General features: G+C 51.9%; 47 protein-coding genes and 1 tRNA gene. 14 read left to right on the forward strand and 34 right to left on the reverse strand.

The genetic code is table 11. The features are described 5' to 3' along the window. Positions 1–155 precede the first annotated feature (155 nt). Entirely contained in the window at positions 156–392 is a 237-nt protein-coding gene (locus QJ48_RS19240; protein ID WP_237762978.1) for a hypothetical protein, read from the forward strand. 201 nt (positions 393–593) lie between these two features. Here the strand turns inward: QJ48_RS19240 and QJ48_RS19245 are convergent, their stop codons facing one another. The 6 genes from QJ48_RS19245 to QJ48_RS19270 all read right to left on the reverse strand — a co-directional run bounded on the left by QJ48_RS19245 (position 594) and on the right by QJ48_RS19270 (position 7815). Then, the gene (locus tag QJ48_RS19245) at positions 594–1397 is read right to left on the reverse strand and encodes an MBL fold metallo-hydrolase (RefSeq protein ID WP_054975149.1); all 804 of its coding nucleotides are present in this window, start codon (positions 1395–1397) and stop codon (positions 594–596) included. 20 nt (positions 1398–1417) lie between these two features. Then, positions 1418–2164, reverse strand: a complete 747-nt coding sequence (yycI, locus tag QJ48_RS19250) for a two-component system regulatory protein YycI (RefSeq protein ID WP_054975150.1) — start codon at positions 2162–2164, stop codon at positions 1418–1420. A gap of 13 nt (positions 2165–2177) precedes the next feature. Next, entirely contained in the window at positions 2178–3461 is a 1284-nt protein-coding gene (locus tag QJ48_RS19255; RefSeq protein WP_054975151.1) for a YycH family regulatory protein, read from the reverse strand. Beyond that, positions 3458–5302: a cell wall metabolism sensor histidine kinase WalK gene (gene walK / locus QJ48_RS19260; RefSeq protein WP_054975152.1), complete on the reverse strand. Its 1845-nt coding sequence runs from the start codon at positions 5300–5302 to the stop codon at positions 3458–3460. The genes QJ48_RS19255 and walK overlap by 4 nt, the downstream gene beginning before the upstream one ends. A 15-nt stretch (positions 5303–5317) precedes the next feature. Continuing rightward, positions 5318–6055 carry a response regulator YycF gene (gene yycF / locus QJ48_RS19265; RefSeq protein ID WP_054975153.1) on the reverse strand — a complete coding sequence of 246 codons (738 nt, stop codon included), beginning with the start codon at positions 6053–6055 and terminating at the stop codon, positions 5318–5320. 188 nt (positions 6056–6243) lie between these two features. Next, entirely contained in the window at positions 6244–7815 is a 1572-nt protein-coding gene (locus QJ48_RS19270) for a M23 family metallopeptidase (protein WP_054975154.1), read from the reverse strand. Between the two features lie 308 nt (positions 7816–8123). Here QJ48_RS19270 and QJ48_RS19275 point away from each other — a divergent pair, with 308 nt between their 5' ends. Continuing rightward, complete coding sequence (locus QJ48_RS19275; RefSeq protein WP_054975155.1) at positions 8124–8390, forward strand: hypothetical protein; 267 nt, start codon at positions 8124–8126, stop codon at positions 8388–8390. A 281-nt stretch (positions 8391–8671) separates the two neighbouring features. Here QJ48_RS19275 and QJ48_RS19280 read toward each other — a convergent pair whose 3' ends face one another. The 12 genes from QJ48_RS19280 to rpsF form a co-directional block, all read right to left on the reverse strand. After that, entirely contained in the window at positions 8672–9358 is a 687-nt protein-coding gene (locus QJ48_RS19280) for a hypothetical protein (RefSeq protein WP_054975156.1), read from the reverse strand. Between the two features lie 167 nt (positions 9359–9525). Continuing rightward, positions 9526–10809, reverse strand: coding sequence for an adenylosuccinate synthase (locus tag QJ48_RS19285; protein ID WP_054975157.1), 1284 nt, complete (start codon positions 10807–10809; stop codon positions 9526–9528). 284 nt (positions 10810–11093) lie between these two features. Continuing rightward, positions 11094–12452 (reverse strand): replicative DNA helicase, encoded by a 1359-nt coding sequence (dnaB, locus tag QJ48_RS19290; RefSeq protein WP_025849860.1) that lies wholly within the window; start codon positions 12450–12452, stop codon positions 11094–11096. 117 nt (positions 12453–12569) lie between these two features. Beyond that, the gene (gene rplI / locus QJ48_RS19295; RefSeq protein WP_054975158.1) at positions 12570–13013 is read right to left on the reverse strand and encodes a 50S ribosomal protein L9; all 444 of its coding nucleotides are present in this window, start codon (positions 13011–13013) and stop codon (positions 12570–12572) included. Continuing rightward, a complete protein-coding gene (locus QJ48_RS19300; protein ID WP_054975159.1) occupies positions 13010–14971 on the reverse strand; it encodes a DHH family phosphoesterase in 1962 nt (653 codons plus the stop codon). Before QJ48_RS19300 ends, rplI begins: the two co-directional genes overlap by 4 nt. A 28-nt stretch (positions 14972–14999) precedes the next feature. Further along, entirely contained in the window at positions 15000–15947 is a 948-nt protein-coding gene (locus tag QJ48_RS19305) for a DUF2232 domain-containing protein (protein ID WP_237762979.1), read from the reverse strand. After that, positions 15944–16255, reverse strand: coding sequence for a MazG-like family protein (locus QJ48_RS19310; protein ID WP_054975161.1), 312 nt, complete (start codon positions 16253–16255; stop codon positions 15944–15946). The genes QJ48_RS19305 and QJ48_RS19310 overlap by 4 nt, the downstream gene beginning before the upstream one ends. A gap of 48 nt (positions 16256–16303) precedes the next feature. Continuing rightward, positions 16304–16720, reverse strand: a complete 417-nt coding sequence (locus tag QJ48_RS19315; RefSeq protein ID WP_054975162.1) for a CBS domain-containing protein — start codon at positions 16718–16720, stop codon at positions 16304–16306. A gap of 148 nt (positions 16721–16868) precedes the next feature. After that, positions 16869–18581: a DUF4091 domain-containing protein gene (locus QJ48_RS19320; protein WP_054975163.1), complete on the reverse strand. Its 1713-nt coding sequence runs from the start codon at positions 18579–18581 to the stop codon at positions 16869–16871. Between the two features lie 112 nt (positions 18582–18693). After that, on the reverse strand, positions 18694–18975 hold the full coding sequence (gene rpsR, locus QJ48_RS19325; RefSeq protein WP_010501571.1) for a 30S ribosomal protein S18: 282 nt from the start codon (positions 18973–18975) through the stop codon (positions 18694–18696). A 44-nt stretch (positions 18976–19019) separates the two neighbouring features. Then, on the reverse strand, positions 19020–19502 hold the full coding sequence (gene ssb / locus QJ48_RS19330; protein WP_054975164.1) for a single-stranded DNA-binding protein: 483 nt from the start codon (positions 19500–19502) through the stop codon (positions 19020–19022). Between the two features lie 82 nt (positions 19503–19584). Continuing rightward, positions 19585–19869, reverse strand: coding sequence for a 30S ribosomal protein S6 (gene rpsF / locus QJ48_RS19335; protein WP_036691811.1), 285 nt, complete (start codon positions 19867–19869; stop codon positions 19585–19587). A gap of 240 nt (positions 19870–20109) precedes the next feature. On the opposite strand from rpsF, the gene QJ48_RS19340 reads away from it, so the two are divergent. Further along, on the forward strand, positions 20110–20292 hold the full coding sequence (locus QJ48_RS19340) for a YjzC family protein (RefSeq protein ID WP_025849852.1): 183 nt from the start codon (positions 20110–20112) through the stop codon (positions 20290–20292). 75 nt (positions 20293–20367) lie between these two features. Further along, a complete protein-coding gene (locus QJ48_RS19345; RefSeq protein WP_054975165.1) occupies positions 20368–20622 on the forward strand; it encodes a hypothetical protein in 255 nt (84 codons plus the stop codon). Between the two features lie 601 nt (positions 20623–21223). Here QJ48_RS19345 and QJ48_RS19350 read toward each other — a convergent pair. The 4 genes from QJ48_RS19350 to QJ48_RS19365 form a co-directional block, all read right to left on the reverse strand. Continuing rightward, positions 21224–21314 (reverse strand) — tRNA-Ser (locus QJ48_RS19350). Between the two features lie 74 nt (positions 21315–21388). After that, the gene (locus QJ48_RS19355; RefSeq protein ID WP_054975166.1) at positions 21389–21622 is read right to left on the reverse strand and encodes a DUF951 domain-containing protein; all 234 of its coding nucleotides are present in this window, start codon (positions 21620–21622) and stop codon (positions 21389–21391) included. Beyond that, the gene (locus tag QJ48_RS19360) at positions 21622–22521 is read right to left on the reverse strand and encodes a mechanosensitive ion channel family protein (protein WP_054975167.1); all 900 of its coding nucleotides are present in this window, start codon (positions 22519–22521) and stop codon (positions 21622–21624) included. Before QJ48_RS19360 ends, QJ48_RS19355 begins: the two co-directional genes overlap by 1 nt. Positions 22522–22535: 14 nt before the next feature. Then, positions 22536–22778 carry a DUF3343 domain-containing protein gene (locus tag QJ48_RS19365; RefSeq protein ID WP_029192024.1) on the reverse strand — a complete coding sequence of 81 codons (243 nt, stop codon included), beginning with the start codon at positions 22776–22778 and terminating at the stop codon, positions 22536–22538. Positions 22779–22906: 128 nt separating this feature from the next. On the opposite strand from QJ48_RS19365, the gene yyaC reads away from it, so the two are divergent. Then, positions 22907–23521 (forward strand): spore protease YyaC, encoded by a 615-nt coding sequence (gene yyaC, locus QJ48_RS19370; RefSeq protein WP_054975168.1) that lies wholly within the window; start codon positions 22907–22909, stop codon positions 23519–23521. On the opposite strand, the gene QJ48_RS19375 is transcribed toward yyaC, so the two are convergent. The 12 genes from QJ48_RS19375 to rpmH form a co-directional block, all read right to left on the reverse strand. Next, positions 23496–23969 carry a DUF4446 family protein gene (locus QJ48_RS19375; RefSeq protein WP_237762980.1) on the reverse strand — a complete coding sequence of 158 codons (474 nt, stop codon included), beginning with the start codon at positions 23967–23969 and terminating at the stop codon, positions 23496–23498. The two genes, yyaC and QJ48_RS19375, sit on opposite strands and share 26 nt — an antisense overlap. Before the next feature lie 41 nt (positions 23970–24010). Then, positions 24011–25165 carry an aminotransferase class V-fold PLP-dependent enzyme gene (locus QJ48_RS19380; protein ID WP_054975170.1) on the reverse strand — a complete coding sequence of 385 codons (1155 nt, stop codon included), beginning with the start codon at positions 25163–25165 and terminating at the stop codon, positions 24011–24013. Between the two features lie 104 nt (positions 25166–25269). Further along, positions 25270–26130, reverse strand: coding sequence for a ParB/RepB/Spo0J family partition protein (locus QJ48_RS19385; RefSeq protein ID WP_054975171.1), 861 nt, complete (start codon positions 26128–26130; stop codon positions 25270–25272). Continuing rightward, positions 26127–26885 (reverse strand): ParA family protein, encoded by a 759-nt coding sequence (locus tag QJ48_RS19390; RefSeq protein ID WP_054975172.1) that lies wholly within the window; start codon positions 26883–26885, stop codon positions 26127–26129. Before QJ48_RS19390 ends, QJ48_RS19385 begins: the two co-directional genes overlap by 4 nt. 478 nt (positions 26886–27363) lie before the next feature. Continuing rightward, complete coding sequence (gene noc, locus QJ48_RS19395) at positions 27364–28185, reverse strand: nucleoid occlusion protein (protein ID WP_054975173.1); 822 nt, start codon at positions 28183–28185, stop codon at positions 27364–27366. A gap of 158 nt (positions 28186–28343) precedes the next feature. Continuing rightward, complete coding sequence (gene rsmG / locus QJ48_RS19400; protein WP_054975174.1) at positions 28344–29066, reverse strand: 16S rRNA (guanine(527)-N(7))-methyltransferase RsmG; 723 nt, start codon at positions 29064–29066, stop codon at positions 28344–28346. 1 nt (position 29067) lies between these two features. After that, entirely contained in the window at positions 29068–30957 is a 1890-nt protein-coding gene (gene mnmG, locus QJ48_RS19405; protein ID WP_054975175.1) for a tRNA uridine-5-carboxymethylaminomethyl(34) synthesis enzyme MnmG, read from the reverse strand. A 30-nt stretch (positions 30958–30987) separates the two neighbouring features. Then, positions 30988–32364, reverse strand: coding sequence for a tRNA uridine-5-carboxymethylaminomethyl(34) synthesis GTPase MnmE (mnmE, locus tag QJ48_RS19410; RefSeq protein WP_054975176.1), 1377 nt, complete (start codon positions 32362–32364; stop codon positions 30988–30990). A gap of 84 nt (positions 32365–32448) precedes the next feature. Next, on the reverse strand, positions 32449–33066 hold the full coding sequence (gene jag / locus QJ48_RS19415) for an RNA-binding cell elongation regulator Jag/EloR (protein WP_054975177.1): 618 nt from the start codon (positions 33064–33066) through the stop codon (positions 32449–32451). Positions 33067–33078: 12 nt separating this feature from the next. Beyond that, entirely contained in the window at positions 33079–33813 is a 735-nt protein-coding gene (yidC, locus tag QJ48_RS19420) for a membrane protein insertase YidC (protein ID WP_054975178.1), read from the reverse strand. A gap of 115 nt (positions 33814–33928) precedes the next feature. Continuing rightward, positions 33929–34294: a ribonuclease P protein component gene (rnpA, locus tag QJ48_RS19425; protein ID WP_054975179.1), complete on the reverse strand. Its 366-nt coding sequence runs from the start codon at positions 34292–34294 to the stop codon at positions 33929–33931. Positions 34295–34409: 115 nt separating this feature from the next. Continuing rightward, positions 34410–34544 (reverse strand): 50S ribosomal protein L34, encoded by a 135-nt coding sequence (gene rpmH, locus QJ48_RS19430; RefSeq protein WP_054975180.1) that lies wholly within the window; start codon positions 34542–34544, stop codon positions 34410–34412. Positions 34545–35050: 506 nt separating this feature from the next. Between rpmH and dnaA the strand changes: the two genes are divergently transcribed. From dnaA to QJ48_RS19475, 9 genes are all read left to right on the forward strand, one after another. Then, positions 35051–36421 carry a chromosomal replication initiator protein DnaA gene (dnaA, locus tag QJ48_RS19435; RefSeq protein ID WP_054975181.1) on the forward strand — a complete coding sequence of 457 codons (1371 nt, stop codon included), beginning with the start codon at positions 35051–35053 and terminating at the stop codon, positions 36419–36421. Between the two features lie 210 nt (positions 36422–36631). Further along, entirely contained in the window at positions 36632–37774 is a 1143-nt protein-coding gene (gene dnaN / locus QJ48_RS19440; protein WP_054975182.1) for a DNA polymerase III subunit beta, read from the forward strand. Between the two features lie 17 nt (positions 37775–37791). Beyond that, entirely contained in the window at positions 37792–38007 is a 216-nt protein-coding gene (gene yaaA / locus QJ48_RS19445; protein ID WP_025849832.1) for a S4 domain-containing protein YaaA, read from the forward strand. 59 nt (positions 38008–38066) lie between these two features. After that, entirely contained in the window at positions 38067–39173 is a 1107-nt protein-coding gene (recF, locus tag QJ48_RS19450) for a DNA replication/repair protein RecF (RefSeq protein WP_054975183.1), read from the forward strand. A gap of 29 nt (positions 39174–39202) precedes the next feature. Next, entirely contained in the window at positions 39203–39451 is a 249-nt protein-coding gene (gene remB, locus QJ48_RS19455; RefSeq protein ID WP_010502242.1) for an extracellular matrix regulator RemB, read from the forward strand. Positions 39452–39508: 57 nt separating this feature from the next. Beyond that, a complete protein-coding gene (gene gyrB / locus QJ48_RS19460) occupies positions 39509–41419 on the forward strand; it encodes a DNA topoisomerase (ATP-hydrolyzing) subunit B (RefSeq protein ID WP_054975184.1) in 1911 nt (636 codons plus the stop codon). A gap of 18 nt (positions 41420–41437) precedes the next feature. Further along, positions 41438–42292, forward strand: coding sequence for a polysaccharide deacetylase family protein (locus tag QJ48_RS19465; protein WP_054975185.1), 855 nt, complete (start codon positions 41438–41440; stop codon positions 42290–42292). Positions 42293–42356: 64 nt separating this feature from the next. After that, positions 42357–44840 carry a DNA gyrase subunit A gene (gene gyrA, locus QJ48_RS19470; protein ID WP_054975186.1) on the forward strand — a complete coding sequence of 828 codons (2484 nt, stop codon included), beginning with the start codon at positions 42357–42359 and terminating at the stop codon, positions 44838–44840. Positions 44841–44994: 154 nt separating this feature from the next. Beyond that, a complete protein-coding gene (locus QJ48_RS19475; protein ID WP_054975187.1) occupies positions 44995–46062 on the forward strand; it encodes an HD-GYP domain-containing protein in 1068 nt (355 codons plus the stop codon). Positions 46063–46310: the final 248 nt, after the last annotated feature.

Consider the following 46310-nt stretch of genomic DNA (forward strand, 5'->3'; position numbering starts at 1 on the left):
GTTCCATCCCACCCCGCACCCCACACGAGGCCGAAAAATCTGCTATATCCATTGTACCTTAAAATCTGGCAATCTCAAAAACTAAAAAAGAGGAATGATTTCCCTAAAGCTAGACTAGAATAAAAACATAGCCTGCACCCAATCAAGGAAGGAAGATGGAGATGTCGAACCGCCGCATATCGTCCCATCTGGATGAAGTCGCTTGGATCGCCAAGCTCGCGGACCTCAAGGAAGACCATTACCGAAACTCCCTTTTACTGGGAGCCATTCTCGAGCTGCTGCTGGAAAAAGGGCTGCTCACCGCACAAGAATTAGCCGCCAAAATCCACACGCTGGAGGCGTCCGATCAGTCCACACTACCGACCGGCATTGGCAGTCGTCACCGACATTAAGGCCGTACGCCGCGGATCGCCGAAAAACAGAGCTTTCCCAGCACGCTATCAGCAAGCTTCACTTGAGTCGCGTCAAAGCCGCTCCTGCGATTCACCATGCGCCATCCTGCTCAGACCGCTTATGTACAGCGCTTAATCCGACCCGATCCTTATTTGCGGCTCCAAAAGCATTCTATCCCCGCTCCCTTGTCCCGGGAACGGCTAATCGTCCTTCAACACGTCCCACTCCGTCGCCCGGTCATGATACGTGTCCATCAGCTTGGCGCGGTGATCGTCCGGAGCGAGCCGCTCCTCTACCATACTATTCACGGTCAGCCTGGCTAAATCCATCAGGTTATGGTCCCGGCTGAGATGCGCGAGATACACCCGCTTCGTCTTCGCCGTCATCACGTCGACGAGGCCGATCCCGGCCGCTTCGTTGGACAAGTGGCCGACATCGCTCAAGATACGCCGCTTGATGTTCCACGGATACCGGCCCATCCGCAGCATCTCGATATCGTGATTGGACTCCAGGACGAGCACGTCGCTGTCCTGAATTTTCTCCTTCACCTTGGAGCTCATGTAGCCGAGATCCGTCGCTACGCTCAGCTTTTCTTCCTCGTGATAAAAGCAATAGCCGACCGGCTCGGCCGCATCGTGCGAAATGCCGTACGATTCCACCTGCAGCGAGCCGAATTCGAGCATTTCCCCCGTCTTCATCACGCAGCGGTTCTCCTCCGCAATCTCGCCGATTTGCCGGTCGAGCTCGGCCCATGTCTTCTCATTGGCATAGACGGGCAAGTCGTATTTGCGCGCAACCGCGCCCAGCCCTTTAATATGATCGGCATGCTCGTGCGTCACCACAATCGCATCCAACTCGCTGGCCGACATGCCCCGTTCCTTCAACAGCTGATCTATCTTTTTCGCGCTGAGCCCGGCGTCGATCAGCACTTTGCCCTCCTCCGTCGCAACGACCGTGGCGTTGCCCGTCGAGCCGCTGCCCAGCACACAAAACCGTATCCCCATGTTCAAAACTCCTTAGCCGCTTACTTTTTGCTCTTCTGCGGCCCTTCCACCGCACCGTTCAAAGCATGAACGTAGTACACGTCTCCGTCTGCATTCCCCAGCGACACCCGCCAGGACGGCCACATATTCAGCGTCTGCGAATTGTACACCTGTCCGTGATACCCGAGCCGTACGCTCGTAATGACCGCTCCCGACGGCAGATAGTTCTCGATCAGACTCCGCAAAGCGATGTAGGCGGTAATGACCTTCTGTTCCTTCTGCTGCCCGTCGGACTGCACTTCCACATAACCTTGCTGGTAGGAGGTGACTTGCCCGTTTTTCTCGAACAGTCTCAACTGCACGTCGAACATCGGAAGCGTGCCGTACAACTGGTGGAACACATAAGTACCGCCAAGACTCGTCATCGGATCGAATTGGTACGACTCGATCTTCGGAATCCCCGTTCTCGCCAAGAGCTCCCGGAACGAGCCCTTACTGATCAACGGATCGAATTTGAACGGCGCCGCCAGCGGCACCGCCTTCTCCGGATTGAAGTTATCGTCGAACCGGACGACAATCTCCCGCAGCTTCGGCACATCCTTCGGAATATCCGGCGGCACTTGTATATTTTTGCTCTTCGACAGCCTTTGAATCTCCTCCGCCGCTCCGATCGCGTTCGCTTCCAGATCGAGAAGGTCCGCACGGCTGGACCACAGCTGGATGCCGAGCACCACGTTCAGCAGCAGGAAGGACAATATCAATATCGTTTTAGCCCGTCCCCATTCCACGCCGGCATCCTCCTTAGTCCAAAAATTCGTACGTGCCGTCTTGAAGCTCGGCCACCCAAGCCGGAACAAGCATCATCGCCTGCTCCGTCACGACCATACGGTAAGCCGGGAAGATCGAATACACCCGCTCCTTTTTAGCGAATGCAGCCAGCTTCTGCTCCAGCGGCTCTCCGCCCGCCAGCTGCACCTCGGTACGGACGGCGCTTCGGAAATCGGGAGTCATCAGCGAACGCTCGTAGCTGGCTACGATGCCCTTTTGCAACGAAATTCTCATAAAACCCGTATTCTCGTTCCGCGTATTGATGACCGGATACGAATCATAGTACTGCCGGAACACATACTGCTGATTGCCCGGCAGCAGCCGCTGCGGCACCTTTTGCACCCCGTACTTGCCGTTCCATCCCCCATGCTGGTTGATGAACTGCACGGCCGACAACAGGCTCTCGCGCAAATCGACCTTGCTGCTCTCCGTCGCGGCCACCGGATCGGTATACGTCATCCAGTGCTGCTCGTTTCTCAGCTTCAGCCCGCGTTTCCCGTCCGTGTAAATCTCCGAGCCGTCCCGCTCCGTCACATTGCGCGTCAGCGTCGGATCGACAAAAAACGTGCGCTTCAATTGATCCGCCGTAAACTGCGTGTACGTCATCTTAAAGCTCGGGATCGCCAGCGGCTTCATCGGCAAATAATAGTCCCCGGCCATCGGCTTGTAAGGGGTGAACGTTTCGTCCGCCTGCACGAACTTCTCGATGTCCTTCACCGTAAAATCGGCTTTGATCGCTTCGTATACCGTATTCGCCGTATCTGTAAACAGAATCGCTCTGACCTCGTTCGTATCCTTGGCAAAAATCCAAATGCGAGTAATCAGGTCGTTCTCGCCCTGCAGATCGCCCTTCAGCTGCATGACCTCCTGGAGAACGTTCATCGGCAGCCCGTCGCGGAACCGGATCTCGACTCCCTGCTGCTTATTCCGTGCATCGTCCCAGTTAATGCCGAGCGAAGTGACGCTCGTCTTCCGGAACCCTTCCAAAAACCGCTGCTTCAAAATCTCCATCACTTCATTGTACTTCACGGTATTCGGGTAGAGCACCGTATGCTGCTGATTGCCCAGGTGCAGCACCAGTTGGTCCGGAAACAGCATATCCTTCAGGGAAGCATGGGTACCGAGGATGTCGGTTTTCACGTATTCCTCCGGTTTGACCGGGTCGAATTTCGGGTAGCTGTAAGCCAGCAGGTAGCTTTGCAGCAGACTGAGCAGCACCAGCAGCGTCAGCGCGGCGGTTTTCAGTTTCTCGATCATACGGCCGCCTCCTCCTGTTGATACGGCAGCGTGAACGTCACCCGCGTCCCTTGCCCGAGCTCCGACTCCAATTGAATGGTGCCGCCGTGCGCCTTCACTATTTCCCGGGCAATCGACAAGCCAAGTCCGGTCCCGCCCATACTGCGGGAACGGGCTTTATCTACCCGGTAGAAGCGTTCGAAGATCCGGCTCAAATCTTTGCGCGGAATCCCGATGCCGTTATCCTGAACGGAAATTTCCAGCACGGAGGATTCTCTCCGGCCCGCGTGAATGCGGATATGTCCGCCCTCCGGCGTATATTTGATCGCATTAGAGACCAGGTTGTCGAGCACTTGGTCGATCCGGTCGCGGTCCAGCATAATTTCGTCTACGTGCTTCTCGACGTCGATTTCAATGGCGATCATGCGCTGCTCCAGTTGAAAAGAGAAACGGTCCGCCACTTCCTCAAGCATCTCGGTTACATCCGTCGTTTCCTTGCTGATAATCGCCTGCTTCGAATCGAGTCGGGACAACTGCAGCAGGTCCGTGACGAGCCGGATCATCCGCTCCGTTTCGTTCCTTGCGACATTGACAAACTTGCCCGCAAGCTGCGGCTCTTCCAGGGCCCCGTCCTCCAGCGCTTCGAGATAGCTCTTGATCGTCGTAAGCGGCGTCCGCAGCTCGTGCGATACGTTCGCTACGAATTCCCGGCGCGCTTGTTCGAGCTTCTCCTGTCCGGTGACATCCTGCAGCACCGCAATCGTCCCGGCGGAGCCTTTGCCCTTGCTGTGAATCGTCGTATACGTCACTTTGACGAACAGCGGCTCTTCCTCGGCCTCATGATACAGATGCAGCATCGTCGAATGATCTTCCGTGCCTTCCAGCACCTGCATCTTCTCCTGTGGCATCCCGAGCAGTTCGCCAAGCGGCATCCCGAGCGTCGTATCCTCGTTGACCTGCAGGATCTGCTTCGCCCGCCGATTGATCACGATGATGCGCCCATGATCGTCTGTGGCGATCAGCCCGTCGTTCATGTTGGACAAGATCGAGGCGAGCTTTTCCTTCTCCTCTTCGTTCAGCGATAACGCCTCGCGCAGCCGCTCCATCATAAAATTAAATGTATTGCCGAGCTGACCGATCTCGTCCTCGCCCATCACCCGGATTTTTTCCTCGTATTCGTACCGGCCTTCGGCTACGGCCGTAGCCTGTCTCGTAATGGCCTTAATCGGGTTTGTAATCGTAGACGACAAAATCACGCCGAGACCCGCCGTAAGCGCGAGCGCGATTAACGTACCGGAGATGAAGAAGTTGTTGATCTGGGTCAGCGTTTTGTAGACATCGTCCATCGAAGCAATGATGTATACGGCGCCGAGCACCTTGACGCCCGAGCCGATCGGCTTAGCAATAATGATTTTGCGGACGCCGTCGAAGTCGGTGAACAGACGCTGGTTATCCTTAATCCCCTGCAGCGCCCGCGTCACTTCGGTCTGCGTATTTTTACTGTTCACGACCGATTGGTTCATCGGCCTTGTCGTCGTAAGCACGACACCGTTCGCATCGATAATCTGGATTTCCGCTTTGCTCGTCGCGAAGAGGCTGTTTACAAAATCGTTCAGATCGGCATACGATTTTTTGGTCGTATCCGAGTTTTTATTTTCCTGATTTTCCGTCAGGTATGTCTCCGCATACTGCGCAAGCAGCTGCGCCTGGGAGTTCCGGTTCTCGATAAACTCGTTCTTGAGCGACGTTTCCAGCGTCTTAATAAAATAAACCCCGATGAGCTGGAGCGCGACCAAAATCAACAGCAAATAAATAACAATCAGCTTGGCTTGAATCGATTGGAAGAAACGGATCGGTTTCATCGGCTCGGCCTCTGCTTAGTAGCCGCCGGCGCTTGCTTTCGAATTGCGCATCATGTACCCGAGTCCGCGCCGGGTAATAATATACTCCGGACGGCTCGGATCGTCCTCCAGCTTCTCGCGCAGTCTGCGGATCGTCACGTCGACCGTCCGCACATCGCCAAAATATTCGAAGCCCCACACCGCTTGAAGCAGATGCTCGCGCGTCATGACTTTGCCGCTGTTCTTGGCCATGTACTGCACCAGCTCGAATTCCCGGTGCGTCAGATCGAGCGGAACGTCGTCCTTATACACGACATACATGTCCGTATCGATAAACAAGCTCTGGATGCGCAGCCCTTGCCGGGCTTCCTCTTCGTTCGGCTGCGCTTGCGCTGCCGCCGGCATCGCCGATTTCGTATGACGGCGCAAATGCGCTTTCACCCGGGCCAGCAGCTCGCGCGTGCCGAACGGCTTCGTCACGTAATCGTCGGCTCCAAGCTCCAACCCGAGCACCTTGTCAATTTCGTTATCCTTGGCCGTCAGCATGATGATCGGCGTATTCAGCTTCACGCGCACCTCCCGGCAGACGTCCATACCGTCCTTGACCGGCAGCATCAGGTCGAGCAAAATCAGGTCCGGGTCTTCGGAATAGGCAAGATCCACGGCCGCTGCACCGTCATAGGCGCAGATGACCTCGTGGCCTTCTTTTTCCAAGTTGAATTTCAATATATCCGCAATCGGCTGTTCATCGTCGACGACGAGAATTTTGGCCATGCTTCGTTCACCGCCTGTCAGAGACTCGCGTTGCATCCGTACTACGCTCCTTGCTTCGCGCCGCCGAATGTCAACGATATCCTATCCATGGTAAGCTATTCTATTATTTTACCACATCCTGAAGCAAAAAGAGACACGGAAGCCCAGGTTTCCTGCGACTTCCATGCCCCTCTATCTCTCTAAACGTCTTATTGGTTCAAATACTTGAGCGGATTTTCCGGCGTTTCGCCCTTTTGTACCTCGAAGTGCAGATGCACGCCTGTCGAATTTCCGGTGCTGCCCATATAACCGATCTTATCGCCCTTCTCGACGATCTTGCCGACGCTCGTATTGATTTGGCTCAAATGGCCATACAGCGTGCGGTAGCCGTTCATATGGTCGATGATAATGCAGTTGCCGTATCCGCTTTTCTCGCCGGCAAACACGACTTTGCCGTTATCCGACGCCATGATGTTGCGGTTGCCCGTCAAATCAACACCTTTATGGAACGCGCCCCAACGGGTGCCGAATGTGCTGGAAATCGATGCCGACAGGACCGGCCAAGCGAATTTGCCCGTTCCTTCGCCTTTGATTACTTTGGTGCCTTTCTTCACGACGGCTTTGACCGGCTGTTGAACGATCTCTTCGCTTAAGACCGTCTCCGCCTCGAGCAGGCCGTTTACTTTCGTAAGCTGAAAGGTCATTTTCTTGAGACCGTTCTTGCCGGGACTCAATACCTCGGACTCGCCGAGACGCATGTTGTCATCCTGCTTGACTTCGGTCTCGTAGGCGATCTCTTGATTTTCCACCACTTTTTCGACCGTCCGCACGGCAAGCGTCGGCTTCAGAACCGTCAAGTCGAGCTGCTGGCCGACTTTGATCATATCGTCGGTGATCGTGGGATTGTTCTGATAAATGACCTGCTTCGGTATATTCAGCTTCTGTGCGATACATGAGACGCAGTCGCCCTTCTCCACCGTATACTTCGTCGGCTGAGCATCGCCGGTTTCCAGCTTTTTGCGCAGGTCCTCCGGATTCACCAGCTGCTTCGGCTCGATCTTCACTTCCTGAAGATCGACCTTTTGCATGAAGTCCGCTTTTTGCAGCTCCGTTTGCACCGGTGTACCGGCCGCGGGCGACGCCGACAAGATGCTTACGCGCCCCGACGTCTTCTTCGTTTGCATGGATGCGATCGCATTGTTCTTGATTTGGTCCAATACCGTCTTCGCCGCTGCTTCGTCCTTCACGATCCCCATCGGCTTGCCGTCCACGATAAGCTGCACACCGACCGGGTACGAGGAGAAATAGCCGCCGAGCTTATCGAGCACGGCTTGATCCTCCGTATTGTGATTGAAAACCCTTTCAGGGGTTAATTCGAGCTTCGGTTCGGTAACGACCATCCGAAGATCGGACTCGCTCTTGGACAACTGTTCCCGCTTCTTTTGTTTATATTCCTCGACCTTGGAAGGATCGGATACGATTCCGATCAGATCTCCGTTCGCATACACCTGATAATAATCCTTCATATTGGCTTCAACCAATTCATGTCCGCTAACAACAACCGCCGCCATCAAGCCTAACGCAGAGACCGATTTAATAACCATCCATTTATGTAAAATGATTCGGTTTTTCATCCGTTCAAGCGCTGTCGCTCCCGGTACTTCCGACACCGCCGCTGGCTTTACGCTTTCATCCAAGCTATTCGACCGATCCGCAGACCTTGGAGTGCGAAGCTTGTCCAACAGGCCTTTGAGTCGATCCGCTCCTTTGAAAAATTTCATTTTCTTCTCCTTTTAAGCCGTTTTTTGCCGCATTCGAACCTCAGCTTCCCTCGGTCTTAAGACCGACGGATGCGATGCTTCTCCTGATGACACGTTTCTTCTCTCTAAGTCTATAGTCTCATGTTGTCTGGGTGTACGTTCTCAGGTTCGCTTACGATGTGCACATAAAAACACTAAAAAAAGGGACAATAACCCAAAGGGTAAAAAACTACTTTATAAATTTACCACAATAACTTTACCCATTTCAACAAAATCGTATCTTATCCCACATTTCAGCGGAGAAATTGACAGGAGTGTGAAGACAATCGATGGAAAATTTTACGGCGGCTTTCCGAAGCGAACATGACCTGCAGCAAGCCGTAGATGCGCTGCGCAAGCAGGGCGTCGTCGATCTCCAGATCGAGCCGGGTGCAGCAGAACCGCATCAGCCGATGCCAATGTCCCTTCTGGGTGGCGGACTATCTCATTTGTCAATAGCCGAAAGTCCCGGCGGCTTGCTGCAGGTCGTTGTCGAATCATCGCGAATTCGACAAGCCGAAGACACGGTGACCCGCTTCGGGGGATCGATTGAATAGAGGTAAACTGAACGAGGCAAAAATAAACGCCCTGCGTATGTCAGGGCGTTTGAGCTTGTTGAGAAACCCGCTTCGCGTATAAAATTCTCTGCATACGACGGTGGGGTATATCCCTCCAGCCGCTCTTGAAACCCGTGAATTTGATTAGAATTAGCGGTATTTTCACGGGTTTCAAAGGCGGACGTAAACTCTTACGGGATATACCCCACCTCTATTTGGCTGAGATTTTCTACTACTAGGGTTTCTCAACAGCCTGAAACGCCCTGCGTATGTCAGGGCGTTTATTTTTGAATTAAATCCATCAATTGCTTATACTCGTCAGACTTCAACGATTTTTGGAGAAGCTGCTCGATTTCCTTCAGTTCGGCGGCCGTAATGCCGTCCTCCATCAGCTTGGATATCGTCTGCATATCTTCCTGCGGCACGCGTGAGACCATCAACGAAAAGATTTTCGCCTTGTCCGCTTCGGACAACTGCTCCTTCTTCTTCGTCACTTCCTCGCTCGAGACCACGACCTTCCGTTCCTGCTCCGTGAGACTGTCCTGCTTGCCGCTCGTCTTCCCGGATTGGCGGCTCCAGACGGCGACCGCATCCTCCGGCACCCTGTAAGGGTCGTCATTCGCCTTGCCGCTGCCTGGAGTCGTCGTTTTGCCGTCCGTCTGCGTGCGTTCTTTCGTGCCGGTTTCCGAAGAGGAAGGCGTATTGCCGGTCGGAGGCACGGACACCGCCAAGTCTTTAGGCTTTGCGGGCACGCCGCTCCCGCTCCCCGCGCCAAGCCCCAGCTGCGCCGTGAAACGGCTCATGAAGGCGCCCCATTCGATCTTTTGACCGGCCGGACGCGGAATATGATATTGGTCGAGCAATAAGTCCACATAAGTATTGGCAGCGGCGAACGTCAGCGCCACACAGCAAAGCGAGGTAACCACCGCACTGACCGCCAGCTTGGCGATCCCTATCAGCCATTTCATCCCGGACAACTCCCATCTTGCCTTCTGCTACTCTATTCACAGTATGGACCTTTTTTTGGGAAACCAACCGGGGGATGTCGGGGAAAAATACAAATGCGGGCATGAAAAAACCCCTCGCCACCGTCTTTCAAGAACGGTTCGAGAGGTTGCCTATTTCATCTTCCGAATTAATAAATCGGCTTCACCAGATTCGTCTGCTCGCGGTTGCGGCCAACCGAGAAGATCGCGATCGGAATGCCTGTCAGCTCGGACACACGCTCGACGTAACGTCTGGCGTTCTCCGGCAGATCCTCAAGCTTGCGGACGCCGGTCAAGTCTTCGTTCCAGCCCGGAAGCTCTTCGTATACCGGCTTGCACTCGGCCAGCATTTTCAGGCTTGCCGGGTAATGGCTGATCGTTTCGCCGCGGTACGTATAGGCGGTGCAGATTTTGACCGTTTCCAGACCGGCGAGCACGTCGAGTGAGTTCAAGGACAAGCCCGTGATGCCGCTCACCCGGCGGGCGTGACGGACGACGACGCTGTCGAACCAGCCGACGCGGCGCGGTCTACCGGTTACCGTGCCGTACTCGTTGCCGCGCTCGCGAATCCAGTCGCCGGTTTCGTTCATCAGCTCAGTCGGGAACGGACCATCGCCTACACGCGTCGTATACGATTTGGCAACGCCGATGATTTGCTGAATTTTCGAAGGACCGACGCCCGAACCGATGCAGACGCCGCCTGCGGAAGGGTTCGACGAAGTGACGAACGGGTACGTTCCTTGGTCGATGTCGAGCATGACGCCCTGCGCCCCTTCGAACAGCACCTTCTTGCCGTCGTCGATAAGATCGTTCAAGACAACCGATGTATCGGTGACGTAAGGACGAAGCTGCTCGGCGTATCCGAGGTATTCCTGAATGATCGAGTCGGCGTCGATTCCTTTGGAACCGTACACTTGCTCGATCAGCGTGTTTTTCTCGGCGACGAGTCGGCGCACTTTGCTCTCGAATTCTTCCGCGTCCATCAGATCGGCAATCCGGATGCCGTTGCGCGCCGCTTTGTCCATATAGCAAGGGCCGATCCCTTTGCGGGTCGTGCCGATTTTGTTATCGCCTTTGCGCTCTTCTTCCAGCCCGTCGAGCAGCAAATGATACGGCATGATGACATGCGCGCGGTCACTGATACGCAGGTTTTTCGTTGTGAAGCCGTTCTCGTGAATATAGCGGATTTCTTCAAGCAACGCACCCGGATTAATAACCATCCCGTTGCCGATGACGCATACTTTATCTCCATAAAAAATGCCGGAAGGAATCATCGTCAGCTTATACTTTTTATCGTTAATGAGAATGGTGTGTCCTGCGTTGTTCCCGCCCTGATAGCGCGCGACAACCTCAGCGGACTCTGCCAGAAAATCGGTAATCTTTCCTTTTCCTTCGTCTCCCCATTGGGTTCCGACAACCACTACCGTTGACATCTTCACTACCCCCGTGAGGTGGGAAACCACCTAATATTAGCCTTTACGGTGCAACGCACCATGACTAGTTTAGCAGTTGACTAGCACAAAGTCAATAAAAACGAACAATTATAATCCATCGCCCAGCATTGTTCGGAAAACATCGACAAACCCTTCCTAACCCAAAAAAAACGGCACCTGCGCGTATTCTACCGCAGTATGCCGTCCTTTATGCTATCTTAAACCAACTTCCGCAAAAAAATGTTCCCCGTGCAACAAATCACACCCCGAGAGCTGCTAAGCCGTTAACGCGCCATCGCCATCTCCTGATGCGACCGGTCGAGATTGACGAATTTGTTGTAATTTTTGAGAAACGCCAGCTCCACCGTCCCGACCGGGCCATTCCGCTGCTTGGCGATAATGATCTCGATGATGTTCTTCTTCTCCGATTCCTTGTCATAGTAGTCGTCCCGGTACAGGAACGCCACGATATCGGCATCCTGCTCGATCGAACCGGATTCCCGAAGGTCGGACATCATCGGCCGCTTGTCCTGCCGCTGCTCTACGCCCCGGCTGAGCTGCGACAGCGCAATGACCGGCACGTCCAGCTCACGCGCGATTTGCTTCAGCGTACGCGAAATTTCCGATACTTCCTGCTGCCGGTTATCGCCTTTGCCGCGGCCGTGAATCAGCTGCAGGTAGTCGATCAGAATCATGCCGAGGCCCTTCTCCTTCTTCAGCCTGCGGCACTTCGCCCGAATGTCCGCCACCGTAACGGACGGCGAATCGTCGATGTAGATATTCGCTTCCGACAGCGATCCGATCGCCATCGTCAGCTTCTCCCAGTCATCCGGCTCCAGAAAACCCGTCCGCATCCGGCCGGCGTCCACATTTGCCTCCGCACAGATCATCCGCTGTACGAGCTGGGCCGCGCCCATCTCGAGACTGAAGATGGCCACGGTTTCCTTCTCCCGCACCCCGACGTTCTGTGCAATGTTCAGTGCGAAGGCCGTTTTCCCTACCGAAGGACGCGCCGCCACAATAATAAGGTCCGAACGTTGGAACCCGGACGTCATCTTGTCGAGATCGGCAAAGCCGGAACGGACCCCCGTCGTACTCCCCTTCTGGTTGAAAAGGAACTCGACCTTGTCGAAAACCTCCATCAGCACGTCTTTGATGGCAATAAAGCCGGACCCCGAACGTGCCTGCGAAATCTCCATAATCCGCTGCTCGGCGTCGCTGAGCAGCGTTCCCACTTCGTCCTCGCCGGAATAGCCGTTCGTGACGATCTGGGTCGCGGCGCGGATCAGGCGGCGGAGCATCGACTTCTCTTCCACGATCTGCGCGTAGTAATCGACGTTGGCTGCCGTCGGCACCGCATTGGCAAGCTCCGACAAATAGCTGATGCCGCCGACTTCCTCCAGCTGCTTCTTATCCTGCAACCGGGCTGTCAGCGTGATCAAATCGACCGGCTCGTTCGCCTCCGCAATTTCGATCATCGCTTCGAAGATGCGCTGGTGCGATCCGCGGTAGAAATCGTCGCTTGTGACCCGCTCCATCGCCGTGACCAGCGCGTCGCCGTCAAGCAAAATAGCGCCGAGCACCGCCTGCTCGGCTTCCAAATTTTGCGGAGGGATGCGATCCATAAACAAACTCTCGTTCATCCGTTATCCTCCCCACTGGATACTGCCTTATAACGACGCAGGAGCCGGCTGCCTTTCACCGCCCGCTCCTGCACTGTCATTTCCCCAAAATACCGTATATTCATCGGTCCAGCCGATCTATTCTTCCACCACGTGAACCTTCAGCTTGGCGGTCACTTCCGGATGCAGCTTGACGACCACCTCGGTCACGCCGAGCGTGCGGATCGGCTCATCCATCACGATTTTGCGCTTATCCAGCTTGATCCCCTGCTTCTCCAGCGCTTCCGCTACCTGCTTGTTCGATACGGCACCGAATAACCGGCCGTCCGCTCCGGATTTTGCTTTCAGCTGAACCGTCAGCTCGCCGAGCTTCTTGCCGAGCTCCTGCGCGTCCGCTTTCTCCTGCGCTTTTTTACGATCCTCGGCCTTCTTCTGCTGCTCCAGCGTCTTCATCGCCGAATCGCTGGCCGGCGCGGCCAACTGCTGTTTAAATAAGAAATTCGTCGCGTAGCCCTCGGAAACCTCTTTCACTTCGCCTTTCTTTCCTTGGCCTTTGACGTCCTTCAACAAAATGACTTTCATTCGAACAACCCCTCCTCCGCATGAATCTCGCTAAGTATCTGCTTTAACCGCTGCGTGGCTTCTGCAAGCGTACCTTCCAATTGCGTAGCCGCATTGGTCAAATGGCCGCCGCCGCCCATCCGCTCCATCACGACCTGAACGTTCATTTCGCCGAGCGACCGCGCGCTGATGCCGATCAGACCGTCCGGCCGTTCGCTGATGACGAACGACGCCATAATTCCTGTCATAGTTAACAATGTATCAGCAACTTGGGCAATGAGCAACTGTGAATATTTACGTCCCGGCTCGTTCACCGCAAGCGCAATATGGTCGAAGATCACGACGGCGTTCTTGATCACGTCCGCCTTCTGAATGTAATGCTCCAGATCTTCCTTCAGCAATCGCTGGATTAACGAAGAATCGGCCCCGCTTCGTCGCAGGAACGACGCGGCTTCGAACGTCCGCGCGCCCGTACGCAGGCTGAAGCTTCTCGTATCGACCACGATGCCGGACAGCAGCGCCGTCGCCTCCAGCACGCCCATCGTCAGCCGCTCGTGGAAATATTGCAGCAGCTCCGTCACCAGCTCGCAGGTGGACGAAGCGTACGGCTCCATATAGACGAGCGTGGCATCGTGGATGAAGTCCTCGCTGCGTCGGTGATGGTCAACCACCACTTTGCGCGGCGTGAGCTGCAGCAGCCGCGGCTCCGGCGTCATCGAGGCCCGATGCGTATCGACAATGACCGCTAGCGTGCGCGAATTCGTAATCTGCATCGCCTGATCCGGCGTAATGAACCACCGGTTCAGCTTATCGTCCTCGTATACCGTCTCCATCAGCTTCTGGATGGACGGGTTGACCCCTTCCAGCACGATATAGCCTTCCTTGTTGCTCACATGCGCCATCTTGAGCACCCCGATGGCCGCGCCGATCGCATCCATGTCCGGCATCCGGTGTCCCATGATGACGACCTTGTCGCAATCCTTGATCAAGTCCCGCAGCGCATGGGAAATGACTCTGGCCCTAACCCGAGTCCGCTTCTCGATCGCATTCGTCCGGCCGCCGTAGAACGACAGCCGCTCCCCAACCTTCACAGCCGCCTGATCGCCCCCGCGCCCGAGCGCCATATCCAAGCTCGTCTGCGCCCAATGGCCAAGCTCGGTGAGCGACGACGTGCCGGAGGCGATACCGATACTCAGGGTCATCGGCAGCTTGTTCTCGATCGTGATGTCCCGCACCTCGTCGAGAATCTCAAAGCGCGACTGCTCGAGCGCCTTCAGCCCTTTTTGGTCCATCATGACCAAATAACGGTCCGACGCCGTCCGGCGCAAGTACATTTGATGCTTTTGCGCCCATTCGGTGATCTCGCCCGTCACTTTAGCCATCATAATGCTGCGCGTCTGGTCGTCCAGCCCCTGCGTCGCCTCGTCAAGATTGTCCATCATGACGATGCCGACCGCCAGCTTCTCTTCCTCATAGCGGAGCTGCAGCGATTTCAGCGCCGTAACATCCGTAAAATAAAGCAGCCGCTCATCCGGGCGGACCTGCACTTCATAAATCTGCTTGTCGATCGTCATCTCAAGCTTAAGCTCTTTGTCCTTGCGGGTTTTGAGCACGGGAAACATCTCGTTGACCGACTCGCCGATCAGCGAATCTTTGCCCAGCATTTTTGCGACGAACGGGTTGTGCCATTCGATGATCTTATCCTCGTTATACAAGAGAATCCCCAGCGGCAGCTCGTGGATGACCTCGCTCCCCGCCCGCTTGACCCGATGGGACAACGTGCTGACGTATTCGTTCAATTCCTTACGGAACGCCTGTTCCGCCTGCAAGGTGTAGTACCCCAGAATGCCGCACAGAACCAGCGCGATCACGCTGATGATCCACGAGTACAAGAAAAGAATGAGGATCAGCACCGTGAGCAGCGCAAAAATCCATACGATATGCATTCCGTGCCAACGCTTCAACAGGAACTTCGGCATTTCATTCGCTCCTAATCCCTAAGATAAGTCATTTGCTGGTCATTCGGTCGCGGATCGGAAAGGCTACGTCGAAGACGCCCAGCAAGCTGAACATAAAGTAAGCCGGCGGGAAGAATAGCAGAAGAAGAATGCCCACAATCGTGCCCACAATCGGCAGCGCTTTGTGCCATCGTTTCACATGCGCAACATAAAATAAAAAAGCCATCGCCTGAACCGCAAACGCCGTCAGCAGCAGCGGAAGCAGGTTGAGAAGCACGGTGAAGATCATCGATCTCGAATCCTTCACGAACATCTCCAGGATAAGTGCAAGCAGATACAGCCATACGAACGATTTGGGCAGCATCCAATCCTTAATCGGTTTAAACGCCGGAATCGACTCGCCCGAGCGTACCAGCACCTTGCGCGCCAGCCAGTGCGAGATGACGACGTAGAACAGCGAAAAGCCGATCATATACAGCGGCAGCATCTGTACCATTAGCTGCACAAAAGTGTCCATATCGATGGCCATGATGCTCTGCAGCTGGGCCGGCATCGTCTGCACGCTCTCCATCATAAACCGTTTCATGCTGCCGACCGGATTCAGGCCGAACATGGAGCAGACGACCAGAGTGAGCAGCAGCTCGCCAAGCAAGGTAAGCGTTCCTGCTGTAATCACCGTTCGCGCCGCGGCCCGCTTTTTGTACAGATTGCCCATTTGAATGACCGGCGGCAGGAAAAAGATCGATACCGAGACGAGCAGCGCCCCGAGCCATCCGGCCAGCAGCGAGGCGACGAAATATACGACAGCCAGGCTAACGATGTAATGAACCAAAAACCGGCGGGTTCCGAGCTTCACATACATGATCAGCACCGGCACCATCAGCAGAGCGGCCGTAATCAAGCTCAGCGGCGGCAAAAAGATCGATAAAAGCAAAAAGATATACGCAATGCTCCACCCGAGCATACGCGGTTTTTGGGTTCCTTCCAAGCAGTTCACCTCTTACGCAAATGATCTTCCACAGCGGATATATCGCCATACCATTCTTCCAGCTGATGTCCTTCTTCGCGGTGCTTTTTCATTTTATCCAATACCGCCTCGTCCAAACTGCGCGAAGAGATGCCAAGCCGTCGTCCCAGAATATAACAGCAGGCAATAAGGCTGGACAGCCCGTCAACGATTTTGGCATGGCTGCCTTCCCACATGCCCTTCAGCAGATGAGCCAGCTGATCGACCAGTTCGGTTTTGAGCCATTCGATGATTTTGACCCGTTTCGCCAAATCGACGTCACGATCCAGATTGGACATGGCCGCTTCTCCCCTTACCCAGACGCTTTCGTTAATTATAACACATTTTTACACCTTTTGTTCCGACTGCCACAGCTTGAAGCAATAATCGATGATTTCGCGGCGGCGGATAATGCCGATGAATACCTCGTTGTCGTCGAGTACCGGTACGAAGTTCTGGTTGGTGGCCAGCGTGATCAGATCCTGCATCTGCTGGTTAATTCTCACCGGATGGATCGTCATATGCTGCGGCACGTCTTTGAGCTGCACCTTATGCGCATTCTCGAAGCCGATCTCCGGCGAATGCTTCAGCTTCCAGAGCAAGTCCCCTTCCGTAATCGTGCCGACATACTTGCCGTGATCGTCCACGAGCGGAACAGCCGAATACCGGTGATATTCCATGCGCTCCAGCGCTTGACGCATCGTATGATGAGGGGAAAAATAAATGACATCGTCCTTCGGGACAAGGAAAAATGCAATATTCAACGGATCTCCCTACTTTCCTCTTACTTGACCCCCGAGGCGGGCGGTCCTCCCTTCCATCATATCATGATACGAGCCCCGAAGAAAAATCGTACCGGACGCGCCGGGATAAGCAAAAACCACAAGCCTTTGAGCCTGTGGTTGGCGCCATTTACATGTAAAGCTGATCGTAATCCTCCGGATGAAAACTGTATAATTGCTCTGCCGTTTTTCCCGAACCGGGACATAATTGCGCCGGATGATCGAACTTGAAAACGCGCTGCAGCGCCTGTTCCACGCGCTCCTCAAGCCCGCTTCGCTTGAGCAGCTGCATATACTCGAAATCCCGGATCCCCCGCTGCAGCCATTTGTACCGAAGCGACAGCAGCGGTCGGCCCCCTTTGCCGGGATAGACGAAGTTCGTGTCTCCCGCCTTCCACAGCAATGGCCGGTAAGACAGCTTTTCGAGCGGATCGTCCGGCCAAACCGTATAATTCCACCGCAAAAAGCCGTCCATCTGCAGTCTCTCCGCCAACCAAGGGATGACCCTCGATTCGATCGCCGGCGAGCTGATAAACGTATTCGGCTTGTCCGGCACGCAGCAGACGTAATACATCATCCGTCCTTTGGCCTCCGACCGCACCTGCATCAGCTGCTCGAACTCGCCTGCCGCGCAGTCCAGAATCGGCACATAATCGACGATGCCTTGGACCCCTTTGCGAATAAATTCGCTTTGATGAATCGCCGCCTTGTATTGGAAAGAAGGCGCCATTTCCCGAAGACACGCCATCCGCTTGCCGAACAACTCGAAATCCTCCGGCTCGTCGGCCACGACCCGAACCCGATCGATCCATCCTTTCTCGATAAAATGCCGCTCAAGCGCCTGCACATAAGCCGCAAGCTCCTTTTTATCGCGGATGAACCTGTAGCTTCCCTCAGCTTCGTCATAATAACGAACGCGAATGGCATCAGGATAGCCCTGCACGATGCTTCCGAAGCCTTCCTCCTCGTGCTCCCAGACGTTAATCAGGCCGAAAATCTCCAGTTCCTCGCGAATGCCGTACTTCTCCCCAAGCTCGACATACCGGTCCAACCGGGAAAAATCGTACGCGAACTCGCCGGAGCGGCGCTTCACGACGGGCACGATGCTGTATTCGTTTAGATCGGACGGTTCCGCGTCGATGAACGAGCGCTGGCCGCACCATGGCTCCTCGGATACGATCAGGGTCAGCGCTTTTTGCCCGAGCTGGCCTAGGCTGTGCAGGTAGGAGTCCAGAATCGCAAAATGCTCCTCCGACCAGTACGCGACGTTGTACTTCCGGGCAATATTGCAATTATGCTGCCACAGATCCAAGTAAAACGAATATTCCCGCGGGTCCGGCAGCGCGCGGTCGCCGATCGTCAAGCTGAATGTCAGCTCCCGCTCCAGCACCTCGTCCTCGAACATCGAATGCGCGTAAAACCTCACCTTCCCGCTATACGTTCCGGCCGCGGCCGACTCCCCCGCATGCAGCTCGATCCAAAGCGGTTGAATTTTCCGCTTCTGCACATAGGCATGCCGGTCCTCCAGCAGCACATCGGACTTGAGCGTCCGATCGTCGTCTTCGATCAAGCCGATCAGCCTGACCTCTACCTCACATGGCGCGTCAGTCTCTACCTCGCAGCGTACGATCTTAATCGGGCCGCTTTTACCCAGGATCGCATCCCCGCCGACAGTGAGCAGGAACTCGTCCCGGTCCGAGCTGACCAGCGCCTGAAACGCAGCGCTATCGCGCTTCTGACAGCGAAGATCGATATGGGAAGCCGCCGCATCCTTCGCCCCTTGATTCCACCAGTTTGCGGACCATATGTATTTGTAGAACATGTTTTGCAGGCCATAATGCATCAAGGTTCATCGTCCTCCGGTTCAGATTAGGCATGCAGGATCTGAAGAGCATCTTGAAGAAAATATAGAAAAAGACAGTCGGCATAATACCAGCTGTCTTTTTCCATTCTTTCTATTCCGTTGTATAAGGCAGCAGTGCTACTTGACGCGCGCGTTTGATCGCAACGGTCAGCATACGCTGATATTTAGCGGAAGTACCTGTCACACGACGAGGAAGAATCTTGCCGCGCTCGCTGATGAATTTCTTGAGCGTTTCGATGTCTTTGTAGTCGATGTGCGTAATTTTGTTAACCGTGAAGTAGCACACTTTCCGGCGCTTGCCGCCTTTTTTGCCGCGACCGCCGAACTTTCTTTCGCCGCGCTCTTCCGGATTACGTCTCTCTCTTTGTTCCACTTGTTTTCAGTCCTTTCTACGTAGATTGTCCTACCGCTCTATCGCTAGAACGGCAAATCATCATCGGAAATGTCGATCGGTCTGCCGTCATCCTGGAAAGGATCCTGTTGTTCGCGTCCTCCGCCGTAGCTTCCGCGGTTCCCGCCGCCACTGTTGCCACCGCCGCCACCGCTCATGCCCATACCGCTTTCGTCGCGGTTTGCGCTGTTCGCGGATTCCAAGAAACGCACATTGTCCGCAATGACCTCCGTCACATAGACGCGACGGCCTTCATTGTTGTCGTAGTTGCGTACTTGAATACGGCCTTCGACTGCAGCCAAACGCCCTTTGCGAAGGTAGTTTGCGCAAGTCTCCGCAAGCTGGCGCCAAGTTACGACCGGAATGAAATCCGCTTCCCGCTGCCCTTGGTTGCTTGTGAAGGGGCGGTCTACCGCAAGCGTAAACTGGGTTACAGCTACACCTGCCGGCGTATAACGTAATTCGGGATCACGTGTCAGCCTTCCGATCAGAATTACACGATTCAACATCCGCATTCCCTCCCGGATCGTTGCAACGGCCGCGTCTTCTGACGATGCTCGTTGTCAACAAACTCAATTACGGCACGAAGCCTTAAGCTACGTCTCTAACGATCAGGTAACGAATGATTTCGTCGGAAATCTTCATTACGCGGTCAAGCTCGCTAATGACTTCATTGGTTGCGTTGAAATGAACCAACACATAATGACCGTCACGCAGCTTGTTGATCTCATACGCAAGACGGCGCTTACCCATCAGGTCGTGTTTCGTAATTTCGCCACCGTTGTTGATGATGTTTTGGAACTTCTCCACCGTAGCCTGAACAGCTTCTTGTTCCAGGTCAGGACGGATGATGTACATCACTTCGTATTTGCGCATGTTGCCACCTCCTTTTGGACTAACGGCCCCCGAGTCGGCTTGTACCGTCAGGAGCAAGGAGCGAGAATCGATAATATCCAAACTCGCACCATAATACTATAGCAAAATCGAGCACTCAACGCAAGCAAAATCCGTACGCCGCGCCCTTTTTATGCGGTGTTCTGGCAATTATTAGCCCGCATGCTTCCAAAGCCTTATGGAAAATCTAACATTACATTTAAGCACAGGAGGTGGCTTGGTGTGGGTGAATGGACTGAATTCCGTCCGGGGGACAAAGCACCGAACGACGGAGAATATAGGGAAGTCGGCGAGAATGACTTTCATATGGGCATTAACAACCCGAAGATCGTCAGATTAAACAAGGGAGATATTTTCCCGGAAACAACGAATCATAACCGCAAGTGGAAGCTGTTTCGGGGCTGACCCCTGCTCGCTCCCTTCCAAGCCATCGGCAGGGAGCCTGCTTCCTCTGGAACTTGGACAAAGGAGGCGCCACAAATGCGCTATAAATATACAAAAATATTGACCATTATGGGCATTGTGCTGTGCTTTATCCATTATATCGGACACGAATACGATCCGGTGTATCTGCTCTTCTATTCGCTCAGCGTGCCCGCCTGGTTTTACCCGATCTTCACCTACACCAATATCAATCCTTGGCCGCTTTATCTGCTCACCGTTCTTTCGTGGACGATTATCGGTTATGCCGTTGACCGCTTCTCCGTCTACCGACGGACGAAGGACGGGCAATGAGTCCCCTAAAGCTGGCGCCAAATTTAAGTATCCTAATAATATATGACGTAAAGATTAAAGGAACCTTGACTTGGTTCCTTTTTAATCGTCTCTTGTTATCCCTGATCTTCTGTCGGGTCCATCCCCTAGCCATCGCATATTCAAATTGCCTTCTTTTATTCCTAATTTAACTTCAGTTTAATCGAAATTCATAAATGTAATTGCGCGTGAACAAGGCATTACTCGCAAAATAACCATATCCGATATAATCGAATACATACCAGACGATAAAAACGCGGAGACCCCGTAACACATACCATATAAAAATAACGCAAAAAACGCCGTCAAATCGATTGATTTCGATTGATTGGCGTTCTTTAGTAACGTTTCTGGCACCCTCTTCTTGGACTCTATCCTTTTTCGAGTGCAAAGCATTAGATTGCACACCCGGAGACCTGCTTCAATATGCACCTGACGACGATAACGCAAAATCCCCGTAACAGTGACGTAAAGTCCTGAATACGGAGATTTCTCTTATGTACTAGAAAGTGTCCTCTTGGCCGATCTCACTTTCCACACAAACAAAAAAACGACCACGTGGTCGTCTCGTTTTTTATGGTTATGGCGGAAAGAGTGGGATTCGAACCCACGCACGGCTTGCGCCGCCTAGCTGATTTCGAGTCAGCCCCCTTGGGCCTCTTGGGTACCTTTCCGCATTAAAGGGACAAGAAATATAATAGCATATACACCTGCACCTATGCAAGTGCTTTTTAATATTTACCAGCCATCAAGCTTCTCCCTGATCCGTTGCCGCAGAATCTTCTGCTGGCGCGGCGGAACGAAGCACTTTTTTCAGCTTGCTTTCGAACTTGGACCTGGGAACGAGCACGCTGTGTTTGCAGCCAACACACTTGATGCGAATGTCCATCCCCATCCGGATGATCTCCATCTCGTTCGTACCGCAGGGATGCGGCTTCTTCATCTGTACGACGTCACCCAACTGATACTGCTTCTTTTCCATCACGATTCCGCCTTTTCCGTTCTATGATAAGTGATCATCCGTGGATAAGGAATTTGAATCCCGTTGGCCTCGAATGCTTTTTTTATCTCCGCATTCAGCTTCCTTGCTACCCCGAACTGCTGGTTAGGCTTGCACTCCGCCGTAATCCGCAGCGTAATTTCCGTTGCTCCCATCATATGGATCCCGAGTACCTCAGGCTCTTTTACCATGTCCACACTTGTATCATAGAATGTTTTGACGGTATCCTCAAGAATCTTCATCGCAAAATCGATATCCGTTTCATACGTTACCGAGACATCAATGACGGCAAGCGAGTTATTGACGGAAAAGTTGGTGACTTGCGCAATCGTCCCGTTCGGAATGATGTGCACTTCCCCTGTCCAGCTCTTCACCCGGGTTACCCGCAGGCCGATTTCTTCGACGGTTCCCTTGTAATTACCTACCTGAATAACGTCGCCTACCGCGAACTGATCTTCAAAAATAATGAAAAATCCGGTAATGACGTCCTTCACCAAGCTTTGCGCACCGAAACCGATCGCCAACCCAACGACACCCGCGCCAGCCAAGACCGGTCCGAGATTCACTTGAAATTGGCTCAAAATCATTAAAATCATAATAAAGTTAACAACGTAAGTAATAATATTTCCCACGAGCTTGCCAATCGTCTTCGAACGCCTCGCGTCGAACTTGATCGGCCCCTTATCCCGCGCCATCATCATATGCTGCAGCGCTTTTTCCGCAACCTTAATGATCACCCTCGCCGCGATATAAATCAGTATGATTTTAATGACGGTGAACAGCAATCCTGTCCACAATTCGGGGTTGGAAACATAGTTGATCAGCTTTTCTTGAAATTGTCCCCATGTGGATAACCCGTTTTTCTGCAACATTTCATCCATTTCGATCTCCCACCTTACAACTCTATGTTAACATAATGCCCGTCCTCTTTACTATAGAGCCCGTGGATATCCACACGTTCTTCTTTAATAATGCGCTTAACCTCCGGAAGATCCGCCTCTTGAAATTCCAGGGATAACGCACACCCAGCCGTAATTTCTTTGGGGGTAGGACACATATCGTTTTCGATATCCGCATAATCGAGGAGCATTTCCGCCCTCAAAGCTTGCTGTGTTGAATCGAAAGCCATGAGCAGCACCCTTCCCACCCCCTTTCTATTTTTTTCTGCCCCGCGTATATTTCGTTCCTAGCAACCGTATACTAGTAACAACCCATTTTCTGGCGTTTCCGATTATCACTCTACCCTTTTCCGCAGGAGGCGTTCCTATGAAACTGCCCTTTCAGAGAGATGTTCAAAAACCTAAAGCCAGTGAAAACTTGAAAATTATGCACTCCGAAGCGAACAGCATCGATCTGCTTTCGGATAAGCTAAGCGCTGTTTTGCGGACGATTCCGGCTCAGCAGCCTATCGTCATCGTTTGCGTAGGCACGGACCGTTCCACAGGCGATGCGCTCGGACCTCTGGTCGGGAGTCAGCTTCAAAAGCAAGGGATCGAGGGCCTCCATCTATACGGTACATTGGAGCATCCGGTTCACGCCATGAATCTGAACGAAACCTTAACGACGATTCAGCAGCATTTCAACGATCCTTTCGTCATTGCGATCGATGCCTGTCTCGGTCAGTTGACTAGTGTCGGCTATATCCAAGTGGGCGATGGTCCGGTCAAACCGGGTGCCGGCGTTAACAAAGAGCTGCCTCCCGTCGGTCACATGCACGTTACCGGTATTGTAAACGTAGGCGGATTTATGGAGTACTTCGTCCTGCAAAACACCCGATTGAGCCTGGTCATGAGCATGGCTGAGGTCATTGCCAAATCGTTCCAAACCGCATTCAGCGGCAAGCGCCAATGGTCTCCTACCTCTTTGGTACGGATCGACTAATCGCTTCCTTCTCTTCGGGGGACAACGCATACTTGGACTGCCCCTGCTCGATCGGCTTCGCATACACATACGTTTCATCGCGGCCATGAATGCCGGAAAGAACGACTCCTGTCTGCTGTTCGTCCAAGATCGCTACGGAGAAGCTCAGATCGCTTCCTGTTTCCGAAAAAGCATTGTACCGGTGTATGCCGATATGCGATTTCATCGTGGACATGTCCCGACGTATCGCTTGAATTTGCTGTTCGTTTCGGCTATCGTTTTCCAGCAAAATATTCCCTTTCTCCTGTAGCTCCATTAGGATCTGTTCAACATTCAAGTTCCCAGTCCCGTTCAGCATGCTTTTGTAATTTCGGCGGAGCTTATTTAATTTTGCCCACAATATGATAACAAGAATTAAAAACAATAAAGAGATTACCGCTGTGATAAACAACAGTACCTCCACAGGCATTTCCAGTACGACATCCCCCACGCTAAAAGCCTCCTGCTCTCCTATTTAAAATGCTTGGCAATTTCACGAACCGCATAGAGCAGTTGATCCGTTTCCTGTTCCGTCGTAAAGCAGCCGACACTAGCCCTTACGGCTCCGCGTTCCAATGTACCGACCATCTCATGAGCAAGCGGCGTACAATGGAAACCGGCCCGAACGGCAATATGAAACGATTGATCCAGGATGAAAGCGACTTCGGACGAATCGGCGCCGGCGATGGTAAAGGCAATAATTCCTGTTTTATTTTGCCCGATTTGCGGCCCTAAAATGGTTACTCCATCAATTTCCATCAACCCGTTCATGATCCTTTGGGTGAGCTTCCATTCTTTCGCGTGAATTTGCTCTACCGTTTGCTTGTGTATGTACTTCACGCCTTCCACAAGTCCTGCAACACCTACCGTATTTTGCGTTCCGGCTTCATACCGGTCCGGACGAACATCGGGCTGCTCCGCAGCTTCGGATTGACTACCGGTACCTCCGTGCAGCAGCGGCTCCAGATCGATCTCAGGATCGATATACAGTCCGCCCGTTCCTTGCGGCCCCAGTAAGCCCTTGTGTCCTGGAAAAGCAAGCATATGAATGCCCAGCTTCTGCACATCGACCTCCATCGTCCCGGCCGTTTGCGCAGCATCAACCAGCAGCTTAATATGATGGTCTCTGCTCAGCTGTCCCAATTCCTCGATCGGCATAATACTCCCTAACAGATTGGAGCTGTGCGTGCTTACAATCAAACTTGTTTGGCGTGTGATTTCGCGACGAACATCGTCCAGGCTCAGCCGCCCTTGCTCGTCTGTTTTCACATAGGTCACCTGAACATTTTTCGTTCGCTTCAAATATTCCAAGGGTCTTCTTACGGAATTGTGCTCGACGGCCGTGCACAGAATGTGATCTCCTTCTTTGACGAACCCTTTAATGGCCAGATTCAAGGCGAAGGTCGTATTGAGAGCATATGCGATATCGTTAGGGTTTTTGATATTGAACAGCTTGGCCAGCTGCTTTCGCCCTTCGAACAATACGCGACTCGCTTTAACAGCCAGTTCATGACTGCCTCTCCCCGGATTGGCAGCAAACTGTTCCATGCAATCATGCATCGCTTTCAACACTTCGGGCGGCTTCGGCCAAGAGGACGCCGCATGATCCAAGTAGATGACCGACATTTGTTCTCACCTCTACTGTCAATTCAGATCCGTTACATAAATATAGCATACCTAGTTTAACCTGTACTTATCAGGCATGACCCGGGTATGCTATACCATCATGGTTAGGAAGTTTTCCCTTGGAGCAGCTCCAACAGACGATCCAAATCATCTTTTGAATAATACAATAACTCGATCTTCCCTTTGTTATTGCTGTGTTTGATTTTAACCGTCGTCCGGTACATTTCTCTCAAGCTTTCTTCCAATTGATTAATGTACGGGTCTTTACGCTTCGGCTTCAGCTTCATCTTTTTCGAATCCGCTTTTTCTTCCAACTTTTTTACTTCCTCTTCAAGCTCGCGAACACTCCATTGCTCTTTTATCGCGGTATCGGCTAAAGCTTTAATGACCTTTTTATCCTTCAGGCCTACGATCGCTTTGGCGTGTCCCATCGATAATGTTCCACGTGAAACATATTCTTTAACTTCTTCCGGAAGCTGCAGCAGGCGAAGAAAGTTTGCAATGTGCGAACGGCTCTTCCCTACCTTTAAGGATAGCTCTTCCTGCGTCAGCTTGAATTGATCGATCAATGCTTGATAAGCTATCGCGATTTCCAAAGCATTCAAATCTTCGCGTTGGACGTTTTCGATTAACGCAATTTCCATAACCTGCTGATCGCTGAACTTTTTCACAACTGCAGGTATCGTCGGTTTTCCGCAAACTTGAGAAGCACGGAATCTTCGCTCGCCGGCAATAATTTCATATCCTTTAAGAACGCTGCGAACGATGATCGGCTGAATGACACCATGCTCTTTAATCGAATCAGCCAATTCCTGAATCGTCTCATCGTTGAAATTGCGTCTAGGCTGATATGGGTTTGGCCGAAGCTGCGCCAATGGAATTTCTACTACTTTGTCGTCTTCGTTAATGCTCAATGCAGGCAACAGTGCATCCAGTCCTTTACCTAAACCAATTTTTTTGCTCAAAGTGCGATCACTTCCTTTGCCAACTCCAAGTATACCTCTGCCCCTTTGGATCTCGGATCATACGTAATGATCGGTTGACCGTGACTGGGAGCCTCACTCAATCTGATATTTCTTGGTATGATTGTCTGATACACCTTCTGTTGGAAGTACTTTTTCACTTCCTCGATGACCTGCATGCCCAAGTTCGTTCTCGCATCGAACATGGTCAACAGCACGCCTTCAATTTGCAGCGTCGTATTGAGATGCTTTTGAACCAATCGAACCGTGTTAAGTAATTGGCTTAATCCTTCCAAAGCATAATATTCACATTGAATAGGAATAATTACCGAGTCAGCAGCCGTTAACGAATTGACAGTCAAGATCCCCAAGGAAGGCGGACAATCGATCAAAATGTAGTCGAACATATGTTTGACAAGCTGCAGTGATTTTTTTAAGCGCAGTTCCCTGGAGATGGTTGGAACAAGTTCAATTTCCGCACCGGCCAATTGAATGGTAGCCGGTATGATTTTCAAATTTTCCAAGGCCGTGTCGGCCATAGCTTCTTTCGGATGAATATCGTTAATAAGAACGTCGTAAATACAGTGAACGACATCTGCTTTATTAATGCCGAGCCCGCTTGTCGTATTTCCTTGCGGATCGATATCGACAAGAAGCACTTTCTTTCCCAAGGATGCCAATGATGCGCCTAAGTTGACGGATGTCGTTGTTTTGCCAACCCCACCCTTCTGGTTGGTTATGGCGATGATTTTAGCCAAAATCTGTTCACCTCAAATAATAAAAACTAGAGTAAATACGATACTTTCGAGGAGTCGAATAGAAGACATACAATTAGCGACAGTAGCGAAAAAAAAGAATCATTGGAGAGCTTCATTCCCTCCCCAATGATCGGTTGGTAAGAAAAGCTTCAAATCGAAGCCTTTTCGAGGAAAATACGTTCGTGCCTCAGCCAAAGCTTTTCCAGTAAAGATAGAATGCTCTATGAAACTCAAACATTCTCATCATAACAGAAAAACTTAAATCGAAGTCATGTCAAAGATGCCCTGAACCCATTCAAATCAACTTGAAGCAGCAGATAACGAACCTACACCCATCATATCTACACAACTATTATGCTGTGTACCATAAAAACCAGACTATCACTATCAGAAATTCATAGATGCTTTTGCGAGATATGTATTCTGACAGCTAAACAAAAGCCTCATTCGAGGCTTCAATAAATCTCTACTCTCTATTTTACCGCTTTGGAATCCGAATTACAATCTCATAGTGATCTTCGTGATCCTGTTCCGTCGTATTGATCGGAAGGCCGGATGAAGTCACCATATCCACCGATTGACGAATCGTGTTCAGGGCTAACCGTACATCTTTGGAGAACGAAACTCGTTTTGTCTTGCTATTTTTAATTTTCGCCGCTTCCTTCAAAAAGGCGATTCTCGCTTCGGTTTGCTTTACGTTCAGTTCCTTGCTTACAATATCCTCCAGAACGCGCAATTGCTGTTCCTCTTGATCCAAGGCTAACAATGCCCTGGCGTGCCGTTCCGTAATTTTCCGTTCCATCAACGCATTTTTCACCGGTTCGCTCAGCTGAAGAAGCCGGATCTTGTTTGCAATCGTCGATTGACTTTTCCCAAGGCGCTGAGCCAGACTTTCCTGCGTCAAGCTGTGCAGATCGATCAACTGCTGGTAAGCTATCGCTTCCTCGATCGCAGTCAAGCCTTCTCGCTGCAAATTCTCGATCAGAGCAATAGATGCCGCTTGCGAATCGTTAAAATCGCGAATAATAGCCGGGATTGTTTCATTCCCCAGCTTTTTGACAGCGCGCCACCTGCGTTCCCCGGCAATTAATTCGTAGCGATTGTTCCGAAGACGCACAACAATCGGCTGAATAACACCATGTGTCTTAATCGTTTGACACAGTTCATCAATCCGCTCATCGTCAAATATCGTTCGAGGTTGGTATGGACTTGGAACGATGTCATTGACAGGAACATTTTTCACTTCGTCAGTCGGCGCTTTTTCAGCAAAACCAAACAATTTTGAGATTTGTTCCTTCATTACGATAACCACCCGATCTTTTTCACCGATAATGAATCTCCACTCTATAAACAATTCTCCAAATATGCCCAAAATCCTGCAAAAGTCTCCGAAGAAGTTTATTATTGTCTCTCACAAAAAGAAGCCGCCTGCTCCAAAATGTTCCACGTGGAACACCATCAAACTAGCGGCGTTTTCAAAGGAGTTCCCGCTTTTCTGGGATACTTTTTGGGAGTTGGAGCTGTCTTTTCTATATCGATAATGTGTCTAGTCGATTCTTCCAAAGGAAGCTGAAAACGATATGTATGGTTCCATTTACCTTTTAACTCTTTAAGGCTAAGTGCCGCTTCCTCTAGCTCCACTTGAACGCCCTGCCCTTTCATGGCAGCAAACCTCCCACCAGATTTCACGAATGGAAGACAAAATTCGTTAAGAACAGCTAGCCGGGCAACAGCCCTCGCGGTGGCAAGATCGTAACGGTCCCGATGTTCAGACATACGCGCAACATCTTCCGCACGTCCATGAATAAACCGCACATCCGTTAATCCTAGCGTATTTCCCAGATGCGTTAAAAACTGTATACGCTTATTGAGTGAATCGACGATCGTGACGTGTAATTGAGGATAGACAATCTTCAAAGGAATGCTCGGAAATCCGGCTCCCGATCCGATATCCGCAACGGAACGAATGTGTTCCATCGGAATAAAAAAAGATACAGAGAGAGAATCATAAAAATGTTTTACGTACACTTGTTCTCTCTCTGTAATCCCCGTCAAATTCATTCGCTCGTTCCATTCGACGAGCTCCCGGTAATAGAGCTCGAACTGATGAAGCTGCGCTTCCGTCAGTTCGATGCCCTTCTCTTTTAACAGTTCGGTAAATTGTTGTTGTACGGCGTCCATATTATCCTCTGGCTGCAACGACTTTATTGTAATGCTCCAAGTGCACAAGCAAAATGGAGATGTCCGCAGGCGTAACTCCGCCAATACGGGACGCTTGACCGATCGAAATCGGGCGGATTTTCGCCAGCTTTTGTTTCGCTTCGGTGGCGATTCCGTGAATTTCATCGTAAATGATGTCGTCCGGAATCCGTTTTTTCTCCATCTTCCGAAGCCGTTCCACCTGTGCAAGCTGCTTCTCAATATAGCCGCTGTATTTCACTTGAATTTCAACCTGCTCCTTCATGTCCTCCGTCAGCTCGTAGGGAGCCGGAGAAATGCCATGAATGTGCTCGTACGTCACTTCCGGCCGGCGGAGCAAAGACAACAGATCGATGGAGTTGTTCAGTTCGGCGCTGCCGAGTGAAGCAAGCATCGCTTGAACCTCCGGCGTCGGTTTCGTCTTTGTCGTTTTGAGCCGTTCAAGCTCGGCTTCGACAAGACGTACTTTCTCCTGATAACGCGCATACCGCTCTTCCGTTATCAGCCCGATATCATAACCGATCCGGGTCAACCGCAGATCCGCATTGTCGTGGCGAAGCAGCAAACGGTACTCGGCACGCGACGTCAGCAGGCGGTAAGGCTCGTTCGTCCCTTTCGTCACCAAGTCGTCGATCATCACGCCGATGTAAGCTTCGGAACGATCCAGAACAACCGGTTCCTTCCCTTGCACTTTGCGGGCCGCATTGATTCCAGCCATAATCCCTTGTCCTGCCGCCTCTTCGTAGCCGGAGGTGCCGTTAATTTGTCCGGCAGTAAACAGCCCGTCGATCACCTTCGTTTCAAGCGACGGCTTCAACTGCGTTGGAATCACGGCATCGTACTCGATCGCATATCCGGTACGCATCATTTCGACCTTCTCCAGCCCCGGAATCGAGCGGAGAATTTGCAGCTGCACATCTTCAGGCATGCTCGTAGAGAGCCCTTGTACGTAGTACTCCTTCGTATTGCGGCCTTCCGGCTCCAAGAAAATTTGGTGCTTCGGCTTGTCGCTGAAGCGTACGATCTTATCTTCGATGGATGGGCAGTATCTCGGTCCCGTTCCTTCGATCGCTCCGGAGAACATCGGAGCCCGGTGCAAATTATCATTGATGATTTGGTGCGTTTCCTCCGACGTATACGTCAACCAGCACGGCAGCTGATTCGGCACTTCCTCGGTCGTATCGTAGGAGAAAAACTTCGGTTTCTCGTCCCCGGGCTGAATCGACGTTTTGCTAAAATCGATCGTATCCTCATGCACCCGCGGCGGCGTCCCCGTCTTAAAGCGAACCAGTTCCAGACCGTGCTTGCGCAGATTTTCCGACAGCTTGACGGCCGGCTGCTGGTTGTTCGGTCCGCTCTCGTACATCAGCTCGCCCATAATGATCTTGCCGCGCAGATACGTACCGGTCGTCAGTACGACCGTTTTTCCCATATATACGGCGCCGCTTTTCGTAACGACACCCTTGCACACGCCGTCCTCGATGATCAGCTCTTCCACCATACCTTGACGAAGCGTCAAGCGGTCCTGCTTCTCAATCGTTTCTTTCATGGCGTGTTGGTACAAAAATTTATCGGCTTGCGCCCGCAAAGCATGCACAGCCGGTCCTTTCCCCGTGTTCAGCATGCGCATTTGAATATACGTTTTGTCGATGTTTCGACCCATTTCACCGCCGAGGGCATCGATTTCGCGCACAACATGCCCTTTCGCCGGTCCGCCGACGGAAGGGTTGCACGGCATAAAAGCAATCATATCCAGATTGATCGTAAGCAGCAGCGTCTCACAGCCCATCCGGGCCGCCGCCAAAGCCGCTTCACTGCCGGCATGGCCGGCACCGATCACAATGACATCATATTGACCTGCAGTGTAAGTCATTCTTCCAACCTCCTAACCCTTTCCGAGAAGTTATTTACCCAAACAAAATTGCGAAAAAATCTGATCTATTAACGATTCGCTTACCGAGTCCCCAATAATTTCCCCCAGGTGCTCCCAAGCGTTACGAATGTCGATTTGAATCATATCGATCGGCACGAAAGCCTCCGTTGCTTCGTGTGCTTCCGTCAGAGCCGATCTCGCCTGCTTCAGCAGATGAATGTGACGAGCGTTGCTCACATAAGTCAGGTCACTTGATTCTACCTGACCGCTGAAAAAAATACTAGCTATAGCTTTTTCCAAGTCAGCGATGCCCTGCTGGGCAAGCAGCGACATCCGCACAACCCGGTCCTCGCCGAACGCTTCCTTCAAAGCTTCTTCCTCAATATGCTGCGGAAGATCCTGCTTGTTGATAATCGCGATCACCTGACGGTCCTTCAGCTGGTCGATCAGCACATACTCATCCGGCTGCAGCCGCTCCGCCCCATTGCATACGAACAGGATCAGATCCGCGTCCGACAGCGCCTGACGCGACTTCTCCACACCGATCTGCTCGACCAGATCCGACGTTTCCCGAATCCCGGCCGTATCAAGCAGCTTGAGCGGAATGCCGTTCACATGCACATACTCCTCCACCACATCGCGGGTCGTCCCGGCAATCTCGGTGACAATGGCCCGCTCTTCCTGCGCCAGCGTATTGAGCAGCGACGATTTGCCGACATTCGGCCGGCCGACGATCGCGGTAACCAGACCTTCCCGCAAAATCTTGCCCTGCTGGGCCGTGGTCAGCATACGCTCGATATCCGACAGCGCGTCCGCACATTTCTCTTTAATAAAAGCGTTCGTCATCTCTTCCACATCGTGCTCAGGGTAGTCGATATTGACCTCGATGTGCGCCATCAGCTCGACCAGCCGGTGACGAAGCTCCTTGATCGTTTTCGATAAGCTGCCCTCCGACTGCTTGAGCGCGATGCGAAACGCCCGGTCCGACTTGGCGCGGATCAGGTCGATGACCGCCTCCGCTTGGGACAAGTCGATGCGGCCGTTTAGAAAGGCGCGCTTTGTGAACTCGCCCGGTTCGGCAAGCCGCGCTCCGTGCTCCAGCAGCAGATCCAGCACCTTCCGCACCGAGACGAAGCCCCCGTGACAGCTGATTTCAACTACGTCTTCCTTCGTAAACGACCGCGGTGCCCGCATCACCGTCACGAGCGATTCCTCCACCCGGGCGCCGGTTTCCGGATCGCGAATATAGCCGTAATTCACCGTATGCGTCGGCACATCCGCGAGCTTCGCTTTCCCTGTAAAAATTTTATCGCACACGGGTACCGCTTCATCGCCGCTGACGCGAATGACCGCGATCCCTCCTTCGCCCATCGGGGTGGCAATCGCCGCAATGGTGTCTTGATTCATGATAGCACCTCTATCTGACTTTCTTCATAATTAAAGAAAAAGCAATGAGGTCATTACGGACATGACATCATTGCAATGTGGCAATCAACGTAAAACGATAACGATTCGGCGGTTCGGCTCGTCTCCGCGGCTGAACGTGCGAACCTTGTCGTGCTGCTGCAGCCAAGAGTGAATCACCTTGCGCTCCGCAGGCGACATCGGCTCCAGCACCACTTCCTTGCGCGTCCGGACGACGCGTTCCGCCAGTCGGTCGGCCAGCTCCTGCAGCGTCTTGGTCCGGCGCTCGCGAAACTGCTCGGCGTCCAGAACGATACGCACATGACGATCCGAAAAGCGGTTGGCGACAATATTGACCAAGTACTGCAGCGCATCCAGCGTCTGGCCGCGGCGCCCGATCAGCATGCCGAGCTCCGAGCCGTGCAGATGAAGCTGCGTACCGTCTTTGTCCTGTTTTTGTTCGATCCGCACATCAAGCTTCATGCTGCGAAGAACTTCCTGCAGGAACGCAACCGCTTCCTCGAGCGCATCGGGCAGCAGCTCAAGCTCCACCCGGGCGTCCTTCGCCCCGATGAGGCCGAACAAGCCTTTGGAGGGCTGCTCCAGCACGCTGATTTTCACCCGTTCCTCCGGCACGCCGAGCTGCCCGAGTCCATTTTTGACGGCTTCGTCAATCGTTTTACCCGTAACCACGATTTTCTTCATATCATCGCACCCTTACTTTTTAGATCCGCCCTTTTTATTAGGTACACCATAAATAAAGTAAGATTGAACAATGGTGAACAGGTTGCTGTATACCCAGTAAAGCGGCAGCGCCGAAGCGAAATTCATCGCCATCACGAAAATAAGAATCGGGAAAATAAACATCAGGCTTTGCATTTGCGGGTTCATTTGCGACGACATCATTTTTTGCTGCAAGTACGTCGTTAGCGCAGCCAGGAGCGGCAGGATATAATAAGGATCTTTTGTGCCGAGCTGCATCCACAGGAAGGAATGTTCGCCGATGTGATGGTTGCGCATAATCGCGTTGTAAAGCGCAATCAAAATCGGCATCTGCACAAGCACCGGAAGACAACCGGCAAGCGGATTGACGCCTTCCTTCTGGAAGAGCTTCATCGTCTCTTCTTGCTGCTTCTTCACGTCGTCTTTATGTTTTTCCTTCAACTTCTGCAGTTCCGGTTGCAGTTCCTGCATCCGCTTCGAGCTTTTGTATTGTTTCAACGTCAACGGCAATATAATAAGCCGGATAATAATCGTTACGATAAGAATCGATAATCCGTACTGTCCCCCGAACAGGTTAGCGAACCAGTCGAGCGTATTGGCCAGCGGCCCTACGGCATACTTGTCCCACATACTGTTGGTCGGGTCGATGGGGGCGTTGGCGGGGCTGCATCCAGCCAGCAGCAGCAATACCGACACGAGCGGTATATATTTCAGTAATCGACGCGTCAAAAGAGTATCCTCCCAGTATCATCTTTTCCAATAATCAACTATATCATATCTTTGGACACAAAGAAACTGATCCCCGCGAATCACTGGCCTCGAAGGCAGCGTACCATCGCGAAGCTCAGCCTGGTCCCGGACTATTTTCTTTGCGCTGCAGCAGCGACGCGCGTTTAAACACGTGCAGCACGCTCTTTTCCATCTCGTGATAGGACATTTCGGCCGCCGGCTTCCTGGCAATGAGGATCAGATCGTACCCTCCCGGAATCCGGGCGGCGTTCAATCGCACAATCTCCTTTAGAAGGCGCCGGATCCGGTTGCGCACAACGGCGTTGCCGAGCTTTTTGCTGACCGAAACCCCTAGCCGAAACGAAGCCTGCTGCGGCTGCGCTTTATAATACAGAACGAACTGGTGATTCGCAGCGGATTTGCCGTGACGATATACCTTATCGAAATATTCTCTTTTGGTCAGTCGGTTTTTCTTTTCCATGCGGCATCGCTCCATATGGTCAATCCTTAGCGGCATAGGCTTTCCTATCGTTCGCGAATTCGACCCGATTTAAACGAATGCAACAAAAAAGACCACCTGACAGTGGTCTCTCGTCTTATGCGCTCAGTACTTTTCTTCCTTTTTGACGGCGAGCAGCCAATACTTTACGGCCGTTCTTCGTGCTCATTCTTTTACGGAAGCCATGAACTTTTTTGCGCTTTCTAACGTTCGGTTTGAAAGTCGGTCTCATCTATCGTGCACCTCCTCGAAGGATTTGGTTCCCAATCCCCAAAAATACCTTTTAACATTAAACCACTTTACGTGTCAAAAGTCAACTTCCTGCATACAAAAAAGTTATGCACAGCTTTCGGCCAAATTCGACCATTTCTCCCCTGTGAATAAAAAAATCGGGTTTTCCACTGCCCTTATCGATTTGTAAACAGATTATAAACAATATCTAGTGCTGTTGATAACTTATATACACAAGGTCTTGGGTATGTGGATAATCCCAAACATTCCATTGCGAACGCGGGTCTTTTTTGATATCATGAATATGTTTTCCTTTGTGGATACGGATTTTTTTCAACAATGTTATCAACAGCCTGTGGATATCTCTGTGAACAATTTTCAGTGCCTCTGTATAATGAAAATTTCGTAAACCTGCACATTGTGGATAGTTTCGACAGCATCTGATTTTTTTCTACAGGGTCGCGGCTTAAGCCATACCGGTTATTTTTTTGAAGGAGTGAATAGATTGTGGAAAGCCATCCCAACGACCAGTGGCAGCAAGTTCTTTCCATATTGCAAAAAAGGGTGAGCAAGCCAAGCTACGAGACGTGGCTGACTTCCACAAGAGCCGTGGCATTCAACGATTCCACGGTCGTCATCTGTACCCCCAACAATTTTTCCCGGGAATGGCTTGAAAACCGGTACACCAAACATATAAAGGAAGCCGTATTCGATTACTGCGGCAAGCAGGTCGAATTAAAGTTCATCATCGAGTCCGAAGACGAAGCCGATTCGTTCAGCCGCTCTTCCTCCCCGTCAACCATTCCTGCAAGCGCGCCGCAAACTGCCGTTTCCGAGGAAACGGTCAGCCACATGCTTAATCCCAAATATTTGTTCGATTCGTTCGTCATCGGATCGGGCAATCGCTTCGCTCATGCCGCATCGCTCGCGGTCGCCGAAGCGCCGGCCAAAGCATACAATCCGCTGTTTTTGTACGGCGGCGTGGGACTGGGGAAAACGCACTTGATGCACGCGATCGGCCATTACGTGCTTGAGCATAATCCGAGCGCCAAGGTCGTCTACATCTCGTCCGAAAAATTCACGAACGAGTTCATCAATGCGATCCGGGACAACCGGGGGGAAAGCTTCCGCAACAAGTACCGCAATATCGACGTGCTTCTTATAGATGATATTCAGTTTATTGCGGGAAAAGAATCGACGCAGGAAGAATTTTTCCACACATTTAACGCGCTGCACGAAGAGCGGAAGCAGATCATCATCTCCAGCGACCGGCCGCCAAAGGAAATTCCGACGCTCGAAGAACGGCTGCGCTCCCGGTTCGAATGGGGACTCATTACGGACATTCAGCCTCCGGACCTGGAGACGCGGATTGCCATTCTTCGCAAAAAAGCGAGAGCAGAGAACCTGGATATTCCCAACGAAGCGATGGTCTACATAGCGAACCAGATCGATTCGAACATTCGGGAGCTGGAAGGCGCCTTGATTCGGGTGGTCGCTTACTCGTCTCTTATTAACGAAGACATCACGTCGCATTTGGCGGCCGAGGCGCTCAAGGATATTATCCCGAGCAGCCGTCCGCGGGTGATCACGATTCACGACATCCAGCAGAAGGTCGGCGAATTTTACGGCTTGAAGCTGGAGGATTTCAAAGCGAGGAAACGTACCAAAACCGTGGCTTTCCCGCGGCAAATCGCCATGTATCTGGCCCGTGAGATGACTGACTTTTCGCTGCCGAAGATCGGCGAGGCGTTCGGCGGACGCGACCATACGACCGTCATTCATGCGCACGAAAAAATATCCGAAGCGCTCAAGTCCGACCAGGAATTATATAAAATCATCCAGAACCTTACCGAAAAAGTGAAAAACGTGACGATGTAACGATTGGCGTCTACTTCACTGCCCTCAATCCACAACTGAATAAAGGGGAGCCTATGCACACGCTTATTCACATGTGGATAGGCTCTCTTTTTGCCTTATTCACGCAGTTATCCACATATCCCGAGGCCCTACTACTATTACTATAAAAAAACATGTAATATAGAGGTATATGCGCGACTCTCCCATTTTAGAACCCGTAGGAGTGAAATTATGAAGTTAACCGTACTGAAAGAATTTTTAAATGAGTCGATTCAGCACGTTTCCAAAGCCATTTCCAGCAAAACGACGATTCCCATTTTAAGCGGAATTAAAATAGACGCCGATTCTACCGGTATCACGCTGACGGCCAGCGATACCGATATTTCAATCCAGAGCTTCATCCCTAACGAAAAAAATGAGCTGCAAGTCATCGACCTGAAGCAATCCGGCAGCGTCGTGCTCCCTTCCAAGTTTTTCGTGGAAATTATCCGCAAGCTTCCGGCGCAGCAGGTCGAGATTGAGGTTAAAGACCATTTCCAAACGACGATCCGTTCCGGTTCTTCGGAAATTCAGCTGGTCGGACTTGATCCGGAAGAATATCCGATCATGCCGGGCATTGAAGAGAACAAACGGATTCAGATCCCGAGCGATCTGCTTAAAACGATGATCAAGCAGACGTCGTTTGCCGTGTCCACGAACGAAGCCACACCGATTTTGACCGGAATTCTGTGGACCATTTCGAACGGGAAGCTGAAATTTACCGCCTGTGACCGACACCGTCTGGCTTCCAGGGAAACGAACATCGATACCGATGTCGATTTCTCCCTTAATAATGTTTCCATATCTGGGAAAACTTTGAACGAGCTGTCCAAAATTTTGCCCGATCAAAACACGCTGATCGACGTCGTATTCGCCGAAAATCAGGTGCTGTTCAAAATGAGCTCGATTCTTTTCTACACCCGTATCCTGGACGGAACGTATCCGGATACGTCGAAGCTCATTCCGCAGGCGTATCAGACCGAGCTGGTTGTCAACACGGACAATCTGGCGGACGCGATCGACCGCGCCTACCTGCTTTCGCGGGAAGAAAAAACGAATATCGTGAAGCTCGTCATGCACGAGGACGAGACCATTGAAATTTCCTCGAGCTCGTCCGAGCTGGGGAAAGTCACCGAGGAGCTGACGACGGCCAGCCTTAAAGGGGATCTGCTGCGCATTTCGTTCAACTCCAAATATATGCTCGATGCGCTCAAAGTTATGGACAGCGAGCAGATTCATATCGGTTTTACCGGTGCGATGCAGCCGATCATCATTCGGCCCGACGAAAATTCGAGCCTGCTGCAGCTTATTTTGCCGTACCGGACTACAGGCTAAAGGAGCGCCTTTCACGGATGAAAAATATCGGCATTCGCACCGAATATATTACGCTCGGGCAATTTTTGAAGCTCGCCGACTGCATCTCCACCGGCGGGCAAGCCAAGAGCTTCCTGCAGGAAGCTACCGTTATCATCAACGGCGAGCCGGATAACCGCCGCGGCCGCAAGCTCGTGGCCGGCGACATCGTTAACGTTGCAGGCTGCGGCGAGTTCCAAGTCGTACAGGAATAAAGCCCGGCATATGCTTTCGAAGAAGGCTTTGCTGCGCAAAGCCCTTAGGAGGAACTCTATTGCAGTTAAAACGGCTTTCATTGCAGCATTACCGTAACTACGACCAGATGGAATTCCAAACCGACAACATGGTCAACATCATTGTCGGACCGAACGCACAAGGCAAAACGAACCTGCTCGAATCGATCTTCGTGCTGGCGTTGACCAAATCCCACCGGACGCATCAGGACAAAGAGCTGATCCGGTGGAACGCTTCCTCCACGCTGCTGCACGCCGAAGTCGAAAAGCGCTACGGTACGGTGCAGCTCGATTTATCCATATCGCAGCAAGGCAAAAAGGCCAAGGTGAACGGGCTGGAGCAAAAAAAGCTCAGCAATTTCATCGGGGCCTTAAACGTCGTTATGTTCGCGCCTGAAGATTTGGAGATCGTCAAAGGCTCGCCCGGCGTCCGCAGGCGCTTTCTCGATATGGAAATCGGGCAGGTTTACCCGTCCTATTTGTACGACCTGTCGCAGTACAATAAAATTTTGCAGCAGCGCAACAATTACTTGAAGCAGCTGTTTTCCTCGCCGGGCAAAGCTTCCATGCTGGACGTATGGAATGAGCAATTAATGCAGTTTGGTGTTAAAATTATGAAAAAACGTCAAAGCTTTATAAAGAAGCTGCAAGCATGGGCCGAAAAGATTCATGTGGGCATCACCAACGGCTCCGAGCAGCTTCGCATCGAGTACGACTGCGCCTTGTCCCATGCGCTGGAACAAGAAGACGCTGTTTTATTTGACCATTTTATGATAAAGTTATCACAGGTGAAGGATCAGGAGCTTCGCCGGGGCGTGTCGTTGGTCGGGCCGCACCGCGACGATCTGCGATTTTATATCAACGACAAGGAAGTGCAGACGTTCGGCTCCCAAGGGCAGCAGCGGACGACGGCTTTGTCGCTTAAGCTGGCCGAGATCGAGCTGATCCGCGAGGAGGTCGGCGAATATCCCCTGCTCTTGCTCGACGATGTGCTCTCCGAGCTTGACCGCTACCGCCAAACCCAGCTTATCGAGACGTTTCAACGCAAGGTCCAAACCTTCATAACAACCACTGGCATTGAAAGCATAGATTTGTCAAAACTGGAAAGCGCTTCTGTGATTCAGGTTCGGGACGGAAGCTTGACATAGATAGTTTTGCCGATAAGGAGTGGGCCAGCGTGTTTATCCATTTGGGCGGAGAAAAAATTATTCGCGCCGCAGAGCTTGTCGCCATTTTTGACCTTTCCATTGAGAAATCATCGAAAATATCGAAACAATTTATAACGTATGCCAATAAAGACAAGAAGGTGGAAGTCATCGGCGAGGAGGAAAGCAAGTCGCTCGTGGTGACCCAGACGAAAGTATACTATTCTCCGATTTCGTCCATGACCTTGAAGAAACGGGCTCATCATCTGTTAACGAACTAGATCTTTGAAACGCTTCGTAAGGAAGCTTTTCTTAATTACGGAAAAGTGGGTGTCTGCATGTCTGTGAATCCAGGTACAACTTATGATGAAAGTCAAATCCAGGTGCTTGAAGGTCTGGAGGCCGTTCGCAAGCGTCCGGGGATGTACATCGGCTCGACGAGCAGCCGCGGCCTTCATCATCTGGTATGGGAAGTCGTCGACAATAGTATAGACGAAGCTTTGGCGGGATACTGTACCCGAATCCATGTCATCGTTCACCGGGATAACAGCATTACCGTTATCGACAACGGGCGCGGTATTCCGGTCGGCGAGAATCCGAAGCTGAAGAAATCGACGGTAGAGGTCGTCCTCACCGTGCTTCATGCCGGCGGCAAATTCGGCGGCGAAGGCTACAAAGTTTCCGGCGGCTTGCACGGGGTAGGCGTATCCGTCGTGAACGCCCTTTCCAAGAAGCTGATCGTAGAAGTCAAGCTGAAAGGCAAGGTGCACCAGCAGGAATACCGTTACGGTGTTCCGCAGCATGAATTGCAAGTGATCGGCGAGACCGACGAAACGGGAACGAAAGTGACGTTTTGGCCCGACGAGCAGATTTTTACGGAAACGACGGAGTACTCGTATGAGACGCTCCAATCACGGATTCGGGAACTGGCGTTCTTAAATAAAGGCATCGAAATTACACTGACCGACGAACGTACGGACGTATCCCAGTCGTTTTTCTACGAAGGCGGGATCGTCTCATTCGTCGAGTTTTTGAATCAGAACCGCGAAGCGCTGCACCAGCCGATCTATGTCGAAGGGCAAAAAGATAACATTCAGGTTGAAATCGCCCTGCAATATAACGACAGCTACACGGAGAACATCTATTCGTTCGCCAACAACATCAACACGCATGAAGGCGGTACGCACGAGTCCGGCTTCAAAAGCGCATTGACCCGCATATTGAACGATTTTGCGCGGAAATTCAATGCGATTAAAGACAACAATGCGAATTTGACCGGCGACGATGTGCGCGAGGGAATCACCGCGATTATCTCCGTGAAAATTCCGGAACCGCAGTTCGAAGGCCAGACGAAGACGAAGCTCGGCAACAGCGAAGTTCGCGGGATTGTCGAGTCCCTTTTTGCCGAGAAGCTGCAGGAGTTCATGGATGAAAATCCGACAATAGCACGCAAAATCATCGAGAAAGGCGTCCAGGCGCAAAGAGCCCGGGAAGCCGCGCGGAAAGCCCGCGAACTGACGCGCCGCAAAAGCGCGCTCGAAGTCAGCTCTCTGCCGGGCAAGCTGGCCGACTGTTCCTCCAAGGACGCTTCGATCAGCGAAGTGTATATCGTCGAAGGGGACTCCGCCGGCGGCTCCGCGAAGCAAGGACGCGACCGGCATTTCCAAGCCATTTTGCCGCTGCGCGGTAAAATTCTTAACGTGGAAAAAGCGCGTATGGACAAAATTTTGTCCGACAACGAAATCCGGGCGATCATTACGGCGCTCGGTACGGGAATCGGGGAAGATTTCGATATTACCAAAGCGCGTTACCATAAAATCATTATCATGACGGACGCCGACGTCGACGGCGCCCATATCCGGACGCTGCTCCTGACGTTCTTCTACCGTTACATGCGGAAGTTGATCGAAGCCGGCTACGTCTATATCGCCCAGCCGCCGCTTTACAAGCTCGAACGGAACAAAACGGTGCGCTATGCGTACAACGACAAGCAGCGGGAAACGATCTTGGCCGAATTCGGCGACGGCGTCAAAGTGAATATTCAGCGTTATAAAGGTTTGGGCGAGATGAATCCAGAACAGCTGTGGGAGACGACCATGGACCCGGAAAGCCGTACGATGCTCCAGGTCAGCATTCAAGATGCGATCGAAGCCGATACGATGTTCGATACGTTGATGGGCAGCAATGTCGAGCCGCGGCGCGACTTTATCCAGCTGCACGCCAAATTCGTTCAAAACCTGGATATTTAACGGCTTAGCATGCGAAATATGAAAAAATACGGCTTGCTGTGGCTGCTCGCGGCAGTCGCTTGGCTGCTGCTCGTCCCGGGCATGTTCCATGGACGGGGAACGGACGTCTGGTACTCAGACCGGGTAGCGGTCATCGCCTATCACCATATCGACGATCATACGCAGGGCGACGTTACGATAACGACGGCGCGCTTTCGCGGCCAACTAACCGATCTGCTGCAGCGGGGATACCATTTCATATCGCTGCAGCAGTTTCGCGATTTTATGGCCGGCGGGCAGGTACCGCCAAATGCCGTGCTGGTCACGTTTGACGACGGGTACCGGAGCTTTTATACGAATGCTTACCCGGTCTTGAAAGAACTGAATATTCCAGCCGTTAACTTTGTCATCACGAAAGATCTTGAGCATCCCGATCAGAGCCTGATTCCTTCGCTTTCCAGGGATCAGATCCGTTTTATGACCCGGGAAATGAAAGACATCGACGCCCAGTGCCACTCGGACAGCCTGCATAACCGGGCGCCTGACGGCGGGCCGCTGCTGACGACCCGGCTTCCTAAGGACAGCGGCACCGAAGATCTGCCGCAATTCGAAAAGCGGATTACCGATGATACGAATGCATGCGTCAACAAGCTGAAGGAGCTTTACGATCGTCCGGTGGATGCTTATGCGTATCCATTCGGCTACTATGACGAGCAATCGATTGCCTTGCTTCGCAAGGCAGGCATTCGATACGGTTTTACAACGGCAAGCGGCTTGACCGGCCGGGATGCGGACCCAATGCAAATTCCGCGCATTAACGCAGGAAGTCCATTTGTTAAAGAGAACTCATTGAATAATTTAATTATTAAATCGATTTCCCGTAAGTCTTCATAGCACAGTCTTATACCTTTTTATAGCAGTAGTTCTTATGAGCAGATAGCATGTAGGAGGGGTACACATGTCGGAAGAATCTCGTTCGCAGATTAGAGAAATCGATATCGGCTCGGAAATGCGCACCTCCTTTATGGATTACGCAATGAGCATCATTGTCAGCCGTGCTCTGCCGGATGTACGGGACGGGCTTAAGCCGGTGCATCGCCGTATTTTGTATGCGATGTCCGAGCTGGGTATGGCGCCGGACAAGCCGTATAAAAAATCCGCCAGAATCGTCGGCGAAGTCATCGGTAAATACCATCCGCACGGCGACTCGGCCGTTTATGAAACCATGGTCCGGATGGCGCAGGATTTCTCCTTGCGCTATATGCTCGTTGACGGCCACGGAAACTTCGGTTCCATCGACGGCGATATGGCCGCGGCCATGCGTTACACCGAAGCGCGCTTGTCCAAGATTGCGATGGAGCTGCTACGCGACATCAACAAAGAAACGATCGACTTTGTGCCTAACTACGACGGCGAAGAACAAGAACCTGCTGTCCTGCCGGCGCGTTTTCCGAACCTGCTGGTAAACGGTTCGTCCGGGATTGCGGTCGGTATGGCCACCAATATTCCGCCGCACAATATGATCGAGGTCATCAACGGCGTTCAGCAGTTGATCGAGAATCCCGATGCGACGCCGCTCGATTTGATGCAATCGATCAAAGGCCCCGACTTCCCGACGGGCGGTTATATTATGGGCCGCGAGGGAATCAAGCAAGCGTATGCGACCGGACGCGGTTCCGTCACCATGCGCTCGAAAGCGACGATCGAAGAAAACGGCAATAAAGCGCGGATCATCGTGCACGAGCTGCCGTATCAAGTAAATAAAGCCCGGTTGATCGAAAAAATCGCCGAGCTGGTCCGCGATAAAAAGATCGACGGCATTACCGATTTGCGCGATGAATCCGACCGTAATGGGATGCGTATCGTCATCGAGCTGCGCCGCGACGTCAATCCGAATGTCGTGCTGAACAACTTGTACAAGCAGACCGCAATGCAGTCGAACTTCGGTATCATCATGCTTGCGCTTGTCAACGGCGAGCCGAAAGTCCTCAACCTTCGCGATATGCTGTTCCATTATTTGGAACACCAAAAAGATGTTATTCGCCGCAGAACCGAATACGAGCTCCGCAAAGCGGAAGCGCGCGCGCACATCTTGGAAGGACTTCGCATCGCCTTGGATCATTTGGACGAAGTCATTGCCTTGATCCGCGCTTCCCGTACGACCGAAGAGGCCCGTGACGGCTTGATGCAGCGCTTCAGTCTCAGCTTCGACCAAGCCCAGGCGATTCTGGACATGCGTCTGCAGCGCCTCACCGGTTTGGAGCGCGAGAAGATCGAAGAGGAATACGCCGAGCTGCAGAAGAAAATTGCCGAATTCAAGGCGATTTTGGCTGACGAAAGGCTCGTTCTGAATATCATCAGCGAAGAGCTGAACGAAATCAAAGAGAAGTTCGGCGACGACCGCCGTTCCGAAATTACGATCGGCGGAGACAGCATCGAGGATGAGGATTTGATTCCTCAAACCGACGTCGTCATCACCATCTCGCATACCGGTTATATTAAGCGACTGCCGGTATCGACATACCGCAGCCAGCGCCGCGGAGGCAAAGGCGTCATCGGGATGGATACGAAAGACGACGACTTCGTAGAACACCTGTTCGTAACGAACTCGCACCATTATTTGATGTTCTTTACGGATAAAGGGAAAGTGTATCGTCTCAAGGCGTACGAAATTCCGGATCTAAGCCGTACTGCGCGGGGAACGCCGATCATTAACCTGATTCAGATTGAACAAGGCGAGACGATCAATGCGGTTATCCCGGTCGAAAGCTTCGATTCCGACAAATATTTGTTCTTTGCCACGAAGAACGGTTTGGTGAAGAAGACGCCGCTTGACGATTATTCCAATATCCGCAAGGGCGGACTTATTGCTGTTACCCTTCGGGAGGATGACGATTTGATCGGCGTCAGGCTGACGGACGGCAACCAATCGATCATTATGGGAACGAAGGAGGGCATGTCCATCCATTTCCCTGAACAGGAAGTAAGAGCGATGGGCCGGGCCGCCACCGGCGTCAAAGGGATTCAGCTCGACGAGGGCGATGCGGTCATCGATATGGATGTCGTGCATGAGGATAACAGCGTGCTGATCGTAACCTCCAAAGGGTTCGGCAAGCGTACGCCGGTTTCCGAGTACCGTCTCCAATCCCGCGGCGGCAAAGGCATCAAGACGCTTAATGTAACGCCGAAGAACGGCCCGGTTGTCGGTCTCAAGATTGTTCAGGAAGAAGAAGACCTCATGATCATTACCGCATCGGGAACCGTTATTCGGACCAGCATGTCCGGCATTTCGCTCATGGGCCGTAACACGCAAGGGGTCAAGCTCATTAACATTCGGGAAGAGGACGAGGTATCGACCTTGGCTCGTGTGGATAAGAGTGAGGAGCAGCCGGAGCTAGAAGAGGGCGAGGAGTCTTCGGAAGGCCAAGAAACGCAAGAATAACTAAACCTTTAAATATTTTAGACGAAAGATGAGAAGAATGGGGCTTACATCCCCATTCTTTTTCGTTTATAATAACAACATATGGGTCTAAAGTATTATTTTTTGACAATTTTTGATCCGCGGAAGCTGATAAGAGGTAAGGTGAGGGAATCCCATGGTAACCGTTCCTGTTTCCCAATTGAAACCCGGCGAAAGAATTATCGAGAATGTGCTCACCAAGTTTAATAATATTTTGTTCATGAAGGGAAAAATCGTATCGGAGCGCGATCTGGATATTTTGCGGGCATTCCTGATTCCAGCCGTTCAGATCGAGTCCAAAGACGGGGAAGCGGAGCCTGCCGCGCAGGAAGCGGCGTCTGAGGAGCAAGCCGACAACGTCCTGCCTTTTCATGAGCATTATCATAAAATGCTGCATCTGCTTCGCCGCGTATTCAATACTGCCGCATCGGGAGGACATAACCCGCCGATTCTGGACATTCGTACGACGCTCGAAGCGCTAATTAAAAATATTGACCAATATAACGTGCTGACGTTCAACCCGCGTCATTTTCAACTGAGCGATTTTATTTACCATAACAGCATTATGGTTAGTCTGACATCGTATCTTTTGGCCAAATGGCACGGGGTGTCTTCCAAGGAGCTAATGCAGGTTGCTCTTGCCGGATTGCTGCATGATATCGGCAATGCCAAAGTGGATCCCGCTATTTTGTTCAAGCCTACCAAGCTTACCGCCGAGGAAACCGAAGATATGAAGCGGCATACCATTATCGGCTACAACATGTTGAAGCTTGTTCCGGCGATCAACGAAGGGGTCAAGCTGTGTGCTCTTCAGCACCACGAGCGGGAGGATGGTTCCGGCTATCCGCTTGGCATTCACGGCGATAAAATTCATGCGTATTCCAAAATCGTAGCCGTTGCCGATATGTTCCACGCCATGACGAACGACCGTTTTCACAAAAAGGCTGTTTCGCCATACCTTGTTTTGGAACAGCTTCAAAAAGAGTCGTTCGGCAAAATGCAGCCTGCCATCGTTCAGACGTTTATAAGCAAAGTAACCGCATTCCATAATAGCATGCTTGTTAGGCTGAGCGATAACCGGGTTGGCGAAATCGTGTTCTCCGACCGTGCGCATCCGACGAGACCATGGGTTAACGTGAACGGCAAAATCATTAATCTTACGGTAGAACGTCATTTGCATATTCAAGAGGTTATTAAGAAATAAAATATTTTCGGATCAAGGCTTGACTTTCGATTCGATTATATGTTACATTAGTCTTCGCCCCTTCGGAGGGCGAGGGCTTTTTTTCTCTCTTGTATCAACTTGGTAGAAAAAAAGTACTTGCAATCGAATAGGCAAGTGTGATATATTAATCAAGTCGCCGCTAAACAAGGCGACAAGGAAATTGCCCTTTGAAAACTGAACATCGAGTGAGTGTCATATAAGAGAATGCAAATTCTCGTCAGTAGTAA

The organism is Paenibacillus sp. A3, assembly GCF_001399685.1.
In the GTDB taxonomy this organism is placed as follows: Bacteria; Bacillota; Bacilli; order Paenibacillales; family NBRC-103111; genus Paenibacillus_G.

Coding starts and splice junctions, on each gene's coding strand:
- QJ48_RS19240 (WP_237762978.1), top strand. CDS start 156: ATGGAGATGTCGAACCGCCGCATATCGTCCCATCTGGATGAAGTCGCT.
- QJ48_RS19245 (WP_054975149.1), bottom strand. CDS start 1,397: ATGGGGATACGGTTTTGTGTGCTGGGCAGCGGCTCGACGGGCAACGCC.
- QJ48_RS19255 (WP_054975151.1), bottom strand. CDS start 3,461: ATGATCGAGAAACTGAAAACCGCCGCGCTGACGCTGCTGGTGCTGCTC.
- walK (WP_054975152.1), bottom strand. CDS start 5,302: ATGAAACCGATCCGTTTCTTCCAATCGATTCAAGCCAAGCTGATTGTT.
- yycF (WP_054975153.1), bottom strand. CDS start 6,055: ATGGCCAAAATTCTCGTCGTCGACGATGAACAGCCGATTGCGGATATA.
- QJ48_RS19270 (WP_054975154.1), bottom strand. CDS start 7,815: ATGAAATTTTTCAAAGGAGCGGATCGACTCAAAGGCCTGTTGGACAAG.
- QJ48_RS19275 (WP_054975155.1), top strand. CDS start 8,124: ATGGAAAATTTTACGGCGGCTTTCCGAAGCGAACATGACCTGCAGCAA.
- QJ48_RS19280 (WP_054975156.1), bottom strand. CDS start 9,358: ATGAAATGGCTGATAGGGATCGCCAAGCTGGCGGTCAGTGCGGTGGTT.
- QJ48_RS19285 (WP_054975157.1), bottom strand. CDS start 10,809: ATGTCAACGGTAGTGGTTGTCGGAACCCAATGGGGAGACGAAGGAAAA.
- dnaB (WP_025849860.1), bottom strand. CDS start 12,452: ATGAACGAGAGTTTGTTTATGGATCGCATCCCTCCGCAAAATTTGGAA.
- rplI (WP_054975158.1), bottom strand. CDS start 13,013: ATGAAAGTCATTTTGTTGAAGGACGTCAAAGGCCAAGGAAAGAAAGGC.
- QJ48_RS19300 (WP_054975159.1), bottom strand. CDS start 14,971: ATGCCGAAGTTCCTGTTGAAGCGTTGGCACGGAATGCATATCGTATGG.
- QJ48_RS19310 (WP_054975161.1), bottom strand. CDS start 16,255: ATGTCCAATCTGGATCGTGACGTCGATTTGGCGAAACGGGTCAAAATC.
- QJ48_RS19320 (WP_054975163.1), bottom strand. CDS start 18,581: ATGCATTATGGCCTGCAAAACATGTTCTACAAATACATATGGTCCGCA.
- ssb (WP_054975164.1), bottom strand. CDS start 19,502: ATGTTGAATCGTGTAATTCTGATCGGAAGGCTGACACGTGATCCCGAA.
- rpsF (WP_036691811.1), bottom strand. CDS start 19,869: ATGCGCAAATACGAAGTGATGTACATCATCCGTCCTGACCTGGAACAA.
- QJ48_RS19345 (WP_054975165.1), top strand. CDS start 20,368: ATGCGCTATAAATATACAAAAATATTGACCATTATGGGCATTGTGCTG.
- QJ48_RS19355 (WP_054975166.1), bottom strand. CDS start 21,622: ATGGAAAAGAAGCAGTATCAGTTGGGTGACGTCGTACAGATGAAGAAG.
- QJ48_RS19360 (WP_054975167.1), bottom strand. CDS start 22,521: ATGGATGAAATGTTGCAGAAAAACGGGTTATCCACATGGGGACAATTT.
- yyaC (WP_054975168.1), top strand. CDS start 22,907: ATGAAACTGCCCTTTCAGAGAGATGTTCAAAAACCTAAAGCCAGTGAA.
- QJ48_RS19375 (WP_237762980.1), bottom strand. CDS start 23,969: ATGCCTGTGGAGGTACTGTTGTTTATCACAGCGGTAATCTCTTTATTG.
- QJ48_RS19380 (WP_054975170.1), bottom strand. CDS start 25,165: ATGTCGGTCATCTACTTGGATCATGCGGCGTCCTCTTGGCCGAAGCCG.
- noc (WP_054975173.1), bottom strand. CDS start 28,185: ATGAAGGAACAAATCTCAAAATTGTTTGGTTTTGCTGAAAAAGCGCCG.
- rsmG (WP_054975174.1), bottom strand. CDS start 29,066: ATGGACGCCGTACAACAACAATTTACCGAACTGTTAAAAGAGAAGGGC.
- mnmG (WP_054975175.1), bottom strand. CDS start 30,957: ATGACTTACACTGCAGGTCAATATGATGTCATTGTGATCGGTGCCGGC.
- mnmE (WP_054975176.1), bottom strand. CDS start 32,364: ATGAATCAAGACACCATTGCGGCGATTGCCACCCCGATGGGCGAAGGA.
- jag (WP_054975177.1), bottom strand. CDS start 33,066: ATGAAGAAAATCGTGGTTACGGGTAAAACGATTGACGAAGCCGTCAAA.
- rnpA (WP_054975179.1), bottom strand. CDS start 34,294: ATGGAAAAGAAAAACCGACTGACCAAAAGAGAATATTTCGATAAGGTA.
- rpmH (WP_054975180.1), bottom strand. CDS start 34,544: ATGAGACCGACTTTCAAACCGAACGTTAGAAAGCGCAAAAAAGTTCAT.
- dnaN (WP_054975182.1), top strand. CDS start 36,632: ATGAAGTTAACCGTACTGAAAGAATTTTTAAATGAGTCGATTCAGCAC.
- yaaA (WP_025849832.1), top strand. CDS start 37,792: ATGAAAAATATCGGCATTCGCACCGAATATATTACGCTCGGGCAATTT.
- gyrB (WP_054975184.1), top strand. CDS start 39,509: ATGTCTGTGAATCCAGGTACAACTTATGATGAAAGTCAAATCCAGGTG.
- QJ48_RS19465 (WP_054975185.1), top strand. CDS start 41,438: ATGAAAAAATACGGCTTGCTGTGGCTGCTCGCGGCAGTCGCTTGGCTG.
- gyrA (WP_054975186.1), top strand. CDS start 42,357: ATGTCGGAAGAATCTCGTTCGCAGATTAGAGAAATCGATATCGGCTCG.
- QJ48_RS19475 (WP_054975187.1), top strand. CDS start 44,995: ATGGTAACCGTTCCTGTTTCCCAATTGAAACCCGGCGAAAGAATTATC.